Here is a 57,671-nt window from a genome sequence, read left to right as displayed (position 1 = left end):
AACAACCCCAGTCGAAAAAGCAGATCGAAACAAAGCTGTCAAAATACCTTACAGAGGGACTTACAACAAGCTTTATGGATGAAAATCTATATGAGATAGACGGTGGCTTTATTACATTCGGATCTGATTTTGCCTCGCATTATATACCATTTTTTCAGTATGATGAATCTACCAGAGCTGAATACATAGATGGAAAATGGTATGTCTATGAAGAAAGAAAGAATCAGGGAGAAGGTCCTTATTCAACCAATAGTGGAATTGAAGCTGTAGTATTAAGTGAAGAAGAAGGCGCATGGAAGGTTTCATCTATCACTTATGATTTACCTGAAGGTGTTCAATCCAGATAACAAAGTAAAAGTTGGCCATTAGCCCTGATGCTATTAATCTCAGGGCTAATGGCCAACTTTTTTGTGGTAACTCCAGTTAATCAATGTTCAAAGCAGCTGTCAGTGCTTCCAAATCAAAGCCTGTAATGACCTCAGGACCGATGGTTATCGTAGGGGTGGAGTAGGACTTCAATTGGGTAATAAGATACTTTCTAGCTTGTTCGTCTTTCTTTATGTTAAGTTCTTTATATTTCACGTTATGTTCATTCAGAAACATTTTAACCACTTCACATGGTGGGCATTCTGGTTGTGAATACAGAGTGACTTCCTTCATGATGAATGATCTCCTTTATGTCGTTTGTTTAAATAATCCACGATCCCCATTGCCGAAACATTCATATCAAGCTGCAATAATCGGAAAACAGGGTTGTCGGGATCGATTCCTTTTTGAACCAATTCATTGCTTGTCAGTTCGAATAACAGAGTAGTGATCGTTCTTATATTCTCCTCCATTGTAACATGTGCGGAGTACTTGCCCTCACTTTTTTTCATAAATAGATCCAGCCACTTTTCTACTTCAGATAGAGCAAAAGATACTTCTTCCGTCACACCATAATGACCGAAATACAATCGGTCGAGGTTAAGGCTTCTATACATTGAGATAGAATTTCTCATCTGTTCAGGATCGAATTGATTCGGAGAGGTAGAAGGGAAATAAAAACGCTTCGAACCAATGGTATATTGTATTCCACATGTGTCACCTGTAAACATTCCATTTGAAGCGGAATCATATATGCTGATGTGATGATTGGCGTGTCCCGGAGTATGATAAAACGTCAACGTACATCTCTCAGAAAGACTTAGCTGCTCTTCATTTGCCATTACAATGATTCGATCTTCAGGTATTGGAACAATCGGATGGAATAGTTCTTCAAATTTATCTCCATAAACCGCTTTAGCGCCTGTTATCAAACGAGTAGGATCGATTAAATGACGCTTTCCTTTTGGGTGGACGATAATCCTTGCATTTGGGCATTCTTTCAGAAAAAGACCTGCACCTCCGGCATGATCCAAATGGATGTGAGTCAAAATTATGTATTGAATATCTTCAGGATTAATGTTTAACTTAGAGAGACCTTTTTTTAGATGAGGTATGGAAGGACTGGCGGATGTTTCGATAACGGTCAATGCCTCTTCGTTCAAAATATAACTACCTGTGCGTTCCTTTAATGATAAGTCCATGAGATCAACTAATGATATTTGGGAATCTATACGGTAAATACTCATCGAATCAATCCTTTCCCTGGAAGAGAATACTTGCACCCTTTCATTATAAAGGAAATTTGATTGAAAAAGGACAAAACATTAGATTTAACAGGATAGAATCTGGTACAATGCAAAAGCTATGACCAAGAATTAGATCAGGAAAGGAGAGAGTGATTATGTCTCAGCTTCTTGGAATTATACAAAGATTAAAATCATTGCAAGAACAAGGTGAACAAGGGGAAACTCAACAACGATTCTTCGAATACAATGGAAAAAAAATCTGTGAGGTAAAGTATTTACCCAAGCAGGATACATTTGAAATCGAAGTCATGAATGAAAAAGGAAACAGCTTTCCTTTCGATAACATAGACATTACAGCTATAGAGATATTTGAACTTCTTCAAGAAGCACAACAGGATTAATGCATGCAAAAGGTAACCAATCGGTTATCTTTTTTAGTCTTTGAACCGATCCTTAAAGCATACATTTTTCTTCCAATATGTTAAAATGTAGAGTGTCTACATCTTTGGAAGATACGGGGCGGTACAATTCTTATTTTTATAAATGAGGGGTTATACATGATTTCATTGAGTAGCAAGGAGTTATTAGAAACGAATATTAAGGATTTCATTATTCCTTCTGAGAAGGTAGCTCATGTGCAGGTAGGAAATTCCCTGGAACATGCGTTGCTATTACTTACAAAAAGTGGTTACTCAGCCATCCCTGTCCTCGATCCAACGTTTCGTTTTCAGGGCTTGATCAGTTCAAGTTTAATCACTGATTCAATACTTGGCCTCGAACGCTTTGAATTTGAGAAACTTGAAGCAAAAAAGGTAGAAGAAGTCATGACTGCAGATTTTCCGATTGTCTCCTTACAATCAGACTTCAAGAAGGCTTTGGAATTATTGGTCGATCACCCATTTTTATGCGTGGTGTCAGACGATGGCTATTTCGAGGGCATCATGACAAGGAGAGTAGTGTTAAAGCAGCTTCAACGACAGCTGTTTAAAAGGGACTAAACCCTTTAAAGCAGTTACATAAGTTCACTAACTAAGAGGGTGACATCGTTGTCATCCTCTTTGCTTTTCTTACTCAGAAGAATATGTTCTTTCCGAGTTGAAGAATGAGGATGAAAGTCAAAACATTTAAAAGGATGTGTAAATGTTTCAAAGAGAGCCTTGATGCCAGTCTGACTGCCAATTGAGCCCCCAGCAGAGCTCCTAATGCAAATGGGATGGCGACGTTCCATTCTACATGACCATTATGAAAATAAACAGTGAATGCTGCGAAACAGCTGACAAAGGTTTGAAAACGGGTAAGTGCAACGGATTTCAAATAAGACAGACCATGAAGTAAATGAGTGTACATAAGCATGGTTGCCTGGCCAGGTCCGAATAAACCATCATACGTACTGATGACGTACAAATATCCGTATGCCTTATGGTAATTCTTGATATGTTCCTTAGGCTTCAAACCCTTGAAAAGACTTAATAACAAGGCAGTGAGAAGGAAGAAGAATGCCATCCATTCAAGCATGGATGGGGGAATCTTATCTGACAGAAAAGCCCCCGAAAGTCCCCCTGCCAGAGCAATAGGTAGAATCGGCAAACATTCCTTCCACGTTACTTTCCGGTCCTTTACTAAATACACAAAGCTCGAAAATGAACTGATGATATTTGAAAATTTGGCGGTCGCAATGGCCGTATGAATAGGCAATCCGATAATAAGCATGACCGGCATGCCTATCAGCCCACCACTTCCAGCCAGAGTACCTATAAGTGCAACAACCAAGCCAGTGAAAAATAAAATCACTTCCACAGATACTTCACCTCTTTTCCATCTACTCACAGTGTATTCCATTCCGACTAATAATGAAATTTTATATAAGTTAAGATATAATATAAGAAAAACTTATGGAGGTGAAGGATATGGCATTCTCGGAATACCAACTGCTCCACGTACTTGCACAGGAAATGAATATGAGGAAAGCAGCGGAACGGTTATTCGTATCTCAACCTGCTCTCTCCCAAAGACTGCAGACGATCGAAAAAGAGTGGGGGACAAAACTATTTCTCCGTTCACAAAAAGGTCTGTCCATGACCCCAGCAGGAGAACTTGTTGTGAAACTGGCAGATGAAATGCTTCAGAAGGAAGAGAGTGTAAAGGAGCGCATACAAGCTCTTGAATTTGAGGTGCACGGAACATTGAAGATTGCCTGCGCATCGATTGTGGGTCAAAATTGGCTTCCCAAGGTACTTAAACGCTTTGTTGAGACCTATCCTCACGCAAAGATCTCTTTAATGACGGGATGGAGCAGTGAAATTCTTAAAGCGATCTATGAAGATGAAGTCCATATAGGGATCATTAGGGGGACTCCGGATTGGAAGGGGCCGAAGCACCATTTATTCCAAGACACGCTGTACTTGGTGGATAGAGAGATTCAAACCATCGATGAGGTGATGAAAACAGACCGGCCGTTTATTCAATTCAAGAGTGACTCCAATTATTATCAGGAAATACAGGACTGGTGGCATCGTCAATTCCAGACAACCCCTAAACGGACGATCGTGGTGGATCAAATTGAAACATGTAAGCAGATGACGTTAAACGGAATCGGCTATGCCATCCTGCCTGCCATCACGTTAGATGGTATGGAAGAGGATATTTATAAGATTCCGCTGATCGATGAGCATGATTCACTTATCCATCGTGATACCTGGTTACTCGGATACGAATCTGCCTTTCAATTACGACAAGTGGAAGCCTTTGTAGAAGTTGTAAACGAATTCATACATGAAAACTCATAGGATTTGCGTTTATGGGTTGTCTTCCACCCTTTAATCTGATAAAGTAATTCAAGAAATGAATTCTGAATTTATACATAATTACGGAGGGAATTCTTATGAACATGATGGATGCAAACGAAATTATTTCTTTTATTCAAAATAGTACAAAATCAACTCCTGTGAAGGTTTATGTGAAAGGGAATCTGGACAGTATCGATTTCGGCTCATCCCAGACTTTCCTTCAAGGAACTTCGGGTGTGGTTTTTGGAGAATGGAGCGAGCTTTCAACTATCCTTGAAGAAAATAAAGATAAAATCGAAGACTACGTAGTAGAAAATGATCGTCGCAATTCTGCGATTCCTCTTCTTGATCTAAAAGGGGTGAAAGCACGTATTGAACCAGGTGCCATCATTCGTGACCAGGTGGAAATCGGTGACAATGCAGTCATCATGATGGGTGCGATGATCAATATCGGTTCAGTTGTAGGAGAAGGAACAATGATCGATATGAATGTAGTACTTGGGGGACGTGCAACAGTCGGAAAGAATTGCCACATTGGAGCGGGCGCTGTGCTTGCCGGAGTCATCGAACCGCCATCTGCGAAACCGGTTGTCATTGAGGATGATGTCGTCATTGGTGCCAATGCAGTAGTACTTGAAGGAGTAACGGTCGGAAAAGGGGCTGTCGTTGCAGCAGGTGCGATTGTCGTTGATGACGTGGCTCCTTACACGGTTGTTGCGGGAACTCCGGCAAAGAAACTGAAAGACATTGATGACAAGACCAAATCAAAAACGGAAATTAAACAAGAATTGCGTCAACTGTAATTCAACCATATCAAGATCAAAGAGGGAACGGGCGGCTGACGTCTGTTCTTTTCTTGTAATCGCCCTTTCTTCACAATCTAATTCATTATAGGAGGATACCCATGTCAACCGTTGATTTTAAGTCGATAAGGAGAGATCTCCACAGAATTCCGGAACTTGGATTCAAGGAATACAAGACACAGAAATACTTATTGGATTACGTATCCGGCCTCCCTGCTGACAGATTAGAGGTCAAACCCTGGAAAACAGGTCTTTTCATTAAGGTTCATGGCACCAATCCTTCAAAGTTGATCGGCTACAGAGGAGACATTGATGGTCTTCCGATCAAGGAAGAAACAGGGTTGGATTTTCCTTCAACACATGAAGGGAGGATGCATGCGTGCGGACATGACTTTCACATGAGTATTGAATTGGGGGTTCTGACCCATTTTGTAGATCATCCGATAGAAGATGATCTCCTTTTCATCTTCCAACCGGCAGAAGAAGGACCTGGAGGTGCGGAACCGATGCTTCAAAGTGATATCATGAAGGAATGGATGCCCGATTGCATATTTGCCTTACATATTGCCCCGGAATATGAAGTGGGGACAATTGCCGTCAAGGAGGGACTGCTCTTTGCCAATACATCTGAATTATTTATTGACTTTAAAGGAAAAGGCGGGCATGCTGCTTATCCCCATCAAACGAAGGATATGATTGTCGTGGCCTCATCCTTTGTCACGCAAATGCAGTCAATCGTCTCCCGCAACGTCGATCCCTTGGACAGTGCAGTCATCACTGTAGGAAAGATGGAAAGTGGCACAGTTCAGAATGTCATTGCAGAAACCGCAAGACTCGAAGGAACGATCCGTACGCTTTCCAAACAATCTATGGCAAGCGTGAAAAAGCGTTTAGAAGCGTTGATCGAAGGAATGAAAATCAGCTATGACTGTGACATTGATGTGAATTATGGAAGCATGTATCATCAAGTTTACAACAATCCAGGCTGGACAAAACACTTTATGTCTTTTTTAAAGGAAACGAACAGAAACCTTGTCATTTGTAAAGAGGCTATGACTGGTGAAGACTTTGGTTACATGCTTGAAGAAATACCCGGTTTTATGTTCTGGCTGGGTGTCGACTCCCCTTATGGACTTCACCATAGCAAATTAAATCCCAAAGAAGAAGCAATCGACTTTGCCATCACACTACTGACGGATTATATCAGTACAGTATAATCTCAATGTGAACCACGTTAAGGGTGGGAACATTCTAACCACACAATTTGTTCATATTAAAAACAATAAAAAATCCGAACGAATTCGATTTTCATAAATGAATCTCGAATGATCGTTCGGATTTTTTTTGTAATCATTTGTCCTACCTAATTCAACATAGTCAGTCGATCGTAGCGGAAATCAACCGACACTCGATTCGATCATAATCAAAAAAAATCATAAAAAGAACTCTAAAAATACTATTTATGTAAAAAAGCCCTTGAGATTATGTGTGGATAGTGTAATATTACACTTGAGAGAACTGGTCGAAAAAGGAAAAAGAAGATAGAAAAAAAGAAACTTTTTCCTATTTCATTTCGTCTATGTTCAAGAGAGATAGAGAAAGGGAGAGGGGAATGCATGTGACTAGGTTGGCAAAAGCAATATTTGTCACGTTCTTAGGCGTCTTGATGTTTCTGTTAATACAGGACACAACACTAGCCGAAGGACAAATGAAAATTTCAGTGGAAGAAGGAATTGACGGAAAAGTAAAAGAAGGTCGAGGCTTTCCTATTACAGTGAAGGTTGAAAATACAGGTTCCGATTTCAAAGGCGATCTATTATTTGATTATGCACCATCTTATCAAACCGGAGGAGCAAGGGCATTGTCCATAGACGTCCCTGCCGATTCAGAACGTACATACACATTTTCCATTCCCGGCTTTAACGATGAGATCAGACACAATTCAAATCTTCAGACCATTCATCTGTTTGAGGGATCATGGGAAAACGGAAAAGAAGTGAAATTTAAAGGAGATAAACGTTTAACACCTAATTTCATTTATAGCAACAATACGACAATCGGACTATTAAGTGAAAACCCCGATCGATTAAAAGGTATCAAAGGTTCTACCATGGGAGGAAATACGGTTGAGACATTGACTCTTACCAAAGAGACTTTCCCTGAAGAAAAGAACGGATTACAAATGCTTGATTATATTGTCATTGACCAGTTCAATCTGACTGAACTCAAGGGGACCCAGCAGAGGATTCTTATGAGCTGGGTTAAAAATGGAGGAGTATTAATGGTTGGTGCCTCGCCTCATCAGGAAGATACATTGGGTCCATTATCGGATATGGTCCCTCTTACATTGAATGAGGAAGGAACGCTTTCTGATACCTCTTCCTTTAATGTGAAGAAAAGCATTAACCCTTCTTTCAGTTCTTTACCCATTTTAAAAGGTAAGGTGAATCCAGATGCTGAAGTGATCGTTGAGCAGAATGATATCCCTTTAGTCGCAATGAATGCCAAAGGGTTGGGGGAAGTATGGCAAACATCCTTTTCACTGGGGGATCCCGTCTTGAACGGATGGGAACATTATGATGAATGGTTTGCAAACATGTTGTCAAAAACCGAACCGTACTTCCTGCTTGGGCAGCAAAATGGCGATCAAAGCTTTTTGGAAAGAATTTATTATGAAGTAGCGGATAGCAATGAACTCTTTCCATCTACAAACTTTAAAGTCAGTACTTTAGTTATTATTCTAATCATTTATTTGATTGTCATTGTGCCACTGTTATATTTTGCATTAAGAAAATTAGATAAACGTGAACAGGCATGGTGGATCATCCCTGCCATTTCCATCCTTGTCTCTACAGGAATCTTCGTTACAGGAGCCAAAGACAGAATCTCTAAGCCGCATCTGAACCAAATGAACATATTAAAAGTAGAAGATGATCAAAGCGTTCACGGCATTTCAGCATTTACAGCCCTTTCGAATTCCGGTGGAGACTATGATTTTGTATCTGATAAGAACCAACTGGAGCTGACACCGGCTAGGATAAGGAATAACCCGGGTGGAGGGAGCCAATACCAGTTTGCTGTAGAAGAACTAAGTAAGGATAAAAGAAAGATCACGTTCAGGGATGTAGAGTACTGGTCGACAAGGACAGTTCTTGGTACAAGTGAAAAGAATAAATTGGGAAGCTTTGTTCCTGAATTAGTATTAAAGGATAAAACGGTTACAGGGACCATTCTGAATGATTTCCCATACGACTTTACAGATGTATATATTTGGTCAGGCTCCCGCATCTATCGGGTGGGTGAAGTGAAGGCTGGGGAAAGCCTTAAAATCGATAAGAAGCTTTCAACCGATTATTTGTCTTCACCGATCGGAAATCCTAATATGGCGGCACCTTTCCCGAATCAACAAAGCATAAAACAACAAAAAAAGGAACGATTGGAAAACTTCGCAGCACAGATGATCTCATCCGATAATGAAAGTAATTCACCGGTCATATTTGGATATACCGAAGCCAGCATCTTTGAGATGAGCATCAAGGATAAAGAATCAAAATCCGATAATTTCTCGCTACTTTATCAACACTTTCCTTCACTTGGGAATTATAAAGGCGCATTTACGCTTCGCAGTGAGCAACTTGATCTTGATGTTAAACCGCTGAGTGGGCAAATCATCGAGCATTATTCTCCTAATGGCGCTGATGAAATAGGAATCGAGGATGGTACATATGAAATGACCATTCAGCTCCCTAAACAGATCGATCTTACCAAGGTCAATCTACATTCCTTGAATATGACGCTTCATACCGGAGGGGTCCTTCAATTCTCACTTGTCGACCCGCAAACGGAAGAGAAGATAAACCTGGAAGAGACATCAGCGAACTCAATTGAAGTAAAGGAAAAAATGAAAGATTATTTGAATGACAATGGAGAAATCGTTTTCGAATTCGAAAAACGCTCACAAGGGGATCCATTTGTTCGCCTTCCTTCCATTGTGCTGAAAGGGGAGGTTCAACCATGATTGAAATTCAAAATTTATCGAAACGTTATGGGTCATTCCTTGCTTTGGATAATCTGAATTTATCCATTGAAAAAGGAACAGTATTCGGATTTGTCGGTCAGAATGGAGCAGGGAAATCTACGACGTTTTCTATACTTGCGACACTTCTTGCCCCCACAGCTGGAACCGCTACGGTGAATGGATTCAATATCAGCCATGAGCCTAAATTGGTCCGGAGACAAATTGGATATATGCCCGACTTCTTCGGTGTGTATGATCAATTGAAAGCAGAGGAATATCTTGATTTCTACGGTGCCAGCTACAAAATCCCTGCTGCCCAAAGAAAAAAGCTCATTCCGCAGCTATTGGAACTGGTCAATCTCTCTCATAAAAAAGATTCCTATGTGGACCTTTTATCAAGGGGGATGAAGCAGCGACTCTGTCTGGCAAGATGCCTTATCCATGATCCGGAGGTCCTGATCCTTGATGAACCGGCTTCGGGTCTTGATCCGAGGGCGAGGGTCGAGATGAGGGAAATCCTTAAGGAATTGAAAAAGATGGGGAAAACCATCCTGATTTCCTCCCATATCCTTCCCGAGCTTGCTGAAATGTGTGATGAAATAGGAGTCATCGATAATGGGAAACTTGTTGCACATGGTTCTGTATCGGACATTCAATTTCAACTTCAGGCAGATAAGCTGATTGTGGTGAAAGTGAGGGGGCTTGTTGAAAGTGCGGCTGCATTTTTTGAAGACGATCCTTTTGTTTCCAAGATCGAAGTGAACGAAGAAAGCAAGACCCTTCAGTTCCTTTATAAGGGAGAAGAAACAGGGCAGATTGAATTACTGAAGAAAGCCATCTTAAATGACATTCCCATTCTGAGCTTCAAAGAAACAGAAACAAACTTGGAGGATGTCTTTATGGAGATAACGAAAGGAGTGACCCTTTCATGAGATCATTATTCATCAATCCCATGTTAAATAAAGAATTCAAGCTCCGGTTCCGTTCATTTAAAGCGTTCATCGGGATGCTGTGCTACTTGATTGCCATAGGTATTGTCGTCATCGGGTTCATCTATATGCAAACCCGGTTTTCAAATACGGGCTATTTTCGACCTGAAGAGAGCAGGGTGATGTTTATGATTCTCTCATTCTTGCAGCTTGCGCTCGTACTATTCATTACCCCCGGTCTGACTGGTGGTGTCATCAGCGGTGAAAGGGAGAAACAAACGTTGAGTATGTTGTTAACGACAGAACAAAGTTCCATGAGCATAATTTTGAGTAAGCTCGTTTCGTCCGTTTCCTATTTACTCTTACTAGTCATATCAAGCTTGCCGCTTTATAGTTTTGTTTTCTTATTCGGGGGCGTATCCCCTTCAGATTTATTCACCGTGTTTGGGTACAGCTTATTTCTCGTGTTCACCTTTGGTTCAATGGGAGTGTTTTATTCAACTGTAATCCGTAAAACCATTGTATCCATGGTGACAACCTATGCAACGGTACTGTTTCTCGTAGGGGGGACGTTGTTTCTCTTCATGCTTTCTATGGCAATGGGGAACGGACCATACCAGAATCAGACCACTCCTGTCCCTTACCTTATTGCGATGTTCAACCCTGCCATTGTCATCATGGGGCATTTTGAACCGATGGCAATTGAAGAAATCTATACACGAAGTGGAATCAAGTTTCCGCTTTGGATCTCATTCCTGAGTATATATACAGTATTTGCTGTAATATCTCTGTCCCTGAGCATTTTGAAGCTAAGACCGAGTATGAAGGTGAAGAGCACTAAATAGAGGGTGAGAAAATGGACTCGAATCAATTTTTTCAATTACTTAAGCAAATAAGGAAAAAGCTTTTGATCAACGAATGTTGGAATTCTCTCCAGCTCCTGCTTGTCTATGCAGGAGCCTTTGCTCTATTCGTCATCACTCTCGCATCGATCATCGCCATTCCGTATTGGGATAGAATCCTTTGGAGCGGGATCACCCTTATATTTATCGCCGGTGGAATGGTGACTTTCAATAGAAGGCCGACCTTAAAGGATAGCGCCTTGTTCTATGACCGGTTCATTGAAGATAATCGTGTGACTGCAGCTTTTAGCAGTCTTCAAAGTGATCATCCTTTATCACCATTGGTCACCCGGGATGCCCTGGAGAGAATGCTAAGGGCTTTTCCAGAAATCAAGGGATATCGGAAAAAGATTATGCGGCCGAAATGGCTGATGACTACGCTATCACTCGTTCTTTTATCCTTTCTGATTTACACTCAACGCGATGCCACTTTTCAACAAGCAAACCAAATGGAGCGGGAAAGGGAGATCATCGCTCAGTCAGACAAACGTATAACGGAACAGGCGAAAAAGAAAGGAAATGCCGCTATTAAAGAAAGACTGCTAAAGGAAAACGAAGAGTTGAAGGATAAGAAGAAGGCGGCAGAGAGATACAAAGAAATCAACAAAGTCGTAAAGGAACTGGATCTTAAGAAGAAAAAGGTGGAGAAACAAAATGCCAAGCTGCTCGAAGTGAAACATGATCTGGATCGTTTAAACTTACCCACTATAAAAAAGGCCCTAGAAGATGCTGACGGTAAACTGATGAAATCATTGAATAAGCTGTCAGAACAACAGAAAGATGAACTGATGAAAGCATTGAAAGATCAAGGTATTGACTCACCTGAAGAATTAGCAGACCTGTTGAATGAAACCAGGGGATCAGAGGGGATGAGTCAACTGGCTAAACTTCAAGAAGAGATGCAAAAAGAAGCAGAGCTTTTACAGAAAGCCATCGGGGAAAGTGGTACGACGACAGATCCCGGAACAGTGGCTCAAAAGCCTTCTTCGCATCAAAAAGGATCATCGTCTTCCAGTCAACCAAACACCGCTTCGACTACAAATCAAAAGCCATCTACTGCAAATGGGGGGCAGGGAAGCGGAACACAAAATTCTACGGGACAAAGTGGAAATGGATCCGGTGCCGGTGGAGGCAATGGCAGCGGGAAAGGAGCTGCAGGCAATGGGAATGGTGCGGGAAGTGGTCAGGGTTCCAGGGAAATGCTCTCAGTACCTGAAAAGATTTCTGGAAAGAATTCTGTAGAACTTGATTCAGGAGAATTAGGGAAAGGTGAACGGGGAGATCAGTTCGAGACCGATGGACCGGTCCAAAAAGGTTCCTTGCGATCTTATGAAGAAGTCTATCAAGAGTACTATTCTTCATATCGGAATGGTGCAAGTCGAGCGACCATTCCAAAAGATTTAGAACATATTATAGAGTCCTATTTTAGTGAAATAGATCCGGGAGAGTGAAATGGATGAATATTGAAGATAAGGAACATCAGTTCAGAGATGCCTCTGAAAAAATGGAGGAAGTAAAAAGAGAGGTCCAGCGGTACATTGTCGGACAGGAGGATATTCTTGAAGGGGTTCTATGGACCATCCTGGCAGGTGGGCATTCTCTTCTGGAAGGGTTACCGGGTGTAGGAAAAACGATGCTTGTCCGTTCCATTTCGAATGTGATGGATCTCAGTTTCTCCCGGATCCAATTCACGCCTGACTTGATGCCTACAGATATTACCGGCACCATGGTCATGAAGCAAGTCAGGGATGATGAACACCCATTCGTTTTTCATGAAGGTCCTTTGTTTCACCAACTTGTATTGGCCGATGAAATCAACCGTTCAACCCCAAAAACCCAAAGTGCCCTGCTGGAAGCGATGGCCGAGCATACGGTGACAGTGGTAGGTGAAACCATGACGCTTGGAAAGCCTTTCTTTGTATTGGCCACTCAAAATCCCATTGATCTTGAAGGAACCTACCCACTCCCTGAAGCCCAGGTTGACCGTTTCATGAGTAAGATCATCGTTTCCTATCCATCTAAAGAAGAATTGAAACAAATTATCAAACGTACCACTGGAACCGATGAGGTTCATCTCAAGAAGAAGATAAGTCAGATGGAGCTTTTGAGGATTCAGGAACTGGTTAAAGAAATTATGGTGACAGAAGAGATGATTGATTTTGCCATAGACCTCATTGACGGAACACATCCAGATGGCGAGAAGACGACAGAAAGTATCAAGCAATATGTTGAATATGGGAGCGGACCCAGAGGGCTTCAAAATGTCATACTGATGGCAAAGGCAAGGGCTCTGACAGAAGGCAGGTACCATATATCCATGGGAGATATTAAAAAGGTCGCCCCTCTCGTTCTAAGGCACCGTATCATCCTGAACTTTGAAGGGGAAGCGATGAATGTGAAGACCGATGAACTCATTCATGAGTTAATCGATTGGGTTCAAAAGGGTGAGTCCCGATGAGATCCTTTTGGAACAGCCAGTTACTGGCACAGTTGAAAAGGCACAGAATCAGAGGGAATCGAATGAGAATGGGACATCAGAAGGGTTCACGCATAGCAAACTATCAAGGCAGTTCCCTTGAATTCTCAGATTATCAAATGTATGAGCTTGGTGACGATGTCAGGCAAATCGATTGGAATGTTTATGCCAGAACGAATAAGATCTTTATTAAAAGATATTTGGATGAGAGGGAAATAAAGGTCCATATTTATCTTGACTGCACCAATTCTATGGTAAAAGAAGGTAGAAAGTGGAAGAGAGCGAGAGAATTGGCAGGTGCCATTTCATTCGTTGCCCTCGCGAATGATGACCATCTCACGTTGAATTGTGTCGGAACCCCTTCACAGAAGACTTTCACGAAGAAGGGTCCACGTGATGCAAAAGCCATTCTGTTTGATATACAGGGACTATCATCAAACATTGCGGAAGGTGAGAGTCTTTCATTCTTTAAGGAAATGGAAAAGGGTGTCCGTAAGAAAAATCCGGTTTCTTTCATCATTTCGGATGGTTTGGAACCCATATCACTGATCAGGGATACTCTTAAAAGGCTGTCTGTAAAAAATGAAATGATCTATTTTATACAGTTACTCGATGAAGAAGAAATGTCCCCGACGTATCTGGGCGATGTGAAATTAATAGATAGTGAAAACCATAAGGATGTAAATGTATCATTAAATCGGAATATAGTGATGAACTATCAGGAACGATTGCGGGTACACAATGAACATATTGAATCATTATGTAAAAGGTGGGGCTTTGGTTACCTCCTGACAAATAGCATGACCCCATTGAATGAAGTATTCTTAAAGCATTTCAAAGAAAATGGATGGATACGCTGAGGTGATGGTATGGGAATAGGAAATCCACTCTTTTTTCTCTTTTCATTTTTTATAGCTGCAGTCATATTAATGTACTTCTTCAGGAAGCAGTATCGGGATCATACCGTACCTTCCAACCTATTATGGGAAGAGGTGATGAAGGAATGGCAGGCATCACCTTGGTTCCATCGATTACAGAAGAATCTTCTCCTTTTATTACAGGTACTGATCCTCCTCTTATTGATGCTTGCTTTGGTTAATCCATATACAGAGGGGCAGATGGCCCAAAAAGGTCATGTTATCGTCTTATTGGATACCTCTGCTTCCATGAATGCATCAGTGAATGGTCAGACACATCTTGAATTAGCCAAAGAAGAGATACGCTCTTTGATCAAAGATACCAAAGGGGATATCACCATTCTCGGCGTCGGTAGCTCAGTCTCTACCATTACTTCAAGAGAGAAGAACGAGCAAGTGGCGGTGGACCATTTGCAACAGATGTCATTGACGAATGATCATGAAGATATGAAGAAGGCGCTGAGCCTTGGACAAGCGCTCGGAAAAGGACCCAAATCCATTATCCATGTCTACTCTGACTCGGTAACAAAGCGGGATTTTACAAAGGAGAAGGTGACGACTCCTATTCAGGTACATAACCTCCTGCCGGAAGCAAAGAATGTTTCTCTCGCAAGCTTCGGGGTGGAGAGAGTGGGGACTTTCTATCAGGGAGTCGCTGTCATTGAAAATCAGAGCAGGAACAAACAAATCGGGAAGATCACCATTTTCGATGATGAAAAGATGATCGCCTCAAAGGACATTGAAATTGAAGCAGGTAAAGAAGCGGTTGTCTCTCTGCCTGAATTGCCTGAAAGTCCCGTTTACAAAGCGGAAATTGCCTTCAAGGATGATTTCAAAATGGATAATGTTCTTGAAAGTATTCAGGCTATTTCCAAACCGCCGATTTCTGTGGTTGGGGAGTTAAACCCTTTTCTATTAAAGGGATTCCAATCACTCGGAGTGGATGTGAAAACCGTTGAAGAGGACCGGGTGAAGCTTGGTGACGGGATCATTGTTACAACGAACGAGCAGTGGGAAAGATTATCGATTAAAAATCCTGCCATGATCATTCCACAATCTTCTGAGAAGTCGAATAGCCTTTCATCAGAAGTCAACGTAAGGGGCGAAGATCCTCTTTTAAAGCATGTGGATTTAGAAAAAGTCTTTGTTGAAAAGGCAAGTTCCATTGATAGAAAAGGATTGGATACATTGGTAGAAAGTGATTCCGTACCCCTCTTACAGAAGGGAGAAGAGGAAGGCACCAGACTCGTTGTCCTGAACATGCATTTGAATGACACAGATTTTCCCCTGCATGCCGGGTTTCCGCTCTTCCTTCACAATGTTTATCAGTTTCTTTCAGAGGATCAAGGATTCATCGGATATTTCCAGCCTGGAGAAGAAAGGACCATTTCTCTATCCGGTGGCGAGTGGGATATCTATACAGCTGATGATGAGTTTATACAAGAATCGGAACTGGATGAACGATTTAAAGCTCCTTTGATCCCCGGTCTTTACAAGGCAGTTCAAGGAGAAGCGATTAAATACTTCAGTGTCAGACTGGACGAAAGGGAAAAACGTCTGGGAAGTGAGTCCTTTACACAGAACCCTTCAGAAGGAAATGGGGGAAAAGAGGAGGATGCCATCCCTGAAACCTTTTCTTCATTGCTTCTGATGTTAGCCGTTTTGGTGTTATTTATAGAGTGGGAGGTTTATAGACGTGGGAGTCGAATTTAATGAAGTGCTCTGGTTATGGTTCCTGATTCCCCTGGGATTCGTCCTCTTCCTTTATGCTAAAGGGCAGCCTTTGAGAAAAGATGGGAAAATCATTCTTGTTTTAAGGGGGAGTGCCATGTTTCTGTTGATCTTGGCCCTTGCCGATCCTTCCCTTGTATTCCCTGATAAGGCAAAATCGGTCATCTTTTTAGCCGATCGTTCAGCTTCTGTCTCAACTAAAGAGGATCAGATCCTTGAGTTGATCAGTCAAGCCTCCAACGATATGAAAGAACAAGATCGATATGGGGTTGTATCGTTTGGTGAAAATGCTGAAATAGAACGTACAGTTTCCGATTCGAAACAAGAAATGGATTCGTTCCGGGGGGAAGTGAATGCGGGTGATACAAATCTTCAGGAAGGACTCGAATACTCATCGAATCTTCTTCCTGATGGTGGTAGAATTGTCGCCTTAACGGACGGTAAGGAAACTTTGGGATCAGGTGAAGACATCATTCCAATATTGAATGGTAAAAAGATTGAGGTAGACTGGATCCCTGTTTCATCGGATAGGTCAGAAGATGTGGCGGTACAGAGTGTTTCTGTACCACCCATTCAATATGAAGGAGAAGAAACAAATATTAAGGTCAACACGTATAGCACTAATCAAAAAGAGGTTGAGATGCGCGTCTCATTGAATGATAAAACCATCATCAAGAAAAACCTCAAAGTACAGGAAGGCGAAAATGAGTTTACCTTCAAGCATGCCGTCGGAAGTAGCGGCTTGTTGGTATATAAAGCAGAAGTGTTCTCAGAAGGGGATGAGAATCCCGAAAACAATACGCTGTTCCAACTGGCCCGCTCAGAAGGTCCGGCCAAAGTCATGCTGGTGGAAAATTCATCCGACGAAAGTGCATTGACCCCGATTCTGAATTCAAAAGGAGTTACCGTCGATGTATACAAGCCGGAACAATTGCCCGGCAAGCTGACATCTTACCTGCAATATCAAAGTATACTGTTTGATAACGTACCTGCAACAAGTATACCCCAGGAAAAAATGCTTCTCATGGAAAAAAGCGTGAAAGAGTTCGGGAGAGGTTTCATTATGTTTGGGGGAAGTGACAGCTTTGCGCTAGGTGGATATTTTAAAACCCCGATTGAACGATTACTTCCTGTAGATATGGATGTTAAAGGTAAGAAGGAATTACCGTCCCTGGGACTTGTCATCGTACTGGACCGATCAGGCAGTATGAACGGCCATAAGATAGCCCTTGCCAAGGAAGCAGCCGCGAGAACGGTCTCTCTTCTAAGAGACAAGGATACCCTGGGAGTCATTGCATTCGATGACCGGCCATGGGAAATTGTTAAAACGAAACCTCTTACTGACCGTAAAAAAGTAGAAGAACAGATTCGCTCCATATCTTCCGGAGGTGGAACCGAAATCTTCACCTCCTTGCAGCAAGCATACGAGAGTCTTGAAAACCTCCCATTAAAGAGAAAGCATATCGTTCTATTGACAGACGGACAATCAGCCACAACAGGGAGCTACCAGAATCTTGTGGAAGAGGGACATGATAAACAGATAACCTTATCCACTGTTGCCATCGGTGAAGGGGCAGACAGGGCACTGCTGGACGACTTATCGCAGTGGGGGAAGGGAAGGTTCTATGATGTCGTGGATGCCAGTGTGATCCCCAGCATATTGACCAGGGAGACAGTGATTACGACCAGAACCTATATTGAAGATCAGCCGTTCTATCCCCGGATTGCATCGGCAGAATGGTCTACCTTGTTTCAAGATGGTGTTCCGGAAATGAATGCTTATATCGCCACCTCGTTAAAAGGGACAGCCCAAATGGAAATGGAGAGCGGGAAAGAGGATCCCGTCTTGGCTACTTGGAGATACGGACTTGGAAGGTCATTTGCCTTTACCTCCGACACGAGTGGGAAATGGACGGGGGATTTTGCACGATGGAAAGGGTGGCCGGTGTTCGTAAATGATCTTGTTGACAGATCATTTCCAGACATAAGTTCGAACCCCTTCACCATTGATGTGAAAGAAGGAAAAGGAAATACCCAATTAAATCTATCATCCTCTGAAGGAAATGTATCGCCCCTTGAGGTGAATGTTTTATCAGAAGATGGAAAAACGATTCCTGCCACAACGAGAATAAAAGCACCGGGTGATTATGAAGTCTTATTTGAAGAACGATTAGCCCCCGGTCTTTACAATATGAATATATCAAATAAAGGAGAGAGTTCCGAAAGCTCTTACCAGACAGGTTTTTCAATCCCTTATTCCAAAGAGTACAGCTTCAGGGGAGGGCACCGGGCGCTTGATACAATCGTAGAGAAGACTGCCGGAAAGAAGTCTTCTTCACTGAAGGATGCTTTCAGGGATCTTCATACCCGAGCATACAAAGAACAATCGATTCAGTCCGCACTGATCATTGCGGGATTTCTGTTGTTTTTCAGTGAGATATACGTAAGAAGATTCGGGCTTGGTCCCTTGATGACGTTATACAAGAGGGTCAAATCCGCCAAGACTTCAGATACAAGGATAAAAGAAAAAGGAAATGTCGAACAGCTTGGCAAAAAAGTGGCAAGAAACCGCCAACACGACCAAAACCCTCGATGGCAGAAAACGGACAGCAGTCCATCACTACAAGCGACAAGTGTTACAAATGAACCTGTAAAGAAAGTGAAGAGGGAGAAGAAAAAGTCAGAACCTATAATATCACATGATGACGAACGTCTTGAGCGTCTTCTGGAAGCTAAAAAGAGAAGGGGAAAATAAAAAGAGAAGGCGCTGCCTTCTCTTTTTTAGCATTTAGTTTTCTTTCTTTTCAATGTAAACCTGATGAGGGTAAGGAATTTCGATCCCATTTTGGTCGAGTGCTTCTTTCAACGCTTTACGAAGCTTCCGTTCCACTCCCCATTGCTCCATGTTCTTCGTTTTACATAACACACGGAGAACAACATCGGAGGCACCAAGTGTCTGAACACCCAGAACATTGGGACCATCGACAATATTATCATCTTCCTGTGCGATCGTATCGCATACCTGTTGAAGCACGATCATTGCTTTATCGATGTCGTCATCATATGATATCCCGATATCGACAAGTGCTCTCATGTTTCCGCGAGAATGATTGCTGACACTTGTAATTTCTCTGTTCGGCACATAGTGAAGGGTCCCATCGAATCCACGAATATGAGTCGTACGTAAACCAACCTCTTCCACTATCCCTGAGAAGCTGCCGGTCGTCACATAATCACCTACATCAACCTGCTTTTCAAGAAGAATGAAGAAACCTGTGACCACGTCACTGACCAATCCTTGTGCTCCAAAACCTACGGCAAGTCCGACAATCCCGGCACCGGCAAGGATCGCAGTCACCTGGATACCAAATATTTGCAGGATTGTAACAAAGAAAACAAAGATCAGAATATAGCCGACAATATTTTTAGAAAGCCCCTGTAACGTCTGGGCACGGCCTTCAGACACATCATTTCTCTTTCTATATTTATCAAAAATCCTTTCGATCACTTTGTTTGCTGCACCTTTTACAATGATAAAAGTGATCCATATCGCTAAGATTTGCAGTGCACCTATTCCAATCGTCACTAATAGACCGCCCCAATTGAAATTGGACAGTCGATCACTTAATGCATTAAGACCAAGTATGTATCCCAAACCAAAACATCCTTTCTTATTAAATAATGACCACTCTAGTATACACAAAACTACATAGGGTATGTCAAAGGAGAGGTGGTTGAAAAAGCAAAAAGCATATTGAATTATTCCCTGATTGAAAAAGGTTTAACGTTCATGTTGGAAATACAGGAAGGATAGCTTGAAGAAAAAAACGATACAAAAGATGAAGAGTGAGATCAGTCATAAGGCTGATCTTTTTAGATGGCTGCACCTTTAAGATAAAAATGAATAATGGGACTACAGTGATAATTCATAAAGTGTGAAAAATTCTAAAAAAAGGGTGGATAAATATTTCGAAACCCGATATATTTAGTAGTACGTTGTTTTTTTATGGAACATGGAGGGGAGAGGAATTATGGATACATTCAAAAAATTGAAAGCCTTTTATTGGCCTTATAAAAAGCATTTTATCATTTCAATGATCTTTTTGATTTTTGTTACGGGCATCACAGTGGTATATCCGATGATACTGCAGATAACAATCGATGATGTCATTTTACAGGGGGAATATGGGTGGATCCCATATTTGGCATTCGGATTCATCGCCATTATGGTAGTGAAAGGAATTGCTACCTTTATCCAACAATACAATGGAGATCTATTCGGCATCACATCTGTCTATCGTCTGAGGAACGAATTGTATGAGAAGCTTCAGTATCTCCCATTCAGCTATTATGATAATGCCAAAACAGGTGACTTGATGTCACGGTTGACTGCGGATGTCGAAGCCTTTCGCTTTTTCTTATCCTTCGGTTTCTCTGAATTGCTCCGCTTTTTCATGCTGGTGACGGTCAGCTTCGGGGTGATGTACTATTATTCTCCATCCTTGACATTTGTCACATTGATTTCCTTGCCGTTCCTTGCCATTGCTGTATACAAATTCGATAAGGCAGTCCATCCTGCCTTCAGGGGAATAAGAAAGTCATTCGGTAAACTGAACACGAATGTACAGGAAAATATTTCAGGTATCAATACCGTGAAATCACTGTCCCGTGAAGATTTTCAAATCAGCAAATTCAACCGATCCAACGGTGATTATAAAGATAAATATCTGTTCACCTCGGATATCTGGGCGAAATACTTTCCTTTGATGGAGTTTTTGGGCAATGTGAGTGTGGTGACACTACTTGCATACGGAGGGTATCTGGTGATGAATGGCAATCTTCAACCAGGAGAGCTTGTCGCGTTTTACAGCCTGGTCTGGTATATCATCTGGCCAATCATGAATCTTGGATTCACGATCAACCTATTCTCTCAATCAAAGGCATCAGGAGAAAGGTTACTGGAAATTCTCGAAGTGGATGAAAAGATTAAAGATCATAATGATGTCATTCATGTCGATCGAATGAAAGGCGAAGTGGAGTTCAAACATGTATCACTTAATTACACTGTGCATGACGAAGCTGCCCTAGAGGACATTTCATTTAAAGTGGAACCCGGTAAGGTCATCGGGCTGATCGGTGGCACAGGGTCAGGGAAGACAAGTATCACTCAGCTGATTACGCGTTTCTATGAACCGGAAGAAGGGGAGATCCTCATTGATGGAAGAGATGTAAAAGATTACTCACTGAAGTCACTCCGTCAAAATATCGGATTTGTTCTGCAGGAATCATTTTTATTCTCTTCCACTATCAGAGCCAATATCTCTTACGGTCGACCTGAAGCATCCATGGAGGAGATCATCGAAGCGGCCAAACGGGCAGAAGCCCATGATTTCATATCCGAATTACCTGATGGCTATGATACCAGGCTGGGAGAAAGAGGATTGGGTCTTTCGGGAGGTCAGAAACAGCGGATCGCCATCGCACGTGCAATCTGTACCGACCCGTCGATCCTGATACTGGATGATGCTACGAGTGCCGTAGACATGGAAACAGAATTCAGGATTCAAAAAGCGCTGAAAGAGGTCATGTCTGATCGAACGACCTTTATCATCGCGCACCGTATTTCTTCTCTGAAGCATGCGGATGAAATCCTTGTCCTAGAAAACGGAAAAGTGGTAGAAAGAGGGGTTCATGAGTTCTTATTGAAAAATAATGGACCATACCAGCGAATCTACGACATTCAATATAAAGACCAGAAAAAAATACTACAAACTCAGGAAGGGTAGGTGAGGACCATTGAGTAATAAAAATAAGCAAAATAAAAGAATACTGAGCCGCTTCCACTACTCCACAGACCAGGTGATAGACAAACCGTTTAACTGGGAGCAGCTTTATCGGTTATTGACATACTTAAAACCTTATTCGAAGAAACTGCTGCCGTTGTCCATTATTACCGTACTGATTACAACGGCTGTCCGGTTGATCATCCCGATCCTGATCGGGGTATATACCCTCGATAAAGCAATCAGGCAGAAAGATGGGGACCTCCTATTCACACTTGTAGGGATCATTGCCGGGCTGTACGTCCTGAATTATGTGGCCAACGTCCTTAGGATCAAGTGGATGAACCAACTCGGTCAGGGAGTGATATATGACCTGAGGAAACATCTATTCAGCCATGTTCAGTGGCTTTCCCATCGTTTCTTTGATCAGCGTTCCGCAGGTTCGATCCTTGTGCGGATCATGAATGACATAAACTCCCTTCAAGAGCTATTCACAAATGGAGTCATCAATCTTCTGATGGACATCATTCTGCTCATCGGAATCATCGTGATCCTCTTTACATTAAGCCCTGAATTGACACTTGCAGTCATGGTGATCTTACCGATCATGTTTTTCATCTCGACGAGCCTCAGAAAAAACATCCGCAGATCCTGGCAGATGGTTCGTCTTAAGCAGTCGAAGCTGAATTCTCATCTTAATGAAAGCATCCAGGGAATCCGGGTGACTCAATCGTTTACTCAAGAAAAAGAAAACATGGCGTTTTTTGATGGAGTCAATACTGAAAACTTCGATAGCTGGAGAACAGCGACAAAGAAGAATGCCATGTTCAGACCTCTCGTGGAATTGACAAACGCCATTGGGACAGCAGTACTTATCTGGTTCGGAGCCCATTTGATTCAAAATGGTTCACTGGAACTTGGTGAATTCGTCTCATTCGCATTCTATCTTGGGATGTTCTGGGAGCCGATTTCCAGACTAGGTCAAGTTTACAATCAACTCTTGATCGGGATGGCTTCATCAGAGCGCATATTCGAATTTCTGGATGAACAGCCAATTGTTAATGAGAAAGCTAACGCCTTGAATCTGACGGACATCAAAGGGAGAATTCAATTTGAAAATGTAGAATTCTCATATGATGATAAACGAAAAGCGCTTCGAAATATCAATCTTGAAATGAAAGCTGGCCAAACCGTTGCACTAGTTGGGCATACAGGATCAGGAAAGACGACGATTGCGAACCTGATCAGCAGGTTTTATGACCCGACTAACGGAATTGTCAAAATTGATGGAGTGAACCTTCGGGATGCATCGGTTTCAAGTTTACGAAGTCAAATCAGCATCGTCCTGCAAGATACATTCATCTTCTCCGGGACGATCATGGAAAATATCCGTTTCGGACGCCCTGGTGCATCCGATGAAGAGGTCATAAAGGCAGCTGAAGCAATCGGTGCCAATGAATTCATCGAAAAGCTGTCCAATGGATATGAAACCGAAGTCGAGGAAAGGGGAAATGTGTTATCTGTAGGTGAAAGACAATTATTGTCCTTTGCACGTGCCCTGTTGGCGAATCCACGCATCATCATTCTGGATGAAGCAACCGCATCCATAGACACCGAAACAGAAGTCAAGATTCAAAATGCCCTGAAGAAATTATTGAACGGAAGAACCGCGATCATCATCGCTCACCGTCTGTCCACAATCCGGGAATCTGATAATATCTTTGTCCTTGAAAACGGAAAGATCAAAGAGTCCGGAAACCACGATGAATTAATGGATCAGCAAGGAGATTATTTTGAACTTGTGAAGTCACAGTTCAGGATGCTGGAAGCGATGTGAGTTATGGTTTGAGGGACCCTGCACTGGTGTGTGGGGTTTTTTTACTGGATATTAGTTTTAAATAGTGAAACTTTGTGAAAAACGTCACAAAATATTCATGTTCAATACTTCACATACTCTATCCCAGGTTTTATAATGAACAATAAGTGATAAACAGTAAGAAAGAGCTGTTTACGTTAAAAAGTAATCCGGTAGGGGGAGTATAGAATGGTTTTGGATAGTGTGATTTTAAGTAGGATGCTCACATCGACAACCCTTGCGTTTCATATCATTTTTGCAACGATTGGGGTAGGGGTTCCGATCATGATTTCGATAGCCGAGTTTATGGGGATCAAGCGGAATGATCCTCATTATCTTTTGCTTGCACGAAGATGGGCTAGGGGATTTACCATTACGGTTGCCGTCGGGGTCGTGACCGGAACTGCTATTGGCTTGCAGTTGTCCCTTTTGTGGCCATCGTTTATGCAGGTAGCCGGACAGGTGATTGCCCTGCCGTTGTTCATGGAAACTTTTGCGTTTTTCTTTGAGGCCATCTTTTTGGGGATTTACCTTTATACGTGGGATCGATTTAAGAATAAGTGGATCCATTGGCTACTGACGATTCCGGTAATGATTGGTTCTTCTGCTTCCGCTTTATTCATTACGACGGTGAATGCGTTTATGAATACGCCGCAGGGATTTGAATTGAAAGATGGAAAAGCGATCAATATCGACCCGATCGCAGCGATGTTAAATCCGGCGACACCAACAAAAGTGTTTCATGTTTTGACGACTGCCTACTTAACATCAGCACTCATATTAGCTGCTATTACAGCATTTGCGATACTTCGGAAAAAGGGTGGGGACTATCATAAGAAAGCCCTACGTCTGACTATGGTATCAGCGCTGATCTTTGCTTTTGGCTCAGCATTGGCAGGGGACTTGTCGGCCAAATTCCTGGCAGAGTACCAGCCGGAAAAGCTGGCAGCGGCAGAGTGGCATTTTGAGTCGGAAAAGAATGCGGATTTGATTGTTTTTGGAACGCTTGATGAAAACAACGAAGTGCATAATGAGATTCGATTACCTGGTTTTCTCAGCTTCCTTGCTGGAAGTTCGTTTGATACAGAGGTCATTGGATTGAATGAATTTCCTGAAGATGAACGGCCCCCTTTATGGGTTCATTATTTATTTGATCTTATGGTTTCCATCGGATTCTACAGTATTTTCATTGCAGGAATATTTATTCTGTTTTGGAAGTGGAAGAAACGAAATGAATGGAATAAGCCGTTATTGTGGGGAATCGTTGCGAGTGGACCTTTGGCGATGCTTGCCATCGAATTCGGCTGGATATATGCAGAAGTTGGCCGACAGCCATGGATCCTGCGTGGATATATGAAGGTGGCAGAGGCTGCGACAAAAGCGGATGGAGTAGGATTAACGTTCGCACTATTCGTGGGTCTCTATATACTACTTGGCATTTTATGTGTAGTTGTATTAATAAAAATGTTTAAAAACAAACCTGCAGAAGCCGAGTTGGAACAACGCTTTCCTAAGAAAGTGAGTTAGTTGTTGAGTCAGGCACTTGACTTTGTTTTGAGGGAGGAATGGGTATGAGTTTGGAAATCATGGGGATTACTGTCTTATGGATTTTTCTATATGGGTATCTAATCGTGGCTTCGATCGATTTCGGGGCCGGATTCTTCGCCTTTTACGGCAGGATGAAAGGGAAGGAGCACACGCTGAATGTGCTGATCAGTCGATACCTTTCTCCTGTCTGGGAAGTGACGAACGTCTTTTTTGTTTTCTTTTTTGTCGGTTTGGTCGGATTTTTTCCTGACACTGCCTACTATTATGGAACGGCTTTATTGTTGCCGGGAAGTATTGCCATCATATTACTTGCCATAAGAGGAAGCTTCTATGCTTTCGGGAACTATGGTTCAAAAGATAATATCGTTTATTTGTTTCTATATGGAGCAACAGGGTTGTTGATTCCTGCCTCCTTGTCAACGGCTTTGACAATTTCAGAAGGCGGATTTTTGGAAGAGCAGGGGGATAAGGTAGTATTCCTTGCCAAGGAACTTTTTACCAGCCCCTATTCATGGAGCGTGGTCGTTCTGTCGATTGTATCGGTATTATTCATTAGTGCGACATTTCTGACCTATTATGCCAATCGGGCTGGAGATTTGGATTCAAGGGAGGAACTGAGGAAGTTTTCACTATTCTGGAGCCCACCGACCATATTAGCCAGTTTACTTGTGTTCGTATCCTTGAGAGAACATAATCTTGAGCATTTCACCAGTGCCATTGATATATGGTGGATGTTCGGATTATCTCTGCTATGCTTCCTTGGAGCGTCACTTTTCATTTATAGAAGAAAACATTTCGGTCTGGCGTTCACCCTTGTCATGCTTCAATTCTTCTTTGCTTTCTTTGGTTATGGAGCGTCCCATTTACCTTATATCTTGAAACCTTTTATCACGATTGAAACGAGTGTCACGAATCCAACCATGGGGATGGCTCTTGTTATCGTCTTCATTGCGGGCTTGTTGTTATTGATCCCGTCCCTGTATCTTTTAATGAGGCTGTTCTTATTTGATGCCGATTATGTAAAAGGGAACAAGTAGTCGGAGAAACACAAAAAGGAAAGGGAGAAATTTCATTTTCTCCTTTTTTTTGTGCTAAAATATAGTGTATAGAGACTGCGGGGGGATAATAGGTGAAAAAAGAGTTTGTAGTAATAGGATTGGGCCGGTTCGGAGGCAGTATTGTACGTTCTTTGACAGATCAGGGAATGGAAGTCATGGCCATCGACCAGGATGAAGATAAAGTGAATGAGTTCTCTTCCATTGCTTCACATGCGGTAGTCGCTGATTCTACGGATGAATCCGTCTTGAAGAGCCTCGGGATCCGTAATTTTGATCATGTGATTGTCGCAATTGGCGACGATATTCAGTCGAGTATCCTGACGACATTAATGTTAAAGGAAATCGGAGTGAAGAATATTACGGTAAAAGCACAGAACGATTATCATGAAAAGGTACTCCGGAAGATCGGGGCCAATCAAGTCGTTCATCCGGAGAGGGATATGGGAAGAAGGATTGCTCATAATATCATTTCTAATAATGTACTGGATTATCTGGAATTGTCCGACGAACATTCAATTGTGGAGATTGTCGCAAACGAAAATCTTAGTGGAAACTCCCTGATCGATTTAGATATCCGTGCACAGTTCGGAATCAACATCGTAGCGATAAAAAGAGAAAAAGATATCATTGTTTCCCCACAGGCGGATGAACAGATCCGTGTAGGGGACATCCTCATCGTTATCGGGGCAGATACGGATATTAACCGATTCGAGAAGAAGGTTCTATAATATGAAAGAAGAGGCTGACCGCTTTGGTCAGCCTCTTCCTATTATCACACTTCCATGATGATCGGTAAGATCATTGGGCGGCGCTTTGTTTTTTCATATAAGAATGGAGCCAGAGTATCTGTGATTTCATTCTTGATTTCTGACCATTGAGAGGTTCTTCTTTCAAGAACTTTGTTTAGATGTTTAGAAATAAGCGTCTGTGCTTCATTGATAAGATCACCTGATTCACGCATGTACACGAAACCTCTTGAAATAAGGTCCGGACCTGAAGCAATCTTGAAATCCTTCATATCGATGCTCACAACAACGATGACCAATCCTTCTTCTGAAAGGATACGGCGGTCACGAAGAACGATATTACCGATATCACCAATTCCGCTTCCATCGATATAGACGTTTCCAGAAGGGATTTTTCCTGCTACCTGTGCGGAATCATTGCTTAATGCAAGTACTTCGCCGTTATCCATGATAAAGCAATTTTCCTCCTGTACGCCACAATCTACACCGAGTTGAGCATGCATCTTCTGCATACGGAACTCACCATGAATCGGCATGAAGAAGGTTGGATTCATCAGGCGGAGCATCAGCTTCATCTCTTGTTGTCCACCGTGACCGGATGTATGAATATCACTTAATGGTCCGTGGATGACTTCTGCACCGGCACGATATAAAAGATTGATTGTACGGTTTACACTGATTGTATTCCCCGGGATTGGTGAAGAAGAGAATACAACGGTGTCACCAGGCTGAATTTGGATCTGACGGTGTGTGCCGTTTGCGATCCTTGATAATGCAGCCATCGGTTCACCTTGGGATCCGGTACAAAGTATAGCCACTTCATTCGCTGGAAGGCGATTGATCTGGTTATGTTCAATGAAAGTATCTTTAGGTGCATTGATGTATCCCAATTCTTGTCCAATCGTAATGGCCGCTTCCATACTTCTTCCGAAAACAGCGACCTTGCGATTATGGAAGACTGCCGCTTCGACCACTTGTTGCAGACGGTGGATATTTGAAGCGAATGTTGCAAATATCACACGACCGTCCACTTTACGGAAAATATCATTGATGCTTTCTCCGACTTTGCGTTCTGACATAGTGAAGTTTGGAACCTCAGCATTTGTGCTGTCAGACAGAAGACAAAGGACGCCTTCTTTTCCGATTTCAGCCATTTTGGTTAAGTTCGCAGGTTCACCGACCGGTGTGAAATCAAATTTAAAGTCACCCGTATGAACGACATTTCCAGGTGGTGTTTTGACAACGATTCCGTAAGAGTCAGGAATGCTGTGTGTTGTTCTGAAGAAAGTGACGGACGTTTTGCGGAATTTCACGATATCATCTTCCTGGATGACATTCAATTTCGCATTTCGTAACAGGCCGTGTTCCTCAAGCTTGTTCTTGATCAGTCCCAATGCGAGCTTTCCGCCGTATATCGGAATGTTTAACTCGCGCAGCAGGTATGGGATACCACCGATATGGTCTTCATGTCCGTGTGTCACGAAAAGACCTTTGATCTTATCGGCATTTTTCACGAGATACGTGTAATCAGGTATAACGTAATCGATACCGAGCAGCTCGTCCTCAGGGAATTTGATCCCTGCATCAATCAAAATGATTTCGTCTTGGAATTGTACGCCGTATGTGTTTTTACCGATTTCACCTAAACCGCCAAGGGCAAATACAGCGGTTTGGTCATTCTTTACAAATTTCATTGTATTATTGCTCCAACTCGAAAGAATGGTGGTTTTGTTCATACTCTAAAAAAGCGCCCTCAAGCTTTTGTACGAATTCGATATTATACGGTTTGTCTTTCAAATTTAGGCGTACTTCCCGTTCTGAATCTGCTTCCATGTAAAGGGATTGAGTGCATTCGCGTACAGGCACTTCTGCTTTACTTTCTTGATAAAATACTTTAAAAATCATTTTTCTCTCTCCTTATCCGTTTTCAAAAAATCTAACTTTCTTCTATGATAAAAAAGTTATCAACTACATAACATAAGCGGCACCCTCAAGTACCTGATGAAGCAAGGCTCCTATATTCAGGGATGTGTACCGTGTCCATCAGGGATGGGTGCTGGAGCTACGACATTAGCGGGCATAATGAATTCCCGGCTAATCGGTATAAATACCTGTGCGGTCCTGAACATGTCGATGTTCAGGTATGGCTCATTTACGCCCTGTGGTAAAAAAACGATAATGATCAAGGAATCATTTCCTTAACACAAGGCGAACGATATGATCGAAGGGCGGCAAAAACAGGTTTTGCAACAATGTTCAGATACCAGCAATCATTGCCCACGACTCTTATATTTTAGCCTGTCATTCAGACAAGGACGAATCATATAGTTTACGTATGTATTAAATTATAAAGGATTCTCCAGTGTAAATAAAGTTTTGAATAATCCTTAACTGAATCGTGACAAGATAGAAGAGGGACTAATACCAATGGAGACGAAAAGCTCACTAGTGGCGTCAGTCCCTTATTCATTGTCCAATTGTATGACAGTATATCCGAAATACGTGCATTTTAGTAGTCTTTCTCCATAAAGTCGATCAGGGAAAAAAGATTATGCAATCGTTTTTTTTCTAAGCAATTCTTTCCACTGTTTTAAAAGCTTTTTTCTCAGCTTCTTTAACATGGTGGATCACTCCTTATTAATAGTTTACCGAGATTTTCCTATGAAGTAAAGGAACAATAATACGGACGTCTCTGTTGTGTTACTTATATTGTACGGAATTTATGGATTCTCTTACATGGTTAAGTTTGGTAAATGGTTTCGTTTGGGCCTCTTCATTGACATTTCTACCGTAAAGGATTACTTTAAACAACGGGTAAAATAGATTAGCAATCGAATATTTTTGAAAAGGAGAACGATCATGTCTAAAATAGTTTTCTTTGATATAGACGGTACGTTGCTAGATCACGATAAGAAACTCCCTCAGGCAACCAAAGAAGCCATTCGCTCATTGCAGGCAAACGGAACTTATGTTGCCATCGCTACTGGAAGAGCGCCATTTATGTATGAAAATCTGAGAGAGGAATTGGGAATTGAATCGTTTGTTTCATTCAATGGGCAGTACGTGGTATTTGAAAATGAAGTGATTTACACCAACCCTTTAAAAGTTGAAACATTGGAAGAGTTATTAGAGGATACGTACACGAAGGAACACCCGGTTGTCCATTTGAATCATAAAACAATGAAATCGAACCATAAGCATCATGAATATATTGAAAAAAGTATGAACAGCCTGAAGTTTCCCCACCCGGGTTTTGATCCGGATTTCTATAAAGGAAGAGACATCTATCAATCCCTGTTATTCTGTTCAAAAGAGGAAGAGGCCTTTTACCGGGAGAAGTATACAGATTTCACATTTATCCGCTGGCATCAATACTCCATGGATATTCTGCCAAAAGGGGGATCGAAGGCTGAAGGAATCAAAAAGATGATTGCTAAGCTTGGGTTCAACATGGAGGATGTTTATGCATTCGGGGACGGTTTGAACGATATTGAGATGATCCAGTCAGTTGGAACTGGTGTTGCAATGGGGAATGCCGTTAAGGAAGTACAAAACCATGCCGATCTGATCACTAAACATGTGGATGATGATGGAATATTTCACGGCTTGAAGGAACTTAAATTAATCTAAAAAATGTAAAAGCCTCCTGAATCAGGAGGCTTTTTTAGGTTTATCGTTCAATTGCAATGGCATCAGGGATCGGCTCGAACGGATTGTTCGGGTTAATATGGTCATAGAACATGATCCCGTTCAGATGGTCGATTTCATGCTGAAACACAATGGCTGGAAGTCCTTTCAGTCGAAGCTTCACTTCATTGCCGTCTACGTCCCAGCCTCTAACGGTCACCCGGGCATACCGTGGGACAAAACCAGGAACATTTCTGTCGACTGATAAACATCCTTCTCCTGAAGTTAAATAGGCTTTTTCTATGGAATGACTGATGATTTTTGGATTGAATAGGGCATAGCTGTATAACTTCCCTTGATTGTCTGTGACATTGACAGCGAGCATTCGTTTTGACACATTGATCTGAGGTGCAGCGAGACCTATCCCGGGTCTCAATCCATATTTGTTTGCTGTTTCAGGGTTTTGACTATTTATTACATATTCTAATAAGCTTCTCAATGTTTCCTGGTCTTCTTGGGATGGTGGAATAGGTACTTCCTTCGCAACCGTGGTCAATGTAGGATGACCTTCACGGATAATGTCATTCATGGTAATCATGCTTTTTCCTCCTCACGTAAAGTAGAGAATGAAATGAAAGGATTTAAGATACCGGACACGGATACCCGGATGTTTCCTTTTCTACTTTACGTATTAAGATAATCTATTATGTATGATAATAGTCTACCATTATCCTTATGAAAAGTTAATGAAGGAGATTTGAATTTAGCAGGAATACTCCATCACTAAAATACATATTCATTTTAATAGGAATAATAGTCCAATCGACATTTTTTTCCACAGTTGTAAATCCCTATTGTCAAAAGTTGTAGACATAGATATAGTAGAAGGTGGTAAATAGTTAAGGGGGATCAAGTTGTGTCGAAATTTCGTTTTGCTTTCATTTTAGGAGCCGCTATCTTCTTACTTATGGGATGTGTCGGTGGTTCTACACCTGAGGAAGATTTGTACAAGGTTCTTGAAGAAACCGTAGCTAAAGAAAGTCAATATGTCGACGTTCAAAAGCCTCTTCAAGAGTCAGAAAAAAAAGAAAAAGAGTTATATTCTAAAATCATGGATCTTGGAATGAAAGAATTTGACCAAATTGTTAAACTTTCTGATGAAGCTCTGGAAAACATCGATAGACGAAAAGAGTATATTGAAAAAGAACGCAAATCCATGAATCAAGCTAAGGATGAGTTTGCGCGAGCAGAAGAATATATGACTGAACTGGATTCGGAAGAGTTGAAAAAAGAAGCGAAGAAGCTCAACGAGACTATGAAGGAACGGTATCAGATTCATGATGAACTTACATCTTCATATTTAGAGGCCCTTTCTCTTGATAAAGAACTTTATAATATGTTCAAAAAGAAAGACCTTAAAATGGAAGAACTTGAAAAGCAGATTACATCCATCAATGAACAATATGAAAAAATCGTGGAATTCAATAAGGACTACAATACAAAAACAGATGAATTCAATAAACTAAAACAAGATTTTTACTCAAAGGCAGAACTTGATGTCAAAGAGCCTGAGTAAATGTACATACAAGATGAAGGAGGGCAAAGATCCCACCTTCATCTTTTTTTGTCATATAGGTTCGTTACTCTATAACAGATGCGTCTATATGAAAAGTTTATATATAACAGCACTGTTGATAACAATGATACAGTTTTGAAAATAATTGGTAGCGGTTGATTAAGTAATCGTTAAGAAACATTAATTTATGATACTTTGTCGTTGACTAAGTGATTTTTAATATTGTAAACTAGGAAAGGTATTTAAGAATTGTATTAGTCAAGATGAAGTTCCGACTGATACAGATAGACTCGAATGTAATTTCGGGTTTTCTTTCTTGGTATTTGTGGAAAACTACCATTAGTGTGTGTATCCGCAAGTACTGTGGTAGGTCATACTGAATTTGGGTAATCTAAACTATGTATGTAAAAAAACCAAAATAAATGTATAAAGAAAGGATAGGTGACTTCGATGGCTTCTAAATCAAAGAAGGCACAATTCGATGCAGTTAAGACGCTCGAACAAATTGAAGACAAGTTTGAAATGTTCCAAATTTTGAACGAAGAAGGCGAAGTAGTAAACGAAGACGCAATGCCGGAGATTTCTGATGAGGATCTTCAGGAATTAATGCGCCGTATGGTTTATACTCGTATTCTTGATCAACGTTCAATCTCACTGAATCGTCAAGGACGCTTAGGTTTCTATGCACCAACAGCTGGACAGGAGGCGTCTCAGATCGCTTCTCACTTCGCACTTGAGAAGGAAGACTGGATCCTTCCTGGATATCGTGACGTTCCACAAATCATCTGGCACGGTCTTCCATTGACTAAAGCATTCTTATTCTCACGCGGACATTTCCAAGGTAATCAGGCTCCTGAAGGGGTAAATGTATTATCACCACAAATCATTATCGGTGCTCAATACATCCAAACTGCCGGAGTGGCTCTTGGTCTTAAGAAACGTGGTAAGAAAGCTGTTGCCATTACGTATACAGGAGACGGTGGATCTTCACAAGGTGATTTCTATGAAGGAATCAACTTCGCAGGTTCTTATGCAGCTCCTGCCATTTTCGTTGTTCAAAATAACCAATTCGCCATTTCTACTCCTCGTGATAAGCAAACTGCAGGACGTACGATTGCTCAAAAAGCGGTTGCTGCAGGTATCCCTGGTATCTTAGTAGATGGTATGGATCCATTAGCGGTATATTCTGCAACGTTAGAAGCCCGTAACCGTGCAGTAAATGGTGAAGGTCCTTCACTGATTGAAACACTTTGCTATCGTTATGGCCCACATACAATGGCTGGTGATGATCCAACTCGTTACCGTACATCAGAAATGGATACAGATTGGGAAAAGAAAGATCCATTGGTACGTTTCCGTAAATTCCTTGAAGGTAAAGGACTATGGAGTGAAGAGAAGGAAAACGAAGTGATCGAAGAAGCAAAAGAAGATATCAAAAAAGCAATCAAGGAAGCAGATTCAGCTCCTAAACAAAAAGTGACTGACTTCATCAATAACATGTATGAAGAACTTCCTTATAATCTAAAAGAACAATTAGAAATCTACAAAGAGAAGGAGTCGAAATAAGCCATGGCGCAAATGACAATGATTCAAGCGATCACTGATGCACTGCGCACAGAACTACGCAACAACGAAGACGTTTTAGTTTTTGGTGAGGACGTAGGTCTTAACGGTGGTGTATTCCGTGCAACGGAAGGGCTTCAGAAAGAATTCGGTGAAGACCGTGTATTCGATACTCCACTAGCAGAATCAGGAATCGGTGGTTTAGCAATCGGTTTAGCATTAGAAGGGTACCGTCCAGTACCTGAAATCCAATTCTTCGGTTTCGTATATGAAGTAATGGATTCAGTAAGTGGACAAATGGCGCGTATGCGTTACCGTTCAGGTGGTACGTATACTTCACCAATCACAATCCGTTCCCCATTCGGTGGTGGAGTACATACTCCAGAACTTCATGCGGACAGCTTAGAAGGTTTGATGGCTCAACAACCTGGTCTAAAAGTTGTGATTCCATCAACTCCATATGACGCTAAAGGACTTTTAATTTCATCCATCCGTGATAATGACCCAGTCATTTTCTTAGAGCATATGAAATTATACCGTTCATTCCGTCAAGAAGTTCCTGAAGAGGAATATACCATCGAAATCGGTAAGGCAGATGTGAAGCGTGAAGGTACAGACCTTACGATCATCTCTTACGGAGCAATGGTACACGAATCACTGAAAGCTGCAGATGAGCTTGAAAAAGAAGGTCACTCAGTTGAAGTAATCGATTTGCGTACTGTAAGTCCACTTGATATTGACACGATCATGGCATCTGTTGAAAAAACAAACCGTGCCATCGTGGTTCAAGAAGCTCAAAAACAAGCAGGTATTGCAGCGAATGTCGTTGCTGAAATCAATGACCGTGCAATTCTTAGCCTAGAAGCTCCGGTTCTTCGTGTAGCGGCGCCAGATACAGTATTCTCTTTCTCTCAAGCAGAGCCAATCTGGTTACCGAACCACAAAGATGTTATCGAGACGGCGAAAAAAGTACTAAACTTCTAATGAATAGGGTGGAATAAGCCCTGCCAAGATATTCAAATGAAAACAGAAGGGCATTCCACCCTTCTCTTTTCCAATTATAGATATTAGAACTAGAGACAGATAGAACCATTACATTCATCTATAAATCATTATTCAATACAGGAGGTCGAGTCCATGTCATTCGAATTCAAATTACCAGACATTGGTGAAGGTATTCATGAAGGTGAAATCGTCAAATGGTTTGTAAAACCGGGCGATAAAGTGGAAGAAGACGATGTACTATGTGAAGTGCAAAATGATAAAGCTGTTGTCGAGATTCCTTCTCCGGTTGCAGGAACCGTTGAAGAACTTCTTGTTGACGAAGGTACAGTAGCCGTTGTAGGAGATACTCTTATCAAGTTCGATGCACCTGGTTATGAGGATCTGCAGTTCAAAGGCGGAGAAGAAGAAAAGAAAGAAGCCAAAGCTGAAGAGAAAACAGAAGGACAGGTTCAAGCTACTGCTGAACAAGGTCAGGATGTAAAGAAAGATGCATCCCCTGAAGCTGCAGAAGAGAAATCTGATGCAGAAGTAGACCCTAATAAACGTGTAATCGCGATGCCTTCAGTACGTAAGTATGCAAGGGAAAACGGGGTTGAAATCCGTCAAGTGTCAGGTTCAGGTAAAAATGGACGTGTCGTGAAGGAAGATATCGATGCATTCCTAAGCGGAGACAGCAAGCCTGCTGCTACTCAGGAAGAAGTGAAAACAGAAGAAAATGCTCCAGCAGCAGAATCTACACCGTCTGCACCTAAAGCTCCTGAAGGTGAATATCCTGAAACTCGTGAGAAAATGAGCGGAATGCGTAAAGCGATTGCGAAAGCGATGGTGAATTCTAAGCATACAGCTCCTCACGTAACATTGATGGACGAAATCGATGTGACGAAACTTTGGGCTCACCGCAAGAAGTTCAAAGAAGTTGCGGCTGATAAAGGTATTAAATTAACGTTCTTACCTTACATCGTAAAAGCATTGACAAGTGCACTACGCGAATATCCGGCTCTTAATACGTCAATTGACGATTCAACAAGTGAAATCGTGCAGAAACATTATTACAACATCGGTATCGCAGCTGATACTGACAAAGGTCTATTAGTACCGGTTGTGAAAAATGCAGACCGTAAGTCCATGTTCTCTATTTCAAATGAAATCAATGAATTGGCTGGAAAAGCACGTGACGGTAAACTTTCAGGTGATGAAATGAAAGGTGCATCATGCACAATCACGAATATCGGTTCTGCAGGCGGACAATGGTTCACTCCGGTAATCAATCACCCAGAAGTTGCTATCCTTGGTGTTGGACGCATAGCAGAAAAACCTGTGGTTAAAAATGGTGAAATTGTAGCGGCACCTGTGTTAGCATTATCATTGAGCTTCGATCACCGCATGATCGACGGAGCTACTGCTCAACATGCACTTAACCACATCAAGCGTTTGTTGAACGATCCAGAATTATTATTAATGGAGGCGTAATACAATGGTAGTAGGAGATTTCCCAATCGAAACAGATACAATCGTAGTCGGTTCAGGTCCCGGAGGATATGTAGCTGCAATCCGTGCAGCACAACTGGGGCAAAAAGTGACAATCATCGAAAAAGAAAACATGGGTGGAGTTTGCTTAAACGTTGGGTGTATCCCATCTAAAGCTCTAATCACAGCAGGTCACCGTTTCCATCAGGCACAACATTCTGATGATATGGGTATCGTTGCTGAAAATGTAAAAGTGAATTTCGATAAAGTTCAAGAGTGGAAAGCTGGCGTTGTTAAGAAATTAACCGGTGGTGTTGAAGGACTTCTTAAAGGGAATAAAGCTGAAATCGTTCGCGGTGAAGCTTACCTTGTAGATGCCAATACACTACGTGTAATGGATGACAACTCAGCTCAAACATACAAGTTCAACAACTTGATCCTTGCAACTGGTTCACGCCCGATTGAAATCCCAAGCTTCAAATTCTCTAAACGTGTGCTTGATTCTACAGGTGCCCTTGCTTTAGAAGAGATTCCAAGCAAGCTTGTTGTAATCGGTGGAGGTTACATCGGAACCGAACTTGGTACTGCCTATGCGAATCTTGGATCAGAAGTAACGATCTTAGAAGGTGCTGACGATATCCTTAGCGGATTCGAAAAGCAAATGACTTCGGTCGTGAAAAAAGAGCTTAAGAAAAAAGGCGTTGAAGTTGTAACGAAAGCAATGGCTAAAGGCGTTGAAGAAAGTGACAACGGAGTCGTTGTTAAATATGAAGTGAAGGGCGAAGAGAAATCGGTTGAAGCTGATTACGTTTTAGTAACGGTTGGCCGTCGTCCAAACACAGATGAAATCGGTCTTGAAGAAGTAGGAATCGAGATGACAGACCGCGGAGTTATCAAAATTGATAAACAATGCCGCACGAACATCCCGAACATCTTCGCTATCGGTGATATCGTTGATGGACCACCACTTGCTCACAAAGCTTCTTACGAAGGTAAAATCGCTGCTGAGGTCATCTCAGGTGAACCGGCAGAAATCGATTACCTTGGTATCCCGGCTGTCTGCTTCACAGATCCCGAACTGGCAACAGTTGGTTATTCTGAAGCGGAAGCGAAAGAAGAAGGCATTGAAGTAACAGCTGCTAAATTCCCATTCGCTGCGAATGGCCGTGCTTTAGCTCTTAATGCAAGTGATGGCTTCATGAAGCTTGTAACTCGTAAAGAAGACGGTTTGATTATTGGAGCTCAAATTGTAGGTTCTGGAGCATCAGACATGATCGCAGAATTAGGACTTGCAATTGAATCCGGAATGACTGCCGAAGATGTTGCGATGACGATTCATGCTCATCCAACGTTAGGTGAGATTTCAATGGAAGCAGCAGAAGTTGCAATGGGGAGCCCGATCCATATAATAAAATAATCGTTCATATAAAGGATGGTCCCCAGGTTCGGGGACCATCCTTTTTTTACTATATCAATTGTTTGTTACCAGGATTTAATCGCCCTGGTGACAGGCTGGATAATATTTTCCTTAGAAGTGTGACCTTCCACCTTACATATGATCTGATTGTTTTCCACCACTACAATGGCTGGTGAGGTAGGTGGTGTATCGGCGATTTCAGTTGTGGCTTCACTGTTTAGGCTGACAACCTTCAGCTTTTTAAAGTGATCAGGATACCGACTTTTAAGTTCAATGATAGCATCGTAATAGGGTATTTCTTGTGAGACATTTCTTTCATCTGTAAAAAAGATTACCTGTTTTTCGATAAACTGATCCTGAGCTAAAGCCACTTTATTCTTAGAGATATCATCACACGAAGACAGAAGCAACATGGTGGAAGTAAGTATCACAAAAGTTAATATATGTTTCATACATCATCCTCTTTTCTTAAACGATGCTATGAACGAGTAGTTTCCAATCTGTACAATAGTGTTCTTTTAGTGATCTTACGTCACATTTTATCATAGGGGTAATTTAAAAAGAGTCGAGTCATTAAAATGTTACAAAATTGAAAAGACATACATAATGAAAGTAACGTCAAAAGAATATACTATGTTAATACGATGAATAGCAGATAACAATAAGTGAATAAGCTTTTCCAAAGGTTTTTATTTCGCAAAGCGGGTAAATAGATAATCAAGGCTTATGTAAATAAACTTTCTAAAGGGTGTTATGGACATGAAATCGTATCTTGCTTTTTTAGTTCAGATGATTTTATGGAGTGTGTTTTCGATTGCTGAGTGGATCTCTGATAAAGACCACCTGGAGTATAAATGGATAATGTTTGTCCTCTTTTTTTACCTTGCCTTTATGGCTGCCAAAAAAATTGTGGAGTCCAGACGACTTACATTATTTATTACTTCCTTCAGTCTCAGTTGCTTTTTTGTTTTTAAAATCGCATTTGAAAATATAATGGAAATATTTTAATTCTTTCCCAGATTCTTTTTGAAATATGTTAAAATATTCAAAGTGACTGCGGAAAGGTGAGAGACATGAAAAAGATTCTAGCATCGGGATTAACCCTTCTACTATTAACAGCTTGCGGAAGTGAACAAGCCGGCACCAGCCAGGCAGATAAGAAGTCTGACCAGACTGAAGTGAAAAATGAGGATCAAAAGCCGGAGGAAAGCGCAAAGACCGAAGAGAAAGAAACGGATAAGGAAGAGAAGGTGGAACCTTCGGAAGAAGTGATTCAGACGCAGGACTATAAGATTAATGAGAATAATTGGAGCATCGAGCCAATCGGTGAGGCCAATCCTAAAGTAGTGCTTCTGACCATTGATGATGCACCAGATCAGCATGCCCTTCAAATGGCAAATGACCTGAAAGCATTGAATGCACCTGCCATCTTCTTCGTAAATGGTCATTTCCTAGATACACCTGAGGAAAAAGAAACATTAAAAAAGATCTATGATATGGGATTTATGATCGGGAATCACACGTATAGTCATAGCAGCTTAAAAGATCTTTCACCCGAAGATCAAAAAGAGGAAATACTATCTGTCAGTGATGTAGTGGAATCCATAACTGGAGAAAGGCCAAAGTTCTTCAGAGCGCCATTTGGACAAAACACTGATTTCAGTCGCCAGCTTGCGAAAGAAGAAAAAATGTCATTGATGAATTGGACTTACGGCTATGATTGGGAAAAGCAATACCAAAGCAAAGCAGCCATAGCGGATATCATGATAAACAGTCCCTATCTCAATAATGGTGCCAACCTCCTCATGCACGATCGGACTTGGACCAGCGAAGCTTTGACGGATATTGTTAAAGGCCTTCGTGCAAAGGGGTATGAAACGCTGGATCCGAATCGGATCAAAACAATTGAATAATGGAACCGCATAAATGAGTCGCTTCATTTATGCGGTTTTTTTATTAAACTTTTTCATATCTTAGAAAGCACTTACATAAAATCTTATGACAAATAGTGTGATTGATTGGAAGAATGGAAAGTTAAATATGTTATACAATTTAGGCTTGATATTTTAAATGTGTTATATTATTATAGAGACAGATAAGATAAAGCGTTTACAAAACAACCTGAAGGAGAGGAAAAAGAATGGGAACAATTGTATGTCAATCATGCCTTAGCACAATTGAGCATTACGAAGATGAGAAGGTTTCTGTTTTATTCTCTAACTGCTGTGACTGCAACGACGATAAAGAATTAGATGATTAATAACTGCTAGGGGAGCGGGAATTAACAGTTTCTTAAAGGGGTTCTTATAAATAAGAAAGGATGAAGAAGGGGAGCCCTTCTTCATCCTTTTTTTATCGTATGGCGCGATGTTCCTTAATGACCCTTAAGTGACGCAAATCATAATCTTCAGGTCCCTGAACAGGGAGCCCTGCTTCTATGTTGGTCTTGATATAATGAATGTTTTCCTGAGTGATGATCTCACCTGGAATAAAAATTGGAATACCTGGGGGATAGACCATGATAAATTCAGCGATTGTCCTACCCACGGAATCATCAATAGGGATCACCTCAGTATCTGCATAAAACGCATCCCTAGGTGTAATGGACAGCACAGGGATATCAGGAAGCATCACTTTAATAGGATCCATGTCCCCTTGTTTCTTAAGGCTTGTAACAAGCTCCTTTAGAGCAGAAACCAATTGATTTCCTTCGTTTTCAGTATCACCAGGTGTGATGATACAAAGGATATTATAAAGGTCAGACATTTCCACTTCGATATTATGAGCCTCTCTTAACCACTTTTCTGCATCGAATCCGCTAATTCCGAGGTCCTTCACTGAAACAATCAGTTTCGTTGGATCATATGCATAGGTGGCTTTCGTTCCAAGAATCTCTTCCCCCACACAATATAATCCATCCACTTCATTGATTCTTTTCCTGATATTTTGTGAGAGTTCAATCGTTTTAGATATGAGCTCCCGTCCTTCAGTCGCCAGCCGTTTCCTCGCAACATCAAGAGAGGCCAACAGTAAGTAGGATGTGGAAGTCGTCGTGAGCATACTTAGTATGGTTTGAACACGTTTGGCAGAAACGAGTCCTTCCTTCATGTTAAGGACGGAGCTTTGCGTCATGGATCCCCCAAGCTTATGAACGCTTGTAGCCGCTAAATCAGCACCTGCCTGCATGGCTGATAGGGGAAGGTCTTCATGGAAATGAATATGAACACCATGTGCTTCATCAACCAGAACTGGAACCTGATATGAATGAGCAATTTCCACAATTTTTTTCAGGTCTGCAGAAATCCCGAAATAGGTTGGATTGATGACGAGTACACCTTTTGCATCAGGATTTTGTTCCAATGCCTTTGCGACAGAATCTGTTGTGATTCCGTGAGAGATTCCAAGGTCCTCATCAATATCGGGATGAATAAAGATTGGAGTCGCTCCTGAGAATACGATTGCAGACATAACAGATTTATGAACGTTCCTAGGAACAATGATTTTATCCCCGGGACCACACACACTCATGACCATCGTCATGATCGCGCCGCTGGTTCCTTGAACAGAGAAGAATGTATGGTCGGCACCGAATGCCTCTGCAGCGAGATCCTGTGCTCTTTTAATCATTCCTTTAGGCTGGTGCAAATCATCCAAAGGACCAATATTAATCAAATCAATGGACAATGCATTATCTCCGATGAATTCTCTAAATTCAGGATCCATCCCTGCACCTTTCTTATGACCGGGAATATGAAACTGGACGGGATTTTTTTTACTATGTTCAATTAAGCCGGTAAACAACGGCGTTTCATTCTGAGACAATTCATTCAACACCTCTTTATATTCTTCATAACACGCTACTTGCTAAAGATATCATTATATAAGATTCTGACCACAATTTCATGCCATTTCCTGCGATATTTCCAACAAACAAAAGAATTATAGCACTTAAGAAAATCTTTGCATAGTGACATACGCCCATCTGGGGGGATATTTTTTCGTAGCACAAAAAAAAGTAGATATACCGATGATTTTTGGCTCATTTCCGTCCAGTGGGAGAGCAGCCGCCAGAACAAGCGAGCTTGTTCTGGCGGCTGCTCTCCCACTGGACGACCTTTCAGCATAGCTGAAAGGCGGGTGAAACGTACGTTTCACCCGAATGAGCCAAAAATCAACACTGCTCACCAATTCAACCATTATCTCTCTTACATGTAAGACTGACCGTATCTCAAATTATTATACAAACAAATGAAAAGGATTTTCCCCATCTCATCGAGAATAAATGAATATATGGAGGGATTCATATGAATTGGAAAACAAGGGTTACAGAGTTATTACATATTCAGTATCCAATCATTCAGGGAGGACTTGCTCACTTGGCATATGCTGAGCTTGCTGCGGCAGTATCGAATGCAGGAGGACTTGGCCAGATCACTGCCATGTCTCTGGATAATCCGGAAGAGCTTCGAAGAGAAATAGTGAAAGTTAGGTCTTTAACAGATAAACCATTCGGGGTGAACTTTGCCATCGGTCAACATGGGCGTCCTTTCAGGGAGTTTGTTGACATCGCCATTCAAGAAAACGTTCCGGTCGTTTCCGTGACGGGAGGAAACCCGACGCCACTGTTTCAACAGCTTGAGGGGAAGAATATCGTTAAACTAGTGCTGGTCTCGTCAAAAAGACAGGCAGAGAAAGCTGAAGAACTTGGCGCTGATGCTGTGATGGTCGTCGGGCAGGAAGGGGGAGGGCACCTGGGTAAAGATGATATCGGTACATTCGTCTTGATTCCAAGAGTAGTGGATGCCGTCAGAATCCCCGTCATCGCCTCAGGTGGTGTAGGAGACGGTCGTGGTCTAATGGCCGCCCTCAGCTTCGGAGCGGAGGGAGTGGAAATGGGAACGAGATTTATCGCGACAGAAGAGTGTATCCATGCGTCAGAAGTGTACAAGCGCGCCTTGATTGAAGGAGAAGAGAGTGGTACAGTAGTCATTAAACGATCTTTAGGGGCCCCTGCCAGAGCCATATCCAACGTATGGACCGATAAGATCCTGAATGCGGAACAGTCGAATCCTGGATATGAAGGATTAAAATCATACATAAGCGGTGAGTCAAATAAGCGATATATATACGATGGTGAAGCAGACAAAGGGTTTGCATGGGCAGGACAAGTGATGGGGTTGATCCAGGACATCCCTTCAGTTAAAGATCTCATTGAAAGAATGATCACTCAAGGTGAGGACATTCGGAAGAAATGGAATTAATGCAAAAGGAGTTGTTTTACAAAATGGAATATCAATACCCATTTGATATAGACTGGTCAACAGAAGAGGTCATTGACGTGATCGCCTTTTTTGAAGCGATTGAAAAAGCCTATGAAAAAGGCGTTTCCCGAGAAGACCTGATGAAGCGATATAAACGATTCAAAGAAATTGTCCCCGGGAAAGCAGAAGAGAAGAGGATCTGCAATGAATTTGAAGAATCCAGCGGATATTCCTCTTATCGTGTAGTGAAGAAAATGAAAGAGGATCAGGGTGCAGATAAAATATCCATGAATTAAAAAGAACGACCGCCAGTTTTGGCGATCGTTCTTTCTGCATTATTCCCTACAGTCATATGGTTTAGTTCATTTTATAAAGGGGTAAAAGTGTTTCAAAGGCACTTTCAACCTCTTGGATTAATTCATTCCCATTAAGCTTAATGGCGGTGTCCCGATCTAAATGAAGACCGCATAGAAGTTCAGCTTTTTTTACTTTTTGAACTCTTTCACTTAGAGCAATGAATTCATCTTGTGACAGTGAAGAAAAAGGTACAGCGTCGGGTTTTGTGTGATCTCCAGACCAAACAAAATGACCAGGAATCATGGATCTGATCTTATCTGCATTATCTTCTACTTTTTTACCGAATTCAACTTTACCTGGAGCTTCGTAGATCATCGCAAACCAAATAAATACATGGGTTTCCCATAATCCAATTTGGAAATGAGGATGTTTTTTATAACCGCGTTTGTTATTCGCAAATGCAACCCAGGTATCATCTGGAGGGTTTACAGAGCGTCTGGCATGTTTTGCAACATGATAAAACATCTCATCACCGGTCCAAGTGCTAAGAGTGGGGGCTAAATGTTCACCAAGATAGTCCAGTTTAGGCCTAATCTGTTCCTGGATGCCGGTCATCCGGGCGTCGAGCCCTTCAATCTTAAATACGTTGAAGTCTTCTTCTGTGAAACCGTTAAACGTCATGTTGTAGCCTCCTTATTTCCAACAATATCTTACCATAAAGAGACCCAGGCTTGTAGTCAATTGATTTATCTATGGGTGTCTGCACATTTTAGTTACAAGATGAGTTGGTATTTCATAACATGTAGTAAATATTATCAGAACAATCAGATAAATTTAATACTCGGAAGGGGTGTATGGCCATGAAACAAGTAATGAATACTTCAAAAAAACGCGATGTCCAGCAACAAAGAATGAATGTATTGCGACTTGAAATGGATTATGAATTAGCCGTATTATTCGAGGCAATCCAAACGAAGAATACAGAAACCCAGACCAAGTCCAAACAGAAACTTATGAGTATCAGGGAAGAGCTAATGAAAATGAAGGCTTTATAAAGCTTCGAACGATCAAAGGGTTAAAATATGCTGATAACAAAATCTACTGTTGAACGCGAGCTCATAGTGTTGGAGAGTTCGCTTTTTTATGGGGTAAAACCATCTTCCAGACGAAGTCTCTTCACTTGAATGAATGGGGACTAAGGGTTAAGATTATCTGAATAGACCATATTAGTAAATGCTATATTCATTTCGTTATGCACATTGGAGGCTAATAACACATGACAAATTGGACTGAATTAGATCAAAATGTTAGAACGTGGATCCATGAAGCCGGCGAGAGAATTCGTCAGTCATTCAAATCAGAGTTGAACATAAAAACAAAATCCAACCGGAATGATCTGGTTACGGATATGGATGAAGCCACAGAGCGCTACTTTACGGAAAACATTCGAAATACATATCCCGATCACCAAATCCTGGGCGAAGAAGGATATGGAGATGACTTTAAAGAGTTATCCGGTATCACCTGGATTATCGACCCGATCGACGGTACGATGAATTTTGTTCATCAGCAACGGAACTTTGCCATTTCCATAGGGATATACAATGGGAATGAAGGGAAGTTAGGTTACATATATGATGTGGTTCATGATGAATTATATTTTGTGAATAAAGGAAAAGGAGTCTTTATGAACGACGTAGAGCTCCCGCAGCTTGAGAGTGTCCCTGTAGAAGACGCGATCGTCGCTTTAAATGCCCTATGGGTGACAAAGAACAAGCGTATTGATCCGACCATTCTTGCTCCCCTGGTACAGGATGTTCGAGGGACAAGGTCGTATGGATCTGCCGCAATGGAGCTCGCTTATGTCGCTTCCGGGAGGCTTGATGCCTATTTAACAATGCGGCTTGCCCCTTGGGACTTCGCTGCCGGTAAAATCATGATTGAAGAGCTTGGCGGTGTCGTGACAGACCTAGAGGGGAATCCGTTAAACCCTTTGAACAAGAGCTCGGTATTCGTAGGTAAGCCTGGTCTGCATAAAACGATCCTGACCGAATATCTTCACAAAAATGATTAAAAAAATGAAGGGGGAGCAATCAGTGCTCCCCCTTCATTTTAATTGCAGTTTATAATCTACCTTCTTCTCTGTATTTCTTCTTCGTCTTAAAACCAAATCCCATTACAATGAATAAACAAATGAAACTTGCGACTGCAAGCATCATACTTTGTAAGCTGATTGAAATCGCAATCCCCATCAGTGAAACTGCAGCTAAAATTGAAAAAAGAACAAAAATCCATTTTATATTTGCCATTCTAGTACCCCCAAAAAAATTGATTGCCTTAGCCAATGTTCAGTATGCTATTCTTATTGAATTTTACCTATCAATTCAATAATGTGCAATGGTTAACAGAGACAAAGAGGAAGAACGCAAAAAATGTTTATGGAAACTTTTAGTGGGAATGAATGGGTAGTGTGAAATATTTATTAGGGCTTTTGTCAATGCTGTGATATAATGGTCTAGTTGAACTGAAAAATAGTATCTTTAATATTATAAAGAAATCCAATATTCAGGAGTGGAAATATGAAATTAAGAAATGACCTTAGAAATATTGCTATTATTGCTCACGTTGACCATGGGAAAACGACATTAGTAGATGAGCTTTTAAAGCAATCCGGAATCTTCCGCGAAAATGAAACAGTTTCAGAACGTGCGATGGATTCAAATGATCTAGAAAGAGAACGCGGTATTACAATTCTGGCGAAAAATACGGCGATTCAATATAAAGACTCACGTATCAACATTCTTGATACACCAGGACATGCTGACTTTGGTGGAGAAGTAGAGCGTATCATGAAAATGGTAGATGGTGTTCTATTAGTAGTAGACGCTTATGAAGGATGTATGCCTCAGACTCGCTTCGTTCTTAAGAAGGCACTTGAGCAAAATCTTACACCTATCGTAGTTGTAAACAAAATTGACAAACCATCAGCACGTCCGGAAGAAGTAATCGATGAAGTATTGGAATTATTCATTGAACTTGATGCGAATGATGAACAGCTTGAATTCCCGGTTGTCTATGCTTCTGCTATCAATGGTACAGCAAGTACAGATCCGGATCCAGAGAAACAGGACGAAAACATGCAGTGTTTATATGATAGCATCATTGAGCACATTCCGGCACCAGTTGACAACTCTGAAGATCCCCTTCAATTCCAAGTTGCACTGCTTGATTACAATGATTACGTTGGGCGTATCGGAATCGGTCGTGTGTTCAGAGGAACAATGAAGGTTGGTCAGCAAGTTGCGTTGATGAAGCTCGATGGCTCTGTTAAACAATTCCGTGTAACGAAAATCTTCGGTTTCTTCGGATTGAAACGAGAAGAGATCCAAGAAGCGAAAGCAGGGGATCTAATCGCCGTTTCCGGAATGGAAGATATCAATGTTGGTGAAACGGTTTGTCCGGTTGAACATCAGGACCAACTTCCTGTTCTGCGCATTGATGAGCCTACACTTCAAATGACATTCCTTGTAAACAACAGTCCGTTTGCAGGTAGAGAAGGTAAATTCGTGACATCAAGAAAGATTGAAGAGCGTTTACTGGCTCAGCTGCAAACAGATGTAAGCTTACGCGTTGAACCAACTGATTCACCTGATGCATGGACAGTATCCGGCCGTGGAGAGCTTCATCTTTCTATCCTGATCGAAAATATGCGTCGTGAAGGTTATGAATTACAGGTATCAAAACCACAGGTTATCATCAGAGAAATCGATGGTGTGAAAAGTGAACCGGTAGAGCGTGTTCAAATCGATATTCCTGAAGAATATATGGGGGGAGTAATTGAATCCCTTGGTCAACGTAAAGGTGAAATGCTGGATATGGTGAACAACGGAAATGGTCAAGTTCGTTTAATGTTCATGGTTCCTGCACGTGGATTAATCGGTTATTCAACTGAGTTTATGACCCTTACCCGTGGGTATGGTATCATCAACCACACATTCGACAGCTATCAGCCTCTACAAAAAGGGCGCGTTGGTGGACGTCGTCAAGGTGTTCTTGTATCGATGGAAACAGGAAAAGCGTCTCAATATGGAATCATGCAAGTCGAAGACCGCGGTATTATCTTTGTTGAATCAGGTACAGAAATCTACGGTGGGATGATTGTAGGGGAACATACGAGGGAGAATGATATTACCGTTAATATCACTAAGCTGAAACAGGCGACTAACGTACGTTCTGCTAATAAGGATCAAACCGTGACGATCAAAAAAGCAAGAATCATGACATTAGAGGAATCCCTCGAGTATCTAAATGATGATGAGTATTGTGAAGTAACACCTGAGTCAATCCGTCTTCGTAAAAAGATCCTTGATAAAAATGAGCGTGAAAGAGCAGAAAAGAAAAATAAGGTTACTCAATAAACTAAGTGAAGGGGGAGTAGGAAATGGATGTAACAGAGCGTTTGTCCTTTTTCGCATCCCTTTACCGTGTTGATCAAAACGCGGAAATGGGTATGTGGTTGCTTTATATAACCATAGTTGGGCTCTCAATCTTAGTTTATAAGCTCGGTTTTGCGAAAAAGCTGCCAGTGATGAAATCCATTTTGATTTATACTTTTCTTATTCTGGGATGTACAGTCCTTACGTTTCTTGGCATCTTTTTGCCTGTAGCGGAGGGATTAGTGGTGGCGGCCCTGATTTTAATCATATATAAGATCCGCTTGACCAACGAAAAGAAAAAAGGCACGTTTTAAGCACAAAAAATCTGCAGTCCAGATAAGAAGGGACTGCAGATTTTTTTATTTTGATTTCGCCCTGGCCAGGGGTATGTAGAATGACGGCAGGCTTAAAGCATATAATAAATGGCCGACTGCCCAAATAAAAATGGCCGTACTGTCAAATAAGCCGGGAACATCCTTTATCGCTAAATAGGATAAAGGAAAGTAAAGGAACACTGTAGGGAATGATAATACAAGGGAAAGAATCCATGAACCCTTTCTTGTAACATCCCATTTTTCCAGTATGTAAACAAATAATATACCGATCATACAGGATATGGCCAAGTGAAATATGAATTCAAGCCATTCTGGCAGATGTTTTGAAGTGAATATCGGGATGAAATCGACATTTAGCAATAGTACATAAACCTTAATCCCGGTTACTGCCTGCATTCCTTTAAGGAATAAACCCAATAAAGTACCGGAAATAAGTCCGATGACAAATCCTTTGTTGATTTGTTTAAAAGTCATCTTCTACTTTCGGGGAACGATAAAATTTAAAATTTCCAGTCGAGACACGTTCTTCCGTCTTCTCTTTGATCCGTTCGTGGCATTTATCACACATATAGGTATGAATAGGTCTGTTCCGCAGCTTTTTTGCCTGTAAGGAATAATCATCAATATTTTCAATTACTTCACATAAAGCGCATTTTACTCTCATCACGTACACCTCTATTTATTCTTATCATAAGTCTAGTCTCATTAGTATATCATGTAGTATAGTCAAACGCTTTATTAAACTTTCCCGTATGCTTTTAAGTTTGGCATTTGATATAGTATAATCAGGATGACCACTTTTAGAAACGAAAACGTTCAGAATACGTCTCAGGGGGGATTTTATGGCTAATAGAGTCGAGCCGGGGTTGATTCCTGCATTGTTTGAAGAACTGCAATCGGAGCGGTTTGTCACAGTCTCTACGGTTGACTATGAAACGAATGGACCCAATGTCAGTGCGATCTCTTGGATTCTTGCCAAAGACGAACAGACGCTATTATTCGCTGTCGACCAACGTTCAAGAATCGTGAAGAACATAAAGGATAATCCGCTTGTGGTCGTCAATTTAATCGCTAATGAATCAACATATTCGATTGCCGGGAAAGCCGGCGTTTCTCTGGAAAGCCTTTCAGGAGTGCCTTTAAAGCTTGCCCTTATTCAACTTGCCATTCATGAAGTCAGGGATGTCATGTTTTATGGTTCGAAAATCTCCACCGAGCCTGCCTATGAGAAGACATATGATAAAACGGCCGCTGACCGGTTGGACCGCCAAGTAATAGAAGCCATGAAGAAAGCTTAGATATCTAGGCTTTTTCATGGCTTTTTCTATTTTTAGTTTCATGCTTTTTTAATCGATTTTATTGTATGTTTGATCTTCTTGTTTCTTTCTAAGTTCTTTTTCTTTCGCGTTATTCATTTTTTTCTTTGGTTCATTCGGGGCATTTTCAGGATCTGTTTGCTTTAATGATTTAGGGATTTCAGGCATCAATCTTCCAGATATATCGGATAACTCATTCATGATGCCCTGAACAGGCTCCCCTCTTTGAATGTCTTTACTGATTTCTTTCAGGCGGGCATAAAGGTCAGGGTCAGCAATGACCATGGCTTCAGCACCGTAAGGATCATTTTGGAGTGCTTCTGCGACAGAGTATTTGATTGAACCGACTTGTGAACGTTCAACATCGGAATCGATGTCAATTCCTACAAATGCATACTTGCCGATCACGACAGCCGTTGCATCCTTCACATCCGGTACGCTGGTCGTCAAGTCTACCAGGTGCTTGGAAATTTGTTGACCCGATTTTCGTTCAACCTTTTGAATATTACTGTCCTGAACTGTAATGGGTTTATTGTTTTTGCTGTTTGCATCATTTTTATACCCGACCTCATTTTTATTGGCGCAAGCTCCAAGGATGATGGTTACCATTAGAAGAGAGATGAGCTTAGACATGTGAATACCTCCCGATTTAGAATCAATATCTTTTCTTATTGTGTAATTTTCTTCTATCTTTATACGTTTATTCATATATTTTAAGAAACGGGCCGTCCTATTTGAGTAGCTGGGAATAACCGGAACATCATTGGCTACATACAATAGTAATAAGAAATCAGGAGCAGGAGGCATCGATTTGAATAAAATTTATGTATTAGATACCAATGTCTTATTACAAGATCCACAAGCCATCTTTTCTTTCCAGGATAATGAGGTGGTTATACCTGCAGTCGTTTTAGAAGAAGTGGACTCCAAAAAGCGTTATATGGATGAAATCGGAAGAAACGCAAGACATGTATCGAAGCTGATAGATAATTTACGGCAAGAAGGAAAGCTCCATGAAAAAATCCCTCTTTATACAGGAGGTTCATTAAGAATTGAACTGAATCACCGCTCCTTTCAGCAACTCCAGGATATATTTGTAGAGAAAACAAACGATAATCGGATTATAGCAGTAGCTAAAAACCTTTCACTGGAGGAAGAGGCAAAGAAGGATGGGAAATTGGTCATCCTCGTCAGTAAAGATACCCTTGTCCGGGTTAAAGCAGATGCTCTCGGGTTACAAGCGGAGGATTTCCTTAGTGACAGAGTCGTCGAAGTGAATGATATTTACACGGGGTTCGTTGAACTATACACGGAAAGAGAGTTCCTTGATAAATTTTATGATAAAGGGGAATTGACCCTTACTGATATAACGAAACAGCGATTTTATTCCCATCAGTTCCTCATCATGAAAGATGCTCTTGGAAGCTCGGCATCAGCTCTTGGAATGGTGGATTCAAGTGGACTAAAAGTGAAAAAGCTGGTATATGATCAAGAACATATGTGGGGAATCAAAGCGCGTAATGTACAGCAGACAATGGCAACCGAGTTATTATTGAGAGATGATATATCCCTGGTGACCATGATAGGGAAGGCAGGTACAGGTAAGACGCTTTTGGCGCTTGCAGCCGGTCTTCTGCAGACCGAGGATTTCAATAAATTCAATAAATTACTCGTTGCGCGGCCAATCGTTCCTGTAGGGAAAGATATCGGTTACCTTCCAGGAGAAAAGCAAGAAAAATTAAGACCTTGGATGCAGCCGATTTATGACAACCTCGAATACTTGTTCAATACAAAGAAACCAGGCGAGCTTGATGATATTCTTGCTGGTATGGGATCGATCGAGGTTGAAGCATTGACCTATATCCGAGGCAGAAGCATACCGGATCAATATATTATCATTGATGAAGCACAGAACTTGACGAAGCATGAGGTGAAAACGATTCTGACCCGCGTAGGGGAACGGAGTAAAATTGTTTTAATGGGCGATCCGGCTCAAATAGATCACCCTTACCTGGATGAATATAATAACGGATTGACGTATGTTGTAGAAAGGTTCAAAGATCAAAAGTTAGCCGGCCATGTGAAGTTGATGAAGGGTGAGAGATCGGGCTTAGCTCAACTTGCTGCGGATATATTGTAAATAATAGGGATCTGAAACACAATTATAAGGTATGAAAAAACCGGTTCGGGTGTTCCTGAACCGGTTTTTTCTCATTTGTCATTCCACGCGAAATGCCCTGACATCCGTGATGGGATTCTCTCTATTCGAACCATCCATATAAAAAATATGAACAGGACCGTTTTCCCTTAGTGGCTTACCGTCTTTTGAGAATCCGATCAATAACTGATCTGCCTGAATTAAATCCAGAGTATGATCCCCGTTTTCCGTTTCTATCACGATCGCAGCTGCCTCTGGATAGGGCTCCGCGTTCTTAAGGAATGGAGATAACGGAATGGCGAACGTTCCGTTAAGAATCTTCTCCTTCTCATATTTCTTCTCGGTCTTCAAAGTAGGCGGATAGGTTGCACCTTCTTGAATCTCCCTTGACCAATGCTTGGAAACTGCTTTTGTATATTCTTCTAATTCATCCACTTTTTCTGCTGTATCATCAAAATATGTAGTCAAATCCACTTTTCGATCATCGAATATCCAAACTCCCGAATCCAATGTAATCGGATATTTCACTTTCCCTTTTATCGGTATGATGCTTTCCACTTCAGATTCCTCCTCTCGCTGATAATAACAGTATATATGTTCTAACAAGGTTTGTCACATTAGATGAAAGCATTTTCAGCGTTTTCAATACACGGAAATAGGGAAACTATAAGTAGGACAAAAGGAGATGTTGGACAAATGATAAAAACTCAGGAATGGTTGGAAGAATTGGTAGAAAAAGCAAGACCCGCTGCATCTGAAGGGAAGGTAGCGGAGTACATACCGGCATTGAAGGATCAAAATCCCAATGACCTGGCAATCAGTATTTACACCTTGGATAATCATTCCTGTTATGCAGGAGATCATTTAAAGAAATTCACACTTCAAAGCATTTCCAAAGTCATTACCCTTGCACTTGTATTAATGGATTATGGAGAAGAATATGTATTTTCCAGAGTTGGGATGGAGCCAACGGGCGATCCGTTCAATTCCATAGCGAAACTGGAAACCCATAAGCCATCAAAACCACTTAATCCAATGATCAATGCTGGTGCACTCGCTGTGACAAACATGATTAAAGGTAACACCGAAATGGAAAAGTGGCAGCGACTTATTGAATTCATCAATCATATGACGGGTGAAACGGTCTCTTATAATGAAGACGTGGCCTACTCAGAATTGCAGACGGCCAACCTTAACAGATCGCTCTGTTACTTCATGAAGCAGCATGGTGTGATTACAGGGAATGTTGAAGATCTGCTCGTTCTCTATACAAAGCAATGTGCCGTCGAAATGAGCTGTGTTGACCTTGCAAAAATGGGTGCGGTTTTTGCAAATGATGGAATTGATCCGGAAAGCGGTCGTGAAGTGATTACCCGTGATGTGGCTAGAGTGTGTAAAACATTTATGGTGACATGCGGCATGTATAATACTTCCGGCGAGTTCGCCATTAAAGTAGGGATTCCTGCCAAAAGTGGAGTATCAGGCGGCATCATGGGATCGGTACCTGGTAAGTGCGGGATCGGAATTTTTGGACCTGCATTGGATGATGTCGGTAATAGCAGTGCAGGATTAAAACTGCTACAGATGCTCAGTGATGAATATTCATGGAGTATTTTTTAGCATCAGTTTAGGGAATAAGGAACCCTACTTGAAAATCACATCCTTATGGCATAGTGCCCATTGATTTCATTAAAATAATCGTTCGAAATTTTGTCATTGAATCCCGGGGAAAACACTTATTTTTCTTGCAATTTCTCGGGTTTAACGATAAAATTTTAAGACAGGAAGGTTATTTGTTCGGAATGGGGGGATCACTGTGGCGTCAGAAATGACAATTAATCATCGAGAAAAAGCCTATGAGCTATTAAAGGCAGACGCAGAAAAGATTTTACAATTAATTAAAGTTCAAATGGATAATTTAACGATGCCCCAATGCCCTCTCTATGAGGAAGTATTGGATACCCAGATGTTCGGATTATCCCGTGAAATAGAATTTGCCGTCCGGCTGGGACTAGTGGATGATCAAGATGGAAAAGAACTGATTGATTCTTTGGAAAGACAACTTTCTGCCCTTCATGAAGCATCTACAAAAAAGTAAAATAGTCATGACAACTCAAACAATACATAGAACTGTTGTTTGAGTTTTTTTGTTAAATACGGTCAATGTCACAGAAAGAAGAAAAAGATATAAGAAAAAAAGGATTGAAATGTCATGATTAAAAAAATAGCAAAGTCCTATGATTACTCATTAATCGCTGTCTATGTTTTTTTATGTTTATTTGGCCTTGTCATGATCTATAGTGCCAGTATGGTCATGGCCGTAGAACGTTTTGGCTGGGATAGCGATCATTTTTATAAGCGGCAGATGGTCAATATCATTATAGGTTTCATTGCCTTTACCGTAGCAGCATGGTTTCCGTACAAAGCCTTTCAGGTCGGTAAGATCATCAAGAGTCTGATGGTCATCATCATTGGATTGTTACTTGCCGTCCATGTTTTCGGGTATGAAGTGAACAATGCAAAGAGCTGGATCAACTTAGGCTTCATGCCTATTCAGCCATCGGAATTTGCCAAGCTTGCCGTTATTATTTATTTAGGTTCCGTATACTCAAAGAAACAGGCATACATAGATGATTTTAATAAAGGACTTGCACCGCCTCTATTGTTTTTGGGCTTTATTTGCTTTTTGGTATTTTTAGAACCTGACTTCGGAACGGCAGCAATCATATTCGCCATCGGAGCGATCGTTATTTCCTGTTCTGGAATAAGCTATAAGACATTTTTTAAGCTTGCCGGCCTCGGAATCGGTTTTTTGATCGTATTGTCTCCTGTCATTTACCTCGCAAGGGGCTTCATTTTCACTAAAGAAAGGCTAAGCAGGATCGAAGCCTATCTGTCTCCGTTCAAATATGCCCAGGGCGAGGGGTACCATCTGGTGAATTCATACCTTGCCATCGGATCCGGCGGAGTGAAAGGCCTTGGTTTAGGGCAGAGTGTCCAAAAGCTGGGTTATTTACCCGAACCCCAAACAGATTTTATCATGGCCATCATTGCCGAAGAGCTCGGGGTATTCGGGGTAAGCTTTGTCATCCTCGGACTTTCCTATATTGTGCTCCGGGGAATCTATACCGGTGTGAAGTGTCAGGACCCCTTTGGAACGATGCTTGCCATCGGGATCTCCTGTATGATAGGAATCCAGGCTTTCATCAATCTGGGAGGGGTTTCCGGATTGATCCCGATCACAGGGGTTCCACTTCCGTTCATCAGTTACGGAGGTTCTTCCCTATTGGTGCTATCTTTGTCGATGGGTGTCCTTGTGAATGTGTCGATGTTTGTAAAATATGAAGAAAAATATAAAATAAAGAAGGAAAATGACTATCCTTCGGAGAATATGGATAATAGCAAAAAAATATATGGTGTAAAAATGTAGGTCACTTTGATAGAGTATCTAACACTCTAAGTCTAGGGTCTGCCCCCTAAGATACTTTTTAAATATCTTTCGGGACAGCCCTTTTTTAATAGACTGCATTATTGGAAAATTCAATCATGAACAGCCAAAAGGAGAGAGAGTATTGAAGAAAATTAAAAAAGTACTGGTAGCAAATCGCGGAGAAATTGCCATCCGTGTGTTCAGGGCATGTACTGAACTTAATATTCGAACCGTGGCGATATACAGCAAGGAAGACTCTGGGGCATATCACCGTTACAAAGCTGATGAAGCATACTTAGTAGGCGAAGGGAAAAAGCCTATTGATGCTTATTTAGACATAGAAGGAATCATTCGAATTGCAAAAAATGCGGGTGTCGATGCCATCCATCCCGGATATGGCTTCCTGTCCGAGAATATACATTTTGCCAGACGTTGTGAAGAAGAAGGAATCAATTTCGTTGGCCCTCATTCTGAGCATCTAAATATGTTCGGTGACAAAGTTAAGGCCCGCCATCAGGCACAAATGGCTAATATACCTGTTATACCAGGTACAGATGGACCTGTAGAGACATTGGAGGAAGTCATATCATTTGGGAAGGAACACGGTTTCCCGATCATCATTAAAGCTTCCCTAGGCGGCGGTGGACGTGGGATGCGTATCGTCCGCAATCTGGAAAGCTTAAAGGAAGCATATGAGCGAGCCAAATCAGAAGCCAAAGCGGCGTTTGGAAATGATGAGATTTACGTTGAGAAATTTGTGGAAAATCCTAAACATATTGAAGTTCAGATCCTTGGTGATCAGGATGGTAATATCGTTCACTTATACGAGCGTGATTGTTCCATTCAAAGGCGCCATCAGAAGGTAGTGGAAATTGCACCTTCTGTATCTTTAAGTGATCAACTGAGAGAGGATATCTGCGAAGCGGCAGTCCGCCTGATGGACAATGTGAAATACGTGAATGCCGGTACCGTTGAGTTCCTTGTGGCTAATAATCAGTTCTACTTCATTGAAGTTAATCCCCGTGTACAAGTGGAACATACCATTACGGAAATGGTAACAGGAGTAGACATTGTTCAATCACAACTGATGATAGCAGAAGGTCACTCTCTGCATAGTGATAAACTTGGCATTCCCCTTCAGGATGATATCAGAACGAATGGATTTGCCATTCAGTCACGCGTTACAACGGAGGATCCTTTAAATAACTTTATGCCAGATACAGGAAAAATCATGGCTTACCGGTCAGGGGGAGGGTTCGGAGTCCGTCTTGACGCAGGTAATGGGTTCCAGGGAGCGGTAATTACGCCGTATTACGATTCCCTTCTTGTCAAGCTTTCGACATGGGCACTGACATTTGAACAGGCTGCATCCAAAATGGTCAGAAACCTTCAAGAATTTAGGATCCGGGGGATCAAGACGAATATCCCATTCCTCGAGAATGTTGTGAAACATGAAAATTTCATATCCGGTCAATATGACACATCATTTATCGACACGACTCCTGAACTGTTCATATTCCCTAAACGTAAGGACAGGGGAACGAAGATGCTGTCTTATATCGGGAATGTAACCGTAAATGGTTTCCCGGGGGTAGAGAAGAAGAAAAAGCCGGTTTTTTCAAAGCCGCGAATCCCGGCCCTGGACATTAATCAGGATGTTAAGCACGGCACAAAACAAATCCTTGACCAGCACGGTGCAGATGGTCTTGTGAAATGGGTCAAAGAGCAGAACAATGTATTACTGACGGATACAACGTTCCGGGATGCTCATCAATCATTACTTGCTACGCGGGTGAGGACTAACGACCTTAAACAGATCGCGGAGCCTACATCCCAACTGCTGCCTGATATGTTTTCTTATGAAATGTGGGGCGGAGCGACTTTCGATGTAGCCTATCGGTTCCTGAAGGAAGATCCATGGAATCGATTATTGACTCTAAGAGAGCGAATTCCAAATGTATTATTCCAGATGCTTCTGAGGGCCTCCAATGCCGTAGGGTATAAAAATTATCCTGATAATGTAATCCGGGAATTCGTTGAAAAATCAGCTTTCGCAGGTATTGACGTTTTCAGGATCTTTGACAGCTTAAACTGGGTTAAAGGGATGGAAGTGGCAATTGACGCCGTAAGGCAAAGCGGAAAAATCGCCGAGGCAGCCATTTGCTATACCGGTGATATCGATGATCCGACCCGTACAAAATATAGTATTGACTATTATAAAGATCTTGCAAAAGAATTAGAAGCAAGCGGTGCCCATATCCTTGCCATTAAAGATATGGCGGGACTCTTAAAGCCACAGTCAGCATACCGGTTGATTTCGGAATTAAAAGACACAATCAGCCTGCCAATTCACCTGCACACTCATGACACCAGTGGTAATGGGATCTACACATACGCAAGAGCAGTAGAAGCGGGTGTAGACATTGTTGATACGGCCCTCGGCACTATGTCTGGTTTAACCTCTCAGCCAAGTGCCAGTACGCTGTATTATGCATTAAAAGGAACCGAAAGAGAACCGGATGTGAACATTGATTCACTGGAAACCCTGTCTCACTACTGGGAAGACGTACGTAAGTATTATACTGACTTTGAAAGTGGCATGATGTCCCCTCATTCTG

Annotated in this window: 54 protein-coding genes (2 of these 54 only partly in view); 39 read left to right on the top strand and 15 right to left on the bottom strand. The window is 41.5% G+C overall.

What is annotated here, in order from left to right; translation table 11 throughout:
* Window positions 1-347, top strand: the 3' portion of a protein-coding gene (locus KYJ26_RS19565) for a DUF3993 domain-containing protein (RefSeq protein ID WP_219169190.1). The gene continues 154 nt to the left of window position 1, outside the view; the window shows 347 of its 501 coding nt (coding positions 155-501); its start codon lies beyond the left edge, outside the window; the stop codon is at window positions 345-347.
* 76 nt (window positions 348-423) lie between these two features.
* On the opposite strand, the gene KYJ26_RS19560 is transcribed toward KYJ26_RS19565, so the two are convergent.
* Both KYJ26_RS19560 and KYJ26_RS19555 read right to left on the bottom strand, forming a co-directional pair.
* A complete protein-coding gene (locus KYJ26_RS19560; RefSeq protein WP_219169188.1) occupies window positions 424-660 on the bottom strand; it encodes a glutaredoxin domain-containing protein in 237 nt (78 codons plus the stop codon).
* Window positions 657-1,613, bottom strand: a complete 957-nt coding sequence (locus tag KYJ26_RS19555; protein ID WP_219169186.1) for an MBL fold metallo-hydrolase — start codon at window positions 1,611-1,613, stop codon at window positions 657-659. The genes KYJ26_RS19560 and KYJ26_RS19555 overlap by 4 nt, the downstream gene beginning before the upstream one ends.
* 155 nt (window positions 1,614-1,768) lie before the next feature.
* On the opposite strand from KYJ26_RS19555, the gene KYJ26_RS19550 reads away from it, so the two are divergent.
* Both KYJ26_RS19550 and cbpB read left to right on the top strand, forming a co-directional pair.
* Entirely contained in the window at window positions 1,769-2,014 is a 246-nt protein-coding gene (locus KYJ26_RS19550) for a YkuJ family protein (protein ID WP_034756109.1), read from the top strand.
* A gap of 156 nt (window positions 2,015-2,170) precedes the next feature.
* A complete protein-coding gene (gene cbpB, locus KYJ26_RS19545) occupies window positions 2,171-2,611 on the top strand; it encodes a cyclic-di-AMP-binding protein CbpB (protein WP_219169184.1) in 441 nt (146 codons plus the stop codon).
* Window positions 2,612-2,684: 73 nt separating this feature from the next.
* On the opposite strand, the gene KYJ26_RS19540 is transcribed toward cbpB, so the two are convergent.
* Window positions 2,685-3,410: a sulfite exporter TauE/SafE family protein gene (locus tag KYJ26_RS19540; RefSeq protein WP_308807576.1), complete on the bottom strand. Its 726-nt coding sequence runs from the start codon at window positions 3,408-3,410 to the stop codon at window positions 2,685-2,687.
* Window positions 3,411-3,520: 110 nt separating this feature from the next.
* Here KYJ26_RS19540 and KYJ26_RS19535 point away from each other — a divergent pair, with 110 nt between their 5' ends.
* The 11 genes from KYJ26_RS19535 to KYJ26_RS19485 all read left to right on the top strand — a co-directional run bounded on the left by KYJ26_RS19535 (window position 3,521) and on the right by KYJ26_RS19485 (window position 18,930).
* Window positions 3,521-4,399: a LysR family transcriptional regulator gene (locus KYJ26_RS19535; protein ID WP_219169180.1), complete on the top strand. Its 879-nt coding sequence runs from the start codon at window positions 3,521-3,523 to the stop codon at window positions 4,397-4,399.
* Between the two features lie 95 nt (window positions 4,400-4,494).
* Window positions 4,495-5,202 carry a 2,3,4,5-tetrahydropyridine-2,6-dicarboxylate N-acetyltransferase gene (gene dapD, locus KYJ26_RS19530; protein ID WP_219169178.1) on the top strand — a complete coding sequence of 236 codons (708 nt, stop codon included), beginning with the start codon at window positions 4,495-4,497 and terminating at the stop codon, window positions 5,200-5,202.
* 101 nt (window positions 5,203-5,303) lie between these two features.
* Window positions 5,304-6,419 carry an N-acetyldiaminopimelate deacetylase gene (locus KYJ26_RS19525; RefSeq protein ID WP_219169176.1) on the top strand — a complete coding sequence of 372 codons (1,116 nt, stop codon included), beginning with the start codon at window positions 5,304-5,306 and terminating at the stop codon, window positions 6,417-6,419.
* Window positions 6,420-6,820: 401 nt separating this feature from the next.
* On the top strand, window positions 6,821-9,220 hold the full coding sequence (locus KYJ26_RS19520) for a hypothetical protein (protein WP_219169174.1): 2,400 nt from the start codon (window positions 6,821-6,823) through the stop codon (window positions 9,218-9,220).
* Window positions 9,217-10,152: an ABC transporter ATP-binding protein gene (locus KYJ26_RS19515; protein WP_219169172.1), complete on the top strand. Its 936-nt coding sequence runs from the start codon at window positions 9,217-9,219 to the stop codon at window positions 10,150-10,152. Before KYJ26_RS19520 ends, KYJ26_RS19515 begins: the two co-directional genes overlap by 4 nt.
* Window positions 10,149-10,994: an ABC transporter permease gene (locus tag KYJ26_RS19510; protein ID WP_219169170.1), complete on the top strand. Its 846-nt coding sequence runs from the start codon at window positions 10,149-10,151 to the stop codon at window positions 10,992-10,994. Before KYJ26_RS19515 ends, KYJ26_RS19510 begins: the two co-directional genes overlap by 4 nt.
* Window positions 10,995-11,005: 11 nt before the next feature.
* Complete coding sequence (locus KYJ26_RS19505) at window positions 11,006-12,502, top strand: hypothetical protein (RefSeq protein ID WP_219169168.1); 1,497 nt, start codon at window positions 11,006-11,008, stop codon at window positions 12,500-12,502.
* 5 nt (window positions 12,503-12,507) lie between these two features.
* Window positions 12,508-13,509, top strand: a complete 1,002-nt coding sequence (locus tag KYJ26_RS19500; protein ID WP_219169166.1) for an AAA family ATPase — start codon at window positions 12,508-12,510, stop codon at window positions 13,507-13,509.
* A complete protein-coding gene (locus tag KYJ26_RS19495) occupies window positions 13,506-14,387 on the top strand; it encodes a DUF58 domain-containing protein (RefSeq protein WP_219169164.1) in 882 nt (293 codons plus the stop codon). The genes KYJ26_RS19500 and KYJ26_RS19495 overlap by 4 nt, the downstream gene beginning before the upstream one ends.
* 9 nt (window positions 14,388-14,396) lie before the next feature.
* Window positions 14,397-16,157, top strand: a complete 1,761-nt coding sequence (locus KYJ26_RS19490) for a vWA domain-containing protein (RefSeq protein ID WP_219169162.1) — start codon at window positions 14,397-14,399, stop codon at window positions 16,155-16,157.
* Window positions 16,141-18,930, top strand: a complete 2,790-nt coding sequence (locus KYJ26_RS19485) for a VWA domain-containing protein (RefSeq protein WP_219169160.1) — start codon at window positions 16,141-16,143, stop codon at window positions 18,928-18,930. The genes KYJ26_RS19490 and KYJ26_RS19485 overlap by 17 nt, the downstream gene beginning before the upstream one ends.
* Before the next feature lie 33 nt (window positions 18,931-18,963).
* On the opposite strand, the gene KYJ26_RS19480 is transcribed toward KYJ26_RS19485, so the two are convergent.
* Window positions 18,964-19,830: a mechanosensitive ion channel family protein gene (locus KYJ26_RS19480; protein WP_219169158.1), complete on the bottom strand. Its 867-nt coding sequence runs from the start codon at window positions 19,828-19,830 to the stop codon at window positions 18,964-18,966.
* A 376-nt stretch (window positions 19,831-20,206) separates the two neighbouring features.
* On the opposite strand from KYJ26_RS19480, the gene KYJ26_RS19475 reads away from it, so the two are divergent.
* The 5 genes from KYJ26_RS19475 to KYJ26_RS19455 all read left to right on the top strand — a co-directional run bounded on the left by KYJ26_RS19475 (window position 20,207) and on the right by KYJ26_RS19455 (window position 27,147).
* A complete protein-coding gene (locus KYJ26_RS19475; protein ID WP_219169156.1) occupies window positions 20,207-21,961 on the top strand; it encodes an ABC transporter ATP-binding protein in 1,755 nt (584 codons plus the stop codon).
* A gap of 40 nt (window positions 21,962-22,001) precedes the next feature.
* Window positions 22,002-23,795, top strand: a complete 1,794-nt coding sequence (locus KYJ26_RS19470; RefSeq protein ID WP_374939782.1) for an ABC transporter ATP-binding protein — start codon at window positions 22,002-22,004, stop codon at window positions 23,793-23,795.
* A gap of 207 nt (window positions 23,796-24,002) precedes the next feature.
* Window positions 24,003-25,340, top strand: coding sequence for a cytochrome ubiquinol oxidase subunit I (locus KYJ26_RS19465; RefSeq protein ID WP_219169152.1), 1,338 nt, complete (start codon window positions 24,003-24,005; stop codon window positions 25,338-25,340).
* 44 nt (window positions 25,341-25,384) lie between these two features.
* Window positions 25,385-26,398, top strand: a complete 1,014-nt coding sequence (locus KYJ26_RS19460; RefSeq protein ID WP_219169150.1) for a cytochrome d ubiquinol oxidase subunit II — start codon at window positions 25,385-25,387, stop codon at window positions 26,396-26,398.
* 92 nt (window positions 26,399-26,490) lie between these two features.
* Complete coding sequence (locus KYJ26_RS19455; protein ID WP_219169148.1) at window positions 26,491-27,147, top strand: potassium channel family protein; 657 nt, start codon at window positions 26,491-26,493, stop codon at window positions 27,145-27,147.
* Between the two features lie 44 nt (window positions 27,148-27,191).
* On the opposite strand, the gene rnjA is transcribed toward KYJ26_RS19455, so the two are convergent.
* Both rnjA and KYJ26_RS19445 read right to left on the bottom strand, forming a co-directional pair.
* The gene (gene rnjA / locus KYJ26_RS19450; RefSeq protein WP_219169146.1) at window positions 27,192-28,859 is read right to left on the bottom strand and encodes a ribonuclease J1; all 1,668 of its coding nucleotides are present in this window, start codon (window positions 28,857-28,859) and stop codon (window positions 27,192-27,194) included.
* A gap of 4 nt (window positions 28,860-28,863) precedes the next feature.
* Window positions 28,864-29,070 carry a DNA-dependent RNA polymerase subunit epsilon gene (locus KYJ26_RS19445; protein ID WP_064092389.1) on the bottom strand — a complete coding sequence of 69 codons (207 nt, stop codon included), beginning with the start codon at window positions 29,068-29,070 and terminating at the stop codon, window positions 28,864-28,866.
* 954 nt (window positions 29,071-30,024) lie between these two features.
* Between KYJ26_RS19445 and KYJ26_RS19440 the strand changes: the two genes are divergently transcribed.
* Complete coding sequence (locus KYJ26_RS19440) at window positions 30,025-30,795, top strand: Cof-type HAD-IIB family hydrolase (protein WP_219169144.1); 771 nt, start codon at window positions 30,025-30,027, stop codon at window positions 30,793-30,795.
* Between the two features lie 40 nt (window positions 30,796-30,835).
* Here the strand turns inward: KYJ26_RS19440 and def are convergent, their stop codons facing one another.
* A complete protein-coding gene (gene def / locus KYJ26_RS19435) occupies window positions 30,836-31,390 on the bottom strand; it encodes a peptide deformylase (protein ID WP_219169142.1) in 555 nt (184 codons plus the stop codon).
* 318 nt (window positions 31,391-31,708) lie between these two features.
* Here def and KYJ26_RS19430 point away from each other — a divergent pair, with 318 nt between their 5' ends.
* The 5 genes from KYJ26_RS19430 (at window position 31,709) to lpdA (ending at window position 37,820) form a co-directional block, all read left to right on the top strand.
* Complete coding sequence (locus KYJ26_RS19430; protein WP_308807575.1) at window positions 31,709-32,368, top strand: YkyA family protein; 660 nt, start codon at window positions 31,709-31,711, stop codon at window positions 32,366-32,368.
* A 450-nt stretch (window positions 32,369-32,818) separates the two neighbouring features.
* Window positions 32,819-33,934, top strand: coding sequence for a pyruvate dehydrogenase (acetyl-transferring) E1 component subunit alpha (pdhA, locus tag KYJ26_RS19425; RefSeq protein ID WP_219169140.1), 1,116 nt, complete (start codon window positions 32,819-32,821; stop codon window positions 33,932-33,934).
* Window positions 33,935-33,937: 3 nt separating this feature from the next.
* Complete coding sequence (locus tag KYJ26_RS19420; protein WP_098350878.1) at window positions 33,938-34,915, top strand: alpha-ketoacid dehydrogenase subunit beta; 978 nt, start codon at window positions 33,938-33,940, stop codon at window positions 34,913-34,915.
* Window positions 34,916-35,068: 153 nt separating this feature from the next.
* Window positions 35,069-36,406 (top strand): dihydrolipoamide acetyltransferase family protein, encoded by a 1,338-nt coding sequence (locus tag KYJ26_RS19415; RefSeq protein WP_219169138.1) that lies wholly within the window; start codon window positions 35,069-35,071, stop codon window positions 36,404-36,406.
* A 4-nt stretch (window positions 36,407-36,410) separates the two neighbouring features.
* A complete protein-coding gene (gene lpdA, locus KYJ26_RS19410) occupies window positions 36,411-37,820 on the top strand; it encodes a dihydrolipoyl dehydrogenase (protein WP_219169136.1) in 1,410 nt (469 codons plus the stop codon).
* A 65-nt stretch (window positions 37,821-37,885) separates the two neighbouring features.
* On the opposite strand, the gene KYJ26_RS19405 is transcribed toward lpdA, so the two are convergent.
* Window positions 37,886-38,272: a small peptidoglycan-associated lipoprotein gene (locus tag KYJ26_RS19405; RefSeq protein WP_219169134.1), complete on the bottom strand. Its 387-nt coding sequence runs from the start codon at window positions 38,270-38,272 to the stop codon at window positions 37,886-37,888.
* 621 nt (window positions 38,273-38,893) lie between these two features.
* Here KYJ26_RS19405 and KYJ26_RS19400 point away from each other — a divergent pair.
* Window positions 38,894-39,733, top strand: a complete 840-nt coding sequence (locus KYJ26_RS19400; RefSeq protein ID WP_219169132.1) for a polysaccharide deacetylase family protein — start codon at window positions 38,894-38,896, stop codon at window positions 39,731-39,733.
* 227 nt (window positions 39,734-39,960) lie between these two features.
* Window positions 39,961-40,080 carry a GapA-binding peptide SR1P gene (locus tag KYJ26_RS19395; RefSeq protein WP_079531615.1) on the top strand — a complete coding sequence of 40 codons (120 nt, stop codon included), beginning with the start codon at window positions 39,961-39,963 and terminating at the stop codon, window positions 40,078-40,080.
* A 92-nt stretch (window positions 40,081-40,172) separates the two neighbouring features.
* Here the strand turns inward: KYJ26_RS19395 and KYJ26_RS19390 are convergent, their stop codons facing one another.
* Entirely contained in the window at window positions 40,173-41,642 is a 1,470-nt protein-coding gene (locus KYJ26_RS19390; protein WP_219169130.1) for an aminotransferase class I/II-fold pyridoxal phosphate-dependent enzyme, read from the bottom strand.
* Window positions 41,643-42,124: 482 nt separating this feature from the next.
* Between KYJ26_RS19390 and KYJ26_RS19385 the strand changes: the two genes are divergently transcribed.
* A complete protein-coding gene (locus tag KYJ26_RS19385) occupies window positions 42,125-43,081 on the top strand; it encodes an NAD(P)H-dependent flavin oxidoreductase (protein WP_219169128.1) in 957 nt (318 codons plus the stop codon).
* Between the two features lie 23 nt (window positions 43,082-43,104).
* A complete protein-coding gene (locus KYJ26_RS19380; RefSeq protein WP_219169126.1) occupies window positions 43,105-43,377 on the top strand; it encodes a UPF0223 family protein in 273 nt (90 codons plus the stop codon).
* A gap of 61 nt (window positions 43,378-43,438) precedes the next feature.
* On the opposite strand, the gene KYJ26_RS19375 is transcribed toward KYJ26_RS19380, so the two are convergent.
* Window positions 43,439-44,059, bottom strand: a complete 621-nt coding sequence (locus tag KYJ26_RS19375; protein ID WP_219169124.1) for a YktB family protein — start codon at window positions 44,057-44,059, stop codon at window positions 43,439-43,441.
* A gap of 179 nt (window positions 44,060-44,238) precedes the next feature.
* Between KYJ26_RS19375 and KYJ26_RS19370 the strand changes: the two genes are divergently transcribed.
* A complete protein-coding gene (locus tag KYJ26_RS19370) occupies window positions 44,239-44,433 on the top strand; it encodes a hypothetical protein (RefSeq protein ID WP_034756016.1) in 195 nt (64 codons plus the stop codon).
* 221 nt (window positions 44,434-44,654) lie between these two features.
* Window positions 44,655-45,452 carry an inositol monophosphatase family protein gene (locus tag KYJ26_RS19365; protein WP_219169122.1) on the top strand — a complete coding sequence of 266 codons (798 nt, stop codon included), beginning with the start codon at window positions 44,655-44,657 and terminating at the stop codon, window positions 45,450-45,452.
* A gap of 49 nt (window positions 45,453-45,501) precedes the next feature.
* On the opposite strand, the gene KYJ26_RS19360 is transcribed toward KYJ26_RS19365, so the two are convergent.
* On the bottom strand, window positions 45,502-45,687 hold the full coding sequence (locus KYJ26_RS19360) for a YlaF family protein (protein ID WP_219169120.1): 186 nt from the start codon (window positions 45,685-45,687) through the stop codon (window positions 45,502-45,504).
* A 270-nt stretch (window positions 45,688-45,957) separates the two neighbouring features.
* Between KYJ26_RS19360 and typA the strand changes: the two genes are divergently transcribed.
* Both typA and KYJ26_RS19350 read left to right on the top strand, forming a co-directional pair.
* Window positions 45,958-47,796, top strand: coding sequence for a translational GTPase TypA (typA, locus tag KYJ26_RS19355; protein WP_219169118.1), 1,839 nt, complete (start codon window positions 45,958-45,960; stop codon window positions 47,794-47,796).
* Window positions 47,797-47,819: 23 nt separating this feature from the next.
* Window positions 47,820-48,128 carry a YlaH-like family protein gene (locus tag KYJ26_RS19350; RefSeq protein ID WP_206851063.1) on the top strand — a complete coding sequence of 103 codons (309 nt, stop codon included), beginning with the start codon at window positions 47,820-47,822 and terminating at the stop codon, window positions 48,126-48,128.
* Window positions 48,129-48,173: 45 nt separating this feature from the next.
* Here the strand turns inward: KYJ26_RS19350 and KYJ26_RS19345 are convergent, their stop codons facing one another.
* Both KYJ26_RS19345 and KYJ26_RS19340 read right to left on the bottom strand, forming a co-directional pair.
* Window positions 48,174-48,623: a hypothetical protein gene (locus KYJ26_RS19345; protein WP_219169117.1), complete on the bottom strand. Its 450-nt coding sequence runs from the start codon at window positions 48,621-48,623 to the stop codon at window positions 48,174-48,176.
* Entirely contained in the window at window positions 48,613-48,813 is a 201-nt protein-coding gene (locus tag KYJ26_RS19340; protein WP_219169115.1) for a YlaI family protein, read from the bottom strand. The genes KYJ26_RS19345 and KYJ26_RS19340 overlap by 11 nt, the downstream gene beginning before the upstream one ends.
* Window positions 48,814-48,991: 178 nt before the next feature.
* Between KYJ26_RS19340 and KYJ26_RS19335 the strand changes: the two genes are divergently transcribed.
* A complete protein-coding gene (locus KYJ26_RS19335) occupies window positions 48,992-49,447 on the top strand; it encodes a pyridoxamine 5'-phosphate oxidase family protein (RefSeq protein WP_219169113.1) in 456 nt (151 codons plus the stop codon).
* A gap of 48 nt (window positions 49,448-49,495) precedes the next feature.
* Here the strand turns inward: KYJ26_RS19335 and KYJ26_RS19330 are convergent, their stop codons facing one another.
* Entirely contained in the window at window positions 49,496-50,098 is a 603-nt protein-coding gene (locus KYJ26_RS19330) for a YhcN/YlaJ family sporulation lipoprotein (protein ID WP_219169111.1), read from the bottom strand.
* Window positions 50,099-50,276: 178 nt separating this feature from the next.
* Here KYJ26_RS19330 and KYJ26_RS19325 point away from each other — a divergent pair, with 178 nt between their 5' ends.
* Window positions 50,277-51,605, top strand: coding sequence for a PhoH family protein (locus tag KYJ26_RS19325; protein WP_219169109.1), 1,329 nt, complete (start codon window positions 50,277-50,279; stop codon window positions 51,603-51,605).
* A gap of 78 nt (window positions 51,606-51,683) precedes the next feature.
* On the opposite strand, the gene KYJ26_RS19320 is transcribed toward KYJ26_RS19325, so the two are convergent.
* Window positions 51,684-52,181: a peptidyl-prolyl cis-trans isomerase gene (locus KYJ26_RS19320; protein WP_219169107.1), complete on the bottom strand. Its 498-nt coding sequence runs from the start codon at window positions 52,179-52,181 to the stop codon at window positions 51,684-51,686.
* Between the two features lie 138 nt (window positions 52,182-52,319).
* Between KYJ26_RS19320 and glsA the strand changes: the two genes are divergently transcribed.
* From glsA to pyc, 4 genes are all read left to right on the top strand, one after another.
* A complete protein-coding gene (gene glsA / locus KYJ26_RS19315) occupies window positions 52,320-53,243 on the top strand; it encodes a glutaminase A (RefSeq protein WP_219169105.1) in 924 nt (307 codons plus the stop codon).
* A 196-nt stretch (window positions 53,244-53,439) separates the two neighbouring features.
* Window positions 53,440-53,721 carry an Fpa/YlaN family protein gene (locus KYJ26_RS19310; protein WP_113968349.1) on the top strand — a complete coding sequence of 94 codons (282 nt, stop codon included), beginning with the start codon at window positions 53,440-53,442 and terminating at the stop codon, window positions 53,719-53,721.
* A gap of 114 nt (window positions 53,722-53,835) precedes the next feature.
* Window positions 53,836-55,053, top strand: a complete 1,218-nt coding sequence (locus KYJ26_RS19305; protein ID WP_219169103.1) for an FtsW/RodA/SpoVE family cell cycle protein — start codon at window positions 53,836-53,838, stop codon at window positions 55,051-55,053.
* A 142-nt stretch (window positions 55,054-55,195) separates the two neighbouring features.
* Window positions 55,196-57,671 carry the 5' portion of a pyruvate carboxylase gene (gene pyc / locus KYJ26_RS19300; protein WP_219169101.1) on the top strand. The gene runs 965 nt beyond the window's last position, so 2,476 of the gene's 3,441 nt are visible here — the first part of the coding sequence; its start codon is at window positions 55,196-55,198; its stop codon lies off the right edge, out of view.

This window comes from Rossellomorea orangium, from assembly GCF_019334305.1.
Taxonomy (GTDB): domain Bacteria; phylum Bacillota; class Bacilli; order Bacillales; family Bacillaceae_B; genus Rossellomorea.
This window is presented reverse-complemented; position numbering and strand designations above follow the sequence as displayed.

Excerpts from the sequence above, each read along its gene's own strand:
- KYJ26_RS19560 (WP_219169188.1), bottom strand. The coding sequence starts at position 660 with ATGAAGGAAGTCACTCTGTATTCACAACCAGAATGCCCACCATGTGAA.
- KYJ26_RS19555 (WP_219169186.1), bottom strand. The coding sequence starts at position 1,613 with ATGAGTATTTACCGTATAGATTCCCAAATATCATTAGTTGATCTCATG.
- KYJ26_RS19550 (WP_034756109.1), top strand. The coding sequence starts at position 1,769 with ATGTCTCAGCTTCTTGGAATTATACAAAGATTAAAATCATTGCAAGAA.
- cbpB (WP_219169184.1), top strand. The coding sequence starts at position 2,171 with ATGATTTCATTGAGTAGCAAGGAGTTATTAGAAACGAATATTAAGGAT.
- KYJ26_RS19535 (WP_219169180.1), top strand. The coding sequence starts at position 3,521 with ATGGCATTCTCGGAATACCAACTGCTCCACGTACTTGCACAGGAAATG.
- dapD (WP_219169178.1), top strand. The coding sequence starts at position 4,495 with ATGAACATGATGGATGCAAACGAAATTATTTCTTTTATTCAAAATAGT.
- KYJ26_RS19525 (WP_219169176.1), top strand. The coding sequence starts at position 5,304 with ATGTCAACCGTTGATTTTAAGTCGATAAGGAGAGATCTCCACAGAATT.
- KYJ26_RS19515 (WP_219169172.1), top strand. The coding sequence starts at position 9,217 with ATGATTGAAATTCAAAATTTATCGAAACGTTATGGGTCATTCCTTGCT.
- KYJ26_RS19510 (WP_219169170.1), top strand. The coding sequence starts at position 10,149 with ATGAGATCATTATTCATCAATCCCATGTTAAATAAAGAATTCAAGCTC.
- KYJ26_RS19505 (WP_219169168.1), top strand. The coding sequence starts at position 11,006 with ATGGACTCGAATCAATTTTTTCAATTACTTAAGCAAATAAGGAAAAAG.
- KYJ26_RS19500 (WP_219169166.1), top strand. The coding sequence starts at position 12,508 with ATGAATATTGAAGATAAGGAACATCAGTTCAGAGATGCCTCTGAAAAA.
- KYJ26_RS19495 (WP_219169164.1), top strand. The coding sequence starts at position 13,506 with ATGAGATCCTTTTGGAACAGCCAGTTACTGGCACAGTTGAAAAGGCAC.
- KYJ26_RS19490 (WP_219169162.1), top strand. The coding sequence starts at position 14,397 with ATGGGAATAGGAAATCCACTCTTTTTTCTCTTTTCATTTTTTATAGCT.
- KYJ26_RS19475 (WP_219169156.1), top strand. The coding sequence starts at position 20,207 with ATGGATACATTCAAAAAATTGAAAGCCTTTTATTGGCCTTATAAAAAG.
- KYJ26_RS19465 (WP_219169152.1), top strand. The coding sequence starts at position 24,003 with ATGGTTTTGGATAGTGTGATTTTAAGTAGGATGCTCACATCGACAACC.
- KYJ26_RS19460 (WP_219169150.1), top strand. The coding sequence starts at position 25,385 with ATGAGTTTGGAAATCATGGGGATTACTGTCTTATGGATTTTTCTATAT.
- rnjA (WP_219169146.1), bottom strand. The coding sequence starts at position 28,859 with ATGAAATTTGTAAAGAATGACCAAACCGCTGTATTTGCCCTTGGCGGT.
- KYJ26_RS19445 (WP_064092389.1), bottom strand. The coding sequence starts at position 29,070 with ATGATTTTTAAAGTATTTTATCAAGAAAGTAAAGCAGAAGTGCCTGTA.
- KYJ26_RS19440 (WP_219169144.1), top strand. The coding sequence starts at position 30,025 with ATGTCTAAAATAGTTTTCTTTGATATAGACGGTACGTTGCTAGATCAC.
- def (WP_219169142.1), bottom strand. The coding sequence starts at position 31,390 with ATGATTACCATGAATGACATTATCCGTGAAGGTCATCCTACATTGACC.
- pdhA (WP_219169140.1), top strand. The coding sequence starts at position 32,819 with ATGGCTTCTAAATCAAAGAAGGCACAATTCGATGCAGTTAAGACGCTC.
- KYJ26_RS19420 (WP_098350878.1), top strand. The coding sequence starts at position 33,938 with ATGGCGCAAATGACAATGATTCAAGCGATCACTGATGCACTGCGCACA.
- KYJ26_RS19415 (WP_219169138.1), top strand. The coding sequence starts at position 35,069 with ATGTCATTCGAATTCAAATTACCAGACATTGGTGAAGGTATTCATGAA.
- lpdA (WP_219169136.1), top strand. The coding sequence starts at position 36,411 with ATGGTAGTAGGAGATTTCCCAATCGAAACAGATACAATCGTAGTCGGT.
- KYJ26_RS19405 (WP_219169134.1), bottom strand. The coding sequence starts at position 38,272 with ATGAAACATATATTAACTTTTGTGATACTTACTTCCACCATGTTGCTT.
- KYJ26_RS19400 (WP_219169132.1), top strand. The coding sequence starts at position 38,894 with ATGAAAAAGATTCTAGCATCGGGATTAACCCTTCTACTATTAACAGCT.
- KYJ26_RS19395 (WP_079531615.1), top strand. The coding sequence starts at position 39,961 with ATGGGAACAATTGTATGTCAATCATGCCTTAGCACAATTGAGCATTAC.
- KYJ26_RS19385 (WP_219169128.1), top strand. The coding sequence starts at position 42,125 with ATGAATTGGAAAACAAGGGTTACAGAGTTATTACATATTCAGTATCCA.
- KYJ26_RS19380 (WP_219169126.1), top strand. The coding sequence starts at position 43,105 with ATGGAATATCAATACCCATTTGATATAGACTGGTCAACAGAAGAGGTC.
- KYJ26_RS19375 (WP_219169124.1), bottom strand. The coding sequence starts at position 44,059 with ATGACGTTTAACGGTTTCACAGAAGAAGACTTCAACGTATTTAAGATT.
- KYJ26_RS19370 (WP_034756016.1), top strand. The coding sequence starts at position 44,239 with ATGAAACAAGTAATGAATACTTCAAAAAAACGCGATGTCCAGCAACAA.
- KYJ26_RS19365 (WP_219169122.1), top strand. The coding sequence starts at position 44,655 with ATGACAAATTGGACTGAATTAGATCAAAATGTTAGAACGTGGATCCAT.
- KYJ26_RS19360 (WP_219169120.1), bottom strand. The coding sequence starts at position 45,687 with ATGGCAAATATAAAATGGATTTTTGTTCTTTTTTCAATTTTAGCTGCA.
- typA (WP_219169118.1), top strand. The coding sequence starts at position 45,958 with ATGAAATTAAGAAATGACCTTAGAAATATTGCTATTATTGCTCACGTT.
- KYJ26_RS19350 (WP_206851063.1), top strand. The coding sequence starts at position 47,820 with ATGGATGTAACAGAGCGTTTGTCCTTTTTCGCATCCCTTTACCGTGTT.
- KYJ26_RS19345 (WP_219169117.1), bottom strand. The coding sequence starts at position 48,623 with ATGACTTTTAAACAAATCAACAAAGGATTTGTCATCGGACTTATTTCC.
- KYJ26_RS19340 (WP_219169115.1), bottom strand. The coding sequence starts at position 48,813 with ATGAGAGTAAAATGCGCTTTATGTGAAGTAATTGAAAATATTGATGAT.
- KYJ26_RS19335 (WP_219169113.1), top strand. The coding sequence starts at position 48,992 with ATGGCTAATAGAGTCGAGCCGGGGTTGATTCCTGCATTGTTTGAAGAA.
- KYJ26_RS19330 (WP_219169111.1), bottom strand. The coding sequence starts at position 50,098 with ATGTCTAAGCTCATCTCTCTTCTAATGGTAACCATCATCCTTGGAGCT.
- glsA (WP_219169105.1), top strand. The coding sequence starts at position 52,320 with ATGATAAAAACTCAGGAATGGTTGGAAGAATTGGTAGAAAAAGCAAGA.
- KYJ26_RS19305 (WP_219169103.1), top strand. The coding sequence starts at position 53,836 with ATGATTAAAAAAATAGCAAAGTCCTATGATTACTCATTAATCGCTGTC.